Annotated in this window: 58 protein-coding genes, 3 tRNA genes and 1 pseudogene (2 of these 62 cut by a window edge); 22 read left to right on the top strand and 40 right to left on the bottom strand. The window is 66.4% G+C overall.

Annotated elements, in window-relative coordinates:
* Positions 1-7 carry the 3' end of a glycoside hydrolase family 3 protein gene (locus FPY90_RS15305; protein ID WP_071214629.1) on the top strand. Its footprint begins 2,372 nt before the window's first position, so the window shows 7 of its 2,379 coding nt (coding positions 2,373-2,379); its start codon lies off the left edge, out of view; its stop codon occupies positions 5-7.
* 114 nt (positions 8-121) lie between these two features.
* On the opposite strand, the gene FPY90_RS15300 is transcribed toward FPY90_RS15305, so the two are convergent.
* Genes FPY90_RS15300 through FPY90_RS15275 form a run of 6 tightly spaced genes read right to left on the bottom strand, consistent with a single transcriptional unit; the run spans position 122 to position 4,889 of the window.
* Positions 122-1,192, bottom strand: a complete 1,071-nt coding sequence (locus tag FPY90_RS15300; protein WP_071214628.1) for an LLM class flavin-dependent oxidoreductase — start codon at positions 1,190-1,192, stop codon at positions 122-124.
* An 18-nt stretch (positions 1,193-1,210) separates the two neighbouring features.
* Positions 1,211-1,417: a tautomerase family protein gene (locus FPY90_RS15295; protein WP_071214627.1), complete on the bottom strand. Its 207-nt coding sequence runs from the start codon at positions 1,415-1,417 to the stop codon at positions 1,211-1,213.
* A gap of 13 nt (positions 1,418-1,430) precedes the next feature.
* Positions 1,431-2,915 carry an aldehyde dehydrogenase gene (locus FPY90_RS15290; RefSeq protein WP_498681889.1) on the bottom strand — a complete coding sequence of 495 codons (1,485 nt, stop codon included), beginning with the start codon at positions 2,913-2,915 and terminating at the stop codon, positions 1,431-1,433.
* Entirely contained in the window at positions 2,908-3,657 is a 750-nt protein-coding gene (locus FPY90_RS15285) for an alpha/beta fold hydrolase (protein WP_071214625.1), read from the bottom strand. Before FPY90_RS15285 ends, FPY90_RS15290 begins: the two co-directional genes overlap by 8 nt.
* Before the next feature lie 15 nt (positions 3,658-3,672).
* Entirely contained in the window at positions 3,673-4,224 is a 552-nt protein-coding gene (locus FPY90_RS15280; protein ID WP_071214624.1) for an amino acid synthesis family protein, read from the bottom strand.
* Positions 4,221-4,889 (bottom strand): amino acid synthesis family protein, encoded by a 669-nt coding sequence (locus tag FPY90_RS15275; protein WP_083411187.1) that lies wholly within the window; start codon positions 4,887-4,889, stop codon positions 4,221-4,223. Before FPY90_RS15275 ends, FPY90_RS15280 begins: the two co-directional genes overlap by 4 nt.
* A 627-nt stretch (positions 4,890-5,516) precedes the next feature.
* Here FPY90_RS15275 and FPY90_RS15270 point away from each other — a divergent pair.
* Positions 5,517-7,082 (top strand): purine-cytosine permease family protein, encoded by a 1,566-nt coding sequence (locus tag FPY90_RS15270; RefSeq protein WP_498681887.1) that lies wholly within the window; start codon positions 5,517-5,519, stop codon positions 7,080-7,082.
* A 49-nt stretch (positions 7,083-7,131) separates the two neighbouring features.
* Positions 7,132-7,680, top strand: coding sequence for a cysteine hydrolase family protein (locus FPY90_RS15265; protein ID WP_498681885.1), 549 nt, complete (start codon positions 7,132-7,134; stop codon positions 7,678-7,680).
* Positions 7,681-7,831: 151 nt separating this feature from the next.
* On the opposite strand, the gene FPY90_RS15260 is transcribed toward FPY90_RS15265, so the two are convergent.
* On the bottom strand, positions 7,832-8,398 hold the full coding sequence (locus FPY90_RS15260; RefSeq protein ID WP_498681883.1) for a GntR family transcriptional regulator: 567 nt from the start codon (positions 8,396-8,398) through the stop codon (positions 7,832-7,834).
* Positions 8,399-8,677: 279 nt separating this feature from the next.
* Between FPY90_RS15260 and FPY90_RS15255 the strand changes: the two genes are divergently transcribed.
* Both FPY90_RS15255 and FPY90_RS15250 read left to right on the top strand, forming a co-directional pair.
* Positions 8,678-9,607 (top strand): flavin reductase, encoded by a 930-nt coding sequence (locus FPY90_RS15255; RefSeq protein ID WP_286135337.1) that lies wholly within the window; start codon positions 8,678-8,680, stop codon positions 9,605-9,607.
* A gap of 72 nt (positions 9,608-9,679) precedes the next feature.
* The gene (locus FPY90_RS15250; RefSeq protein ID WP_071214619.1) at positions 9,680-11,308 is read left to right on the top strand and encodes a BCCT family transporter; all 1,629 of its coding nucleotides are present in this window, start codon (positions 9,680-9,682) and stop codon (positions 11,306-11,308) included.
* A gap of 228 nt (positions 11,309-11,536) precedes the next feature.
* Here the strand turns inward: FPY90_RS15250 and FPY90_RS15245 are convergent, their stop codons facing one another.
* On the bottom strand, positions 11,537-11,890 hold the full coding sequence (locus FPY90_RS15245) for an ArsR/SmtB family transcription factor (RefSeq protein WP_071214618.1): 354 nt from the start codon (positions 11,888-11,890) through the stop codon (positions 11,537-11,539).
* A gap of 157 nt (positions 11,891-12,047) precedes the next feature.
* Between FPY90_RS15245 and FPY90_RS15240 the strand changes: the two genes are divergently transcribed.
* From FPY90_RS15240 to FPY90_RS15225, 4 genes are read left to right on the top strand one after another with little or no spacing between them, the layout of a single operon-like run.
* Entirely contained in the window at positions 12,048-13,676 is a 1,629-nt protein-coding gene (locus FPY90_RS15240) for an ABC transporter substrate-binding protein (RefSeq protein ID WP_498681880.1), read from the top strand.
* Positions 13,658-14,686, top strand: coding sequence for an ABC transporter permease (locus FPY90_RS15235; protein WP_498681878.1), 1,029 nt, complete (start codon positions 13,658-13,660; stop codon positions 14,684-14,686). Before FPY90_RS15240 ends, FPY90_RS15235 begins: the two co-directional genes overlap by 19 nt.
* The gene (locus FPY90_RS15230) at positions 14,679-16,322 is read left to right on the top strand and encodes an ABC transporter permease subunit (RefSeq protein WP_498681876.1); all 1,644 of its coding nucleotides are present in this window, start codon (positions 14,679-14,681) and stop codon (positions 16,320-16,322) included. Before FPY90_RS15235 ends, FPY90_RS15230 begins: the two co-directional genes overlap by 8 nt.
* Positions 16,319-17,023 (top strand): ABC transporter ATP-binding protein, encoded by a 705-nt coding sequence (locus tag FPY90_RS15225; protein WP_498681873.1) that lies wholly within the window; start codon positions 16,319-16,321, stop codon positions 17,021-17,023. The genes FPY90_RS15230 and FPY90_RS15225 overlap by 4 nt, the downstream gene beginning before the upstream one ends.
* 45 nt (positions 17,024-17,068) lie before the next feature.
* Here FPY90_RS15225 and FPY90_RS15220 read toward each other — a convergent pair whose 3' ends face one another.
* The 9 genes and pseudogenes from FPY90_RS15220 to pyrE form a co-directional block, all read right to left on the bottom strand.
* A complete protein-coding gene (locus tag FPY90_RS15220; RefSeq protein ID WP_498681872.1) occupies positions 17,069-18,154 on the bottom strand; it encodes an ECF transporter S component in 1,086 nt (361 codons plus the stop codon).
* A gap of 554 nt (positions 18,155-18,708) precedes the next feature.
* Positions 18,709-19,593, bottom strand: coding sequence for an urease accessory protein UreD (locus FPY90_RS15215; protein WP_498681871.1), 885 nt, complete (start codon positions 19,591-19,593; stop codon positions 18,709-18,711).
* A 17-nt stretch (positions 19,594-19,610) separates the two neighbouring features.
* Entirely contained in the window at positions 19,611-20,225 is a 615-nt protein-coding gene (gene ureG, locus FPY90_RS15210; protein WP_071214615.1) for an urease accessory protein UreG, read from the bottom strand.
* A 46-nt stretch (positions 20,226-20,271) separates the two neighbouring features.
* Complete coding sequence (locus tag FPY90_RS15205) at positions 20,272-20,973, bottom strand: urease accessory protein UreF (RefSeq protein ID WP_498681869.1); 702 nt, start codon at positions 20,971-20,973, stop codon at positions 20,272-20,274.
* Positions 20,954-21,427: an urease accessory protein UreE gene (gene ureE / locus FPY90_RS15200; RefSeq protein WP_498681867.1), complete on the bottom strand. Its 474-nt coding sequence runs from the start codon at positions 21,425-21,427 to the stop codon at positions 20,954-20,956. The genes FPY90_RS15205 and ureE overlap by 20 nt, the downstream gene beginning before the upstream one ends.
* Positions 21,428-21,456: 29 nt before the next feature.
* Positions 21,457-23,169 (bottom strand): urease subunit alpha, encoded by a 1,713-nt coding sequence (gene ureC / locus FPY90_RS15195; protein ID WP_071214612.1) that lies wholly within the window; start codon positions 23,167-23,169, stop codon positions 21,457-21,459.
* 269 nt (positions 23,170-23,438) lie between these two features.
* Positions 23,439-23,741 (bottom strand): annotated as a pseudogene (locus FPY90_RS15190) (urease subunit beta); the annotation flags it as partial.
* A 19-nt stretch (positions 23,742-23,760) separates the two neighbouring features.
* Positions 23,761-24,063, bottom strand: a complete 303-nt coding sequence (locus FPY90_RS15185; RefSeq protein WP_071214610.1) for an urease subunit gamma — start codon at positions 24,061-24,063, stop codon at positions 23,761-23,763.
* A 300-nt stretch (positions 24,064-24,363) separates the two neighbouring features.
* The gene (pyrE, locus tag FPY90_RS15180) at positions 24,364-24,921 is read right to left on the bottom strand and encodes an orotate phosphoribosyltransferase (protein ID WP_071214609.1); all 558 of its coding nucleotides are present in this window, start codon (positions 24,919-24,921) and stop codon (positions 24,364-24,366) included.
* Positions 24,922-25,072: 151 nt separating this feature from the next.
* On the opposite strand from pyrE, the gene FPY90_RS15175 reads away from it, so the two are divergent.
* From FPY90_RS15175 to FPY90_RS15165, 3 genes are read left to right on the top strand one after another with little or no spacing between them, the layout of a single operon-like run.
* On the top strand, positions 25,073-25,525 hold the full coding sequence (locus FPY90_RS15175; RefSeq protein ID WP_071214608.1) for a MarR family winged helix-turn-helix transcriptional regulator: 453 nt from the start codon (positions 25,073-25,075) through the stop codon (positions 25,523-25,525).
* 46 nt (positions 25,526-25,571) lie between these two features.
* A complete protein-coding gene (gene nadE / locus FPY90_RS15170) occupies positions 25,572-26,396 on the top strand; it encodes an NAD(+) synthase (RefSeq protein WP_071214607.1) in 825 nt (274 codons plus the stop codon).
* 32 nt (positions 26,397-26,428) lie between these two features.
* Complete coding sequence (locus FPY90_RS15165) at positions 26,429-27,133, top strand: peptidyl-tRNA hydrolase (RefSeq protein WP_071214606.1); 705 nt, start codon at positions 26,429-26,431, stop codon at positions 27,131-27,133.
* Here FPY90_RS15165 and FPY90_RS15160 read toward each other — a convergent pair.
* Positions 27,120-28,262 (bottom strand): acyl-CoA dehydrogenase family protein, encoded by a 1,143-nt coding sequence (locus FPY90_RS15160; RefSeq protein WP_286135365.1) that lies wholly within the window; start codon positions 28,260-28,262, stop codon positions 27,120-27,122. The genes FPY90_RS15165 and FPY90_RS15160 overlap by 14 nt on opposite strands.
* Positions 28,263-28,490: 228 nt before the next feature.
* On the opposite strand from FPY90_RS15160, the gene FPY90_RS15155 reads away from it, so the two are divergent.
* Both FPY90_RS15155 and FPY90_RS15150 read left to right on the top strand, forming a co-directional pair.
* A complete protein-coding gene (locus tag FPY90_RS15155) occupies positions 28,491-30,206 on the top strand; it encodes an AMP-binding protein (RefSeq protein ID WP_071214605.1) in 1,716 nt (571 codons plus the stop codon).
* A gap of 52 nt (positions 30,207-30,258) precedes the next feature.
* Positions 30,259-30,783 carry a MarR family winged helix-turn-helix transcriptional regulator gene (locus tag FPY90_RS15150; protein ID WP_139194814.1) on the top strand — a complete coding sequence of 175 codons (525 nt, stop codon included), beginning with the start codon at positions 30,259-30,261 and terminating at the stop codon, positions 30,781-30,783.
* A 66-nt stretch (positions 30,784-30,849) separates the two neighbouring features.
* Here the strand turns inward: FPY90_RS15150 and FPY90_RS15145 are convergent, their stop codons facing one another.
* The 6 genes from FPY90_RS15145 to FPY90_RS15120 all read right to left on the bottom strand — a co-directional run bounded on the left by FPY90_RS15145 (position 30,850) and on the right by FPY90_RS15120 (position 37,285).
* Positions 30,850-31,578 (bottom strand): ABC transporter ATP-binding protein, encoded by a 729-nt coding sequence (locus tag FPY90_RS15145; RefSeq protein WP_071214603.1) that lies wholly within the window; start codon positions 31,576-31,578, stop codon positions 30,850-30,852.
* 63 nt (positions 31,579-31,641) lie between these two features.
* A complete protein-coding gene (locus FPY90_RS15140; RefSeq protein ID WP_498681861.1) occupies positions 31,642-32,757 on the bottom strand; it encodes an ABC transporter permease in 1,116 nt (371 codons plus the stop codon).
* Positions 32,758-32,895: 138 nt separating this feature from the next.
* Positions 32,896-33,711, bottom strand: a complete 816-nt coding sequence (locus FPY90_RS15135) for an MBL fold metallo-hydrolase (RefSeq protein WP_071214601.1) — start codon at positions 33,709-33,711, stop codon at positions 32,896-32,898.
* Positions 33,712-33,769: 58 nt separating this feature from the next.
* A complete protein-coding gene (mmsB, locus tag FPY90_RS15130) occupies positions 33,770-34,696 on the bottom strand; it encodes a 3-hydroxyisobutyrate dehydrogenase (protein ID WP_071214600.1) in 927 nt (308 codons plus the stop codon).
* Positions 34,693-35,781, bottom strand: coding sequence for an enoyl-CoA hydratase/isomerase family protein (locus FPY90_RS15125; RefSeq protein ID WP_071214599.1), 1,089 nt, complete (start codon positions 35,779-35,781; stop codon positions 34,693-34,695). Before FPY90_RS15125 ends, mmsB begins: the two co-directional genes overlap by 4 nt.
* A gap of 4 nt (positions 35,782-35,785) precedes the next feature.
* On the bottom strand, positions 35,786-37,285 hold the full coding sequence (locus FPY90_RS15120) for a CoA-acylating methylmalonate-semialdehyde dehydrogenase (RefSeq protein WP_071214598.1): 1,500 nt from the start codon (positions 37,283-37,285) through the stop codon (positions 35,786-35,788).
* A gap of 179 nt (positions 37,286-37,464) precedes the next feature.
* Between FPY90_RS15120 and FPY90_RS15115 the strand changes: the two genes are divergently transcribed.
* The 3 genes from FPY90_RS15115 (at position 37,465) to FPY90_RS15105 (ending at position 40,277) form a co-directional block, all read left to right on the top strand.
* The gene (locus tag FPY90_RS15115) at positions 37,465-38,268 is read left to right on the top strand and encodes an exodeoxyribonuclease III (RefSeq protein WP_071214597.1); all 804 of its coding nucleotides are present in this window, start codon (positions 37,465-37,467) and stop codon (positions 38,266-38,268) included.
* A gap of 3 nt (positions 38,269-38,271) precedes the next feature.
* Complete coding sequence (locus FPY90_RS15110; protein WP_071214596.1) at positions 38,272-39,123, top strand: DUF8083 family protein; 852 nt, start codon at positions 38,272-38,274, stop codon at positions 39,121-39,123.
* Between the two features lie 152 nt (positions 39,124-39,275).
* A complete protein-coding gene (locus FPY90_RS15105) occupies positions 39,276-40,277 on the top strand; it encodes a YdcF family protein (protein WP_139194813.1) in 1,002 nt (333 codons plus the stop codon).
* 9 nt (positions 40,278-40,286) lie between these two features.
* On the opposite strand, the gene FPY90_RS15100 is transcribed toward FPY90_RS15105, so the two are convergent.
* The 8 genes from FPY90_RS15100 to FPY90_RS15065 all read right to left on the bottom strand — a co-directional run bounded on the left by FPY90_RS15100 (position 40,287) and on the right by FPY90_RS15065 (position 43,052).
* On the bottom strand, positions 40,287-40,871 hold the full coding sequence (locus FPY90_RS15100; RefSeq protein WP_498681856.1) for an Asp23/Gls24 family envelope stress response protein: 585 nt from the start codon (positions 40,869-40,871) through the stop codon (positions 40,287-40,289).
* A 26-nt stretch (positions 40,872-40,897) separates the two neighbouring features.
* Positions 40,898-41,473 carry a hypothetical protein gene (locus tag FPY90_RS15095; protein ID WP_498681854.1) on the bottom strand — a complete coding sequence of 192 codons (576 nt, stop codon included), beginning with the start codon at positions 41,471-41,473 and terminating at the stop codon, positions 40,898-40,900.
* Complete coding sequence (locus FPY90_RS15090) at positions 41,473-41,835, bottom strand: hypothetical protein (RefSeq protein WP_071214592.1); 363 nt, start codon at positions 41,833-41,835, stop codon at positions 41,473-41,475. The genes FPY90_RS15095 and FPY90_RS15090 overlap by 1 nt, the downstream gene beginning before the upstream one ends.
* Positions 41,832-42,023 (bottom strand): hypothetical protein, encoded by a 192-nt coding sequence (locus FPY90_RS15085; RefSeq protein WP_071214591.1) that lies wholly within the window; start codon positions 42,021-42,023, stop codon positions 41,832-41,834. Before FPY90_RS15085 ends, FPY90_RS15090 begins: the two co-directional genes overlap by 4 nt.
* A complete protein-coding gene (locus FPY90_RS15080; protein WP_071214590.1) occupies positions 42,020-42,457 on the bottom strand; it encodes an Asp23/Gls24 family envelope stress response protein in 438 nt (145 codons plus the stop codon). Before FPY90_RS15080 ends, FPY90_RS15085 begins: the two co-directional genes overlap by 4 nt.
* A 236-nt stretch (positions 42,458-42,693) precedes the next feature.
* Positions 42,694-42,769, bottom strand: a tRNA-Phe gene (locus FPY90_RS15075).
* Between the two features lie 56 nt (positions 42,770-42,825).
* A tRNA-Asp gene (locus FPY90_RS15070) sits at positions 42,826-42,899 on the bottom strand.
* Between the two features lie 80 nt (positions 42,900-42,979).
* Positions 42,980-43,052, bottom strand: a tRNA-Glu gene (locus FPY90_RS15065).
* Positions 43,053-43,235: 183 nt separating this feature from the next.
* Between FPY90_RS15065 and FPY90_RS15060 the strand changes: the two genes are divergently transcribed.
* From FPY90_RS15060 to FPY90_RS15050, 3 genes are all read left to right on the top strand, one after another.
* Positions 43,236-43,607, top strand: a complete 372-nt coding sequence (locus FPY90_RS15060) for a metallopeptidase family protein (protein WP_498681850.1) — start codon at positions 43,236-43,238, stop codon at positions 43,605-43,607.
* A 355-nt stretch (positions 43,608-43,962) separates the two neighbouring features.
* A complete protein-coding gene (locus FPY90_RS15055; protein ID WP_498681848.1) occupies positions 43,963-45,075 on the top strand; it encodes a C40 family peptidase in 1,113 nt (370 codons plus the stop codon).
* A gap of 280 nt (positions 45,076-45,355) precedes the next feature.
* Positions 45,356-46,987, top strand: coding sequence for an NlpC/P60 family protein (locus FPY90_RS15050; protein WP_498681847.1), 1,632 nt, complete (start codon positions 45,356-45,358; stop codon positions 46,985-46,987).
* An 82-nt stretch (positions 46,988-47,069) separates the two neighbouring features.
* Here FPY90_RS15050 and FPY90_RS15045 read toward each other — a convergent pair whose 3' ends face one another.
* Positions 47,070-48,041: a universal stress protein gene (locus FPY90_RS15045; protein ID WP_307580414.1), complete on the bottom strand. Its 972-nt coding sequence runs from the start codon at positions 48,039-48,041 to the stop codon at positions 47,070-47,072.
* A 169-nt stretch (positions 48,042-48,210) separates the two neighbouring features.
* On the opposite strand from FPY90_RS15045, the gene FPY90_RS15040 reads away from it, so the two are divergent.
* Positions 48,211-49,677: an NCS2 family permease gene (locus tag FPY90_RS15040; protein WP_071214585.1), complete on the top strand. Its 1,467-nt coding sequence runs from the start codon at positions 48,211-48,213 to the stop codon at positions 49,675-49,677.
* Positions 49,678-49,773: 96 nt separating this feature from the next.
* Here FPY90_RS15040 and FPY90_RS15035 read toward each other — a convergent pair whose 3' ends face one another.
* The 5 genes from FPY90_RS15035 to FPY90_RS15015 form a co-directional block, all read right to left on the bottom strand.
* A complete protein-coding gene (locus tag FPY90_RS15035) occupies positions 49,774-50,913 on the bottom strand; it encodes a methyltransferase (RefSeq protein ID WP_498681845.1) in 1,140 nt (379 codons plus the stop codon).
* Between the two features lie 134 nt (positions 50,914-51,047).
* Positions 51,048-51,926, bottom strand: a complete 879-nt coding sequence (locus FPY90_RS15030) for a spermidine synthase (protein ID WP_217641886.1) — start codon at positions 51,924-51,926, stop codon at positions 51,048-51,050.
* Positions 51,919-52,440 (bottom strand): GNAT family N-acetyltransferase, encoded by a 522-nt coding sequence (locus FPY90_RS15025; protein WP_498681844.1) that lies wholly within the window; start codon positions 52,438-52,440, stop codon positions 51,919-51,921. Before FPY90_RS15025 ends, FPY90_RS15030 begins: the two co-directional genes overlap by 8 nt.
* A 92-nt stretch (positions 52,441-52,532) precedes the next feature.
* Positions 52,533-53,222, bottom strand: a complete 690-nt coding sequence (locus tag FPY90_RS15020) for an O-methyltransferase (protein ID WP_071214582.1) — start codon at positions 53,220-53,222, stop codon at positions 52,533-52,535.
* A 5-nt stretch (positions 53,223-53,227) separates the two neighbouring features.
* Positions 53,228-53,533, bottom strand: coding sequence for a thiamine-binding protein (locus tag FPY90_RS15015; RefSeq protein WP_071214581.1), 306 nt, complete (start codon positions 53,531-53,533; stop codon positions 53,228-53,230).
* Positions 53,534-53,682: 149 nt separating this feature from the next.
* Here FPY90_RS15015 and FPY90_RS15010 point away from each other — a divergent pair, with 149 nt between their 5' ends.
* Positions 53,683-54,117, top strand: coding sequence for a hypothetical protein (locus FPY90_RS15010; protein ID WP_071214580.1), 435 nt, complete (start codon positions 53,683-53,685; stop codon positions 54,115-54,117).
* Here FPY90_RS15010 and FPY90_RS15005 read toward each other — a convergent pair.
* Both FPY90_RS15005 and FPY90_RS15000 read right to left on the bottom strand, forming a co-directional pair.
* On the bottom strand, positions 54,114-54,428 hold the full coding sequence (locus FPY90_RS15005; protein WP_498681840.1) for an AzlD domain-containing protein: 315 nt from the start codon (positions 54,426-54,428) through the stop codon (positions 54,114-54,116). The genes FPY90_RS15010 and FPY90_RS15005 overlap by 4 nt on opposite strands.
* A protein-coding gene (locus tag FPY90_RS15000; RefSeq protein WP_071214578.1) for an AzlC family ABC transporter permease crosses the window boundary here: on the bottom strand, positions 54,425-55,126 show its 3' portion. 9 nt of this gene lie beyond the right edge of the window; 702 of the gene's 711 nt are visible here — the last part of the coding sequence; the start codon falls outside the window, past its right edge; it ends in the stop codon at positions 54,425-54,427. Before FPY90_RS15000 ends, FPY90_RS15005 begins: the two co-directional genes overlap by 4 nt.

The following is a 55,126-nucleotide window of genomic DNA, read 5'->3' as shown; positions in this document are numbered from 1 at the left end:
TTACTGACAGGCTTGCCGGATCGACGACGGAAGGCACCCTCCCCCATAGGGGCGGGTGCCTTCCGTCGTGTCACCGCGGGGCCTGTGCGGTCCAAGTGGGAGCTCGCTCTCGCGCAGCTCCCTATTGGTTGAGTGCGGGCGCTGCCTGCTCGCTGAAGGCCGGCATGACCTGCTCGATGAACAGTTCCAGCGAGCGTTTCTTTTCCTCATGGCTGAGGGTGTTGTCGGCCCAGAAGCTGTACTCGGTGACTCCCAGTGCTTCGTATTTGCGCAGGCGTTCAACGACCTCGGCGGGGGTGCCAATCATGGCGGTCCGGTGCAGGGACTCCACCGAGAACTCGGGACGGGCTTCGAACTTCTCGACCGGGCTCGGGTCCAGGAAACCATTCTCCGGGATGGCCTTATTGCCGAACCAGGCGTCGAAGGTCCGGTAGAACTTCTGGATTCCCTCGGCGGCCGGGCGCCAGCCCTCGACGTCGTCCTCGGTGTGTACGTGGGTGTGGCGCAGCACCATGATGTCCGGGCGACGTTCGATTTCCGGGTGGTTGGCAATGGCGGTTTCGTACTTCTCGACCAAGGACTCGACTTCCTCGTCGCCCTTCATCAGCGGGGTGACCATGACATGGCAGCCATTGGCCACGGCGAAGTCGTGGGATTCGGGGCTGCGTGCGGCAACCCAGACCGGCAGCTCCTTCTGCACCGGCTTCGGGACGCTTGTTGAAGTCGGGAACTGCCAGACCTTGCCGTCGTGGGCGTAGTCGCCGGCCCACAGGGCCTTCATGGCCGGGACGATCTCACGAAGGTGCTCGCCGCCGTCCGCCGCCGGCATGCCGCCTGACATGCGGTCGAACTCGAACTGGTAGGCTCCTCGCGCCACGCCCACTTCGGCGCGGCCGCCGCTGATGACATCGAGCAGCGCAAGTTCCCCGGCGGCCCGGATCGGGTTCCAGAACGGGGCGATGATGGTGCCTGAGCCGAGTCGGATCTTCGAGGTCTTGGCCGCAAGGTAGGCCAGCTGCGGCAGCGGGTTCGGCGAGACGGTGTACTCCATCGAGTGGTGCTCACCGATCCAGATCGTGCCGAAGCCACCTTCCTCGGCCATGAGGGCCAGTTCGACGAGGTTCGCCCAGTGGTCCTCGTAGGAAATGGAATCGTCGTAGCGCTCCATGTGAACAAATAGCGAAAAACGCATCAGGCGTCCTTTCAGAAATTAGTGGCTTGCAGAATAAGCGTCGCGCTCGGCGATGGTCACGTTTTGGCGTGACCAATGTTCGCGTTCGACTTCCCTGACGATTACGGTGATATTTTCGGGTGCGGCGTCGACGGTGGTGACCGCCGCCTGGTGCAACGCGTCCATGAGGTCCCGCAGCTGTTCCGGGCTGCGGCCCCGGGCGATGGAAACATCGATCAGTGGCATGAAGGTATCCGTCCTATCCGCGCATGACGAAGGGGTCGGAGACCGGGCCCTCGTCGGTGTTGATCCAAATGCTCTTGAGCCGGGTGTACTCGTACATCGACTCGATGCCGTGTTCGATGCCCACCCCGGAGTTCTTGAAGCCCTGCCGCGGAGACATCGGGGACATCGCCCGGTAGGTGTTGACCCACACGGTGCCGGCGTCGAGCTTCCTGGCGACGCGGTGCGCGGTGGCCAGGTTCTGCGTCCACACCCCGGCGGCCAGGCCGTACTCGGTGTCGTTGGCCAGGGCGAGCAGCTCGTCCTCATGCTCGAAGGGCATGATGGCGGCCACCGGGCCGAAGATTTCCTCGCGCACCACTCGCATGTCGTTGTCCACGTCGGTCAGCACGGTCGGCTCGTAGAAGTAGCCTGGCAGCTCGAGGCCAGCCGGCCGGCCGCCGCCGCTGTGCACGGTCGCGCCCTCGGCGGCGCCGATCTTCACGTAGGATTCGACCTTCTCCAGCTGGTCTTTGAAGGCCAGCGGGCCCAGCTCGGTCTCATCCAGCAGCGGGTCGCCGATCCGGATCGAGCGGGCGCGTTCGGTGACGCGTTCCAGCAGTTCGTCGTACACCGACTTGTGCGCGAAGACGCGGCTGTCGGCGATGCAGGTCTGTCCGGCTGCGGCGTAGATGCCCGCGACAACGCCCATCGCGGCATTGGCCACGTTGGCATCTCCGAAGACGATGTTCGGGCTCTTGCCGCCAAGTTCCAGGGTGCATCCGATGAACCGGGCCGCCGCCTGGGCAGCAATGTGCGAGCCGGTGCCGGTGGAGCCGGTGAAGGAGATCTTGGCGATCTTCGGATGGCTCACCAGTGCGGCACCGGCCTCGGCGCCCAGTCCGGTCACCACGTTGATGGCGCCCGCCGGGAAGCCTGCCCGGTCCGCGAGCTCGGCCAGCAACAGCACCGTGCGCGAGGTGTATTCGCTGGGCTTGATGACCACGGTGTTGCCGGCGGCCAGGGCCGGGGCGATCTTCGAGGTGGTCAGCGTCAGCGGCGAGTTCCACGGTGTGATCGCCCCAACCACGCCTAGCGCCTCGCGCTGGGTGTAGTTCAGGATGTCCGGGTTCGTGCTCGGGATCTGCGAGCCCTGGATCTTGTCGGCCAGCCCGGCGTAGTAGTAGAAGTACTCGGGCAGCATGCGCATCTGCCCGCGCATCTCGCGCAGCAGCTTGCCGTTGTCCAGGCTTTCGCACATCGCCAGCTGCTCGGCGTTCTCCCCGACCAGGTCGCCTAGGCGGCGCAGCAGGTGTCCCCGTGCGGTGGCGCCGATCCTCTTCCAGGCGGCGGACTCAAAGGTGCGGCGGGCGGAATTGACGGCCCGGTCCACGTCCTCGGCGTTGCCGCGGGCGGCCTCGTAGAGGACCTCCAGGGTCGCCGGGTTGGTGCTGGTGAAGTAGGTTCCCTCGGACGGGGCCACGTGCTCGCCGCCGATGAAGTGGTTGAGGCGTTCAGTCACGATTCATCCTTTTCGGGTTGTCGATCAATGTGGTCAGTGCGTCGGCCAGTGCCGGTGCGTTCTCGATGGGCAGCATGTGTCGGGCGTGCGGTACGACGACAACACGGCAGTCGGGCATCGCCCGTCCCAGTCGGTGCGACATCTCAGGGGTCGAGCCCGGGTCGTCGCTGCCGGTGATGGCCAGCGCGGGCGCGGTGATGTCGCCCAGTTCGGGTCCGATCTCCTGGTCCCCGTGCGCGAACACCCGGTAGGCATGCAGGTAGGACTGGATGTCGCTGCGGGCCAGGACCTGCCTGACGGCCGCAATCCGCTGCGCCGGCACCGAGGTGGAGGCCTTCGGGAACCAGCGTTCGATGGCCAGGTCCACCCCCGCGGCGAACTCCGTTCCCGCGGTGTCCAACCGGCGGGCCACCGCCTCGGATTCCTCCGCAGTGCGCCGGCACACGGAGTTGACGGAGGTCAGCGTGAGGACCCTGGCCGGCGCAAAGCGTGCAATGTATTGGGCGATGAGTGCCCCCAGCGAGAACCCGACGAGGTGCACTGGACCTTCGGGCAGCCGCGACATCACGTGCTGCGCCAGGGACTCAAGCGTCTGCGGTTCCCGCAGGGGCGGCTGTGCGCCGTGGCCCGGCAGGTCCAGCGCGAGGGTCGGACGGTCGCACACCGCCCGGAAAGTTTCCCACATACTCCGGTCCAGGCCGACCCCGTGCAGGAGCACGATCCGTGGTTCGAGGACACCCATCACGAACAGTCGCTCCTAGAGCTCGGTCGAGAGCGCTGCCAGGCGCTGCTGAGGACGGCCACCGGTGGCCGCCGCCAGGGCGATGATGATCTCCCCCGGGTGCGGGGCATCGGGGATGCTGACCTCGATGCTCTGGTGGTGCGAGCGAATGGTGGCGTCGGTGAAGTGTTTCAGCGGGATGTCGAAGTGCACCCCTGCCGGGCCGCGCTTTTCCACGGCCGGCAACAGGGTGGTCGCCTGAGCCGCATCGCGGAAGTGGTTGCCGAACTTCAGTGTGTGGATCAGCGCGGAACCGTGTTCAATCTCCCCTTCAAGCCCGACAATGGCGGCCTTTCCATAGGCCTCCAGCGGGGCGCCCAGCGCCTCGATGACCTTCGGCGCCAACAGCGCGCCGAGGTCGGAGGCGACGGCGTCGATGCCGGCGTTCAGGTCCTCGACGAAGCCCTGGCCTGCCCACGGGTTGTCGAAGATCGCCGCTACGATGGCGATGCGGGCGACGGGGTCGACGTCGCGGCCGCCCTCACGGGTGGTTTCCTCGACGATGGTCACAAGCTTGCGGTATTTCACAGTGTAATTTCCTTCAGGATCTCGGAGGTGACGGGAATATCGGTGTTGCGGTCCCCGATCCGCGCGTGCGGGCGGGGTCCGGTGGACGCTGCGGCGACGACGGCGATTTCCGCTGCGTTCGGCGCATCTGACAAGAAGATTTCAATGGTCTGGTAGTGACTTCGGGTGGCCGGTGCGGTCTTGTGCCACATCGGGATCCGCAGACTTTCACCCGGCTGGCCGAATCCGTCGGCGAAACACAGGATGGAGGTACCCTCCAGCGCCTCGCGCATCAGGTTCCCGAAGTACGGGGTATGGATCAGCGCCCCGGCGTGTTCGATTTCGCCCCCGGCGCCAATGAGGGCCGCTTTGCCGAATGCTTCTACCTTCCCGGCGCCTCCCAGCACGTCCAGCAGACGGTCGGTCAACAGCTTCGACAGCAGCGGGGCGATGCGCTCGGCTTCCGGGGCGAGCTCGAAGTCGGTGCCGGTGCCTTTCCACGGGTTAGCAATCACCGCGGTCGAGGTGGCCCGCAGGATCGAGTCGCCCTCGGCATGCGGAATCTCTTCGCTGAATGTCGATATCTTGCGAAGTCCAATGGCTGCGGCAATGTCGTCATAGCCGCCTAGGGTCGAACGCGTGCTGAGATCGACTACTGTCGTCGCCGCAAGTGGGGTTGTTGTCATGTTTTGGAGCTTTCTGGTCTGTGGCGTCGTTGGGCCCCTTGTGGCCTGGGATGTCAACCATCCCGCCTTCCCCCGTTCCGGGCAGCCTTGCCCTGGCGGGAATCCGCGGCGTGGCTGCCGGCAATCAGGCGTCAGCCGGACCGACGGACGTTGTACAGGGGTTCAGGGTCAAAGACCCCAAATCTCAATCTGTTGCATACAAGAACTGTAGTCTTTTCTGTACGAGTGTGCAAGAAGTCACCTTGAGTGCACTCATAACTCATGAGATACGCGCAAGCTGTTGCGCATCTCACACTAGATGCTACGATCTGATGCATGCAACAAATCAATACTATTTTTCCGCTCTACGGCTCCCGGGCACGGGCGCCTCGGAGCAGGGAGCACGGGCGCTTTGTTGGGCTCTTGACTCTGCTCGCTATTCGCCGACCGTGGCCGCGGACGCTGGGGGCGCCGCCGGTCAGAGGTTCCGCTTCGCTGAGGGTCGACGCTGGATGATCTTCGGAGCAGGTCCAGGAAACGGCAGCACCCGGGGTGCGTCCCCAACCCGGACTCCACCTGGGCACGCCGCTTCCACCAACCGTCGTCCTCGCGCCGGGAGCACTGATCGACCGACGCTGGATCGACATCATGGCCCCGGCCAATATGGGGCTGCCACTGGCTCCATCCCTCCGTTCAAAGCCCCGGAGGGTCGGATCTTCCCCACGTGGGCCGCCCGGCCTGTGGCTATTTCGCATTCACTCACAGACAAAGGACATAACGATGTCACAGTACGATGACTCGCAACCTGCGTACGGCACGTCGCTTACCAAGGCAGAGCCATTCGCAACCGAGGAGATTCCCGACGGCGAGCGCCATGGCCATTCCCGCAACCAATTCACCCTGTGGTTCGCCGCCAACATGGTGCTTGCCGTCATGGTCTCCGGATTCTTCTCCTCGATGTTCGGCCTTTCGGTGTGGCAAGGGTTGAGCGCCGTGGCAGTCGGAACCCTCTTGGGCGTTATCGTCATGGGCGTTCTGGCCGGGATCGGAACGAAGCTTGGGGTTCCGCAACAGGTGCAGGGCCGAGGCCCAATGGGCTTCTACGCCAACTTCGCGCCAATCACGCTGCTGACCATCGTTTCAGCCATCGGTTGGACGGCAGTCAACACCGTTTTCGCCGTGATCGCCCTGCGCATGCTCGTCGATGTGCCCTTCTGGCTCGCAGCGTCGCTCATTTTCGCCGTGCAATCGGTCTTCGCCATCTGGGGCCACAACCTTGTCCACCTCGTCAACAAGATCGCCACGGTGGTGCTGGCCATCCTCTTTGCCGTGATCACCGTGCTGTCAATGCGCGAGGCCGACTTCAGTGCGGCGGTCAACGTCGAGGCTCCGCTATACATGGGAAGTTTTGCCGGATGGGCAACCTTCGCAGGCTTCTTCTTCGCCTATGTGATGACCTGGACCCCGTTCGCTTCCGACTTCTCCCGCTACCTTCCGCGCAAGACCCCGCACTTCAAGGTGATGGGCTATACCGCGGCCGGAAGCTTCGTCGCCATGACCTGGCTGGGCGGCATCGGAGTGCTCGTTTCGAGTTTCGCCGGTGAGCTAGATGCGATCGCAGCGCTGGCCGAACTCACCGGTTCCTGGGCGCCGGTGGCCATGATCACCGTAGTAATTTCGACGCTGCCGGTCAGCGCCATGAACCTCTATGGCGGATCCCTGTCGCTGCTCACGATCCGCGTCCCGGTCAACCGTGTTGTCGGCGTGATCATCATTGCCGCGGTCAGCCTGTGGATCACGTTGCTGATGCAAACCAATCCCTACGGAAACTTCTACGACTTCCTCTCGGTCTTGGCGTACTTGGTCGTTCCGTTCAGCACCATCCTGCTGCTGGACTACTATTTGCGCATGCGCCGCGACCTTTCAAAGGCCGTCACCGAACTGTTCGATCGCCGTCGTTCGATCGAGTGGGGATTCGCGGCATGGCTCATCGGTTGCGTGGTCTCCTCCCTGTTCTGGAACACCAGCCTTTGGACAGGCCCGTTGGCCAACGCGTTCGTGGCTTGGGGAGATCTCGGGTTCGTCACCGGAGCCTTGGCATCGACGGCTGCGTACCTATTGCTGTACCGTCTACCCGTATTGCCCTTCATGCGCACCGCCGGCCGAGACCATGCGGCGAACGACCCCCGAACCGAAAAGGTAGAGGCCAAGTAACATGACCGGGAATTCACCGATGCGCATCGTGCAGGGGAATAGTGCACTCGTGGCCATCGACATGCAGGTGATCTTTCAGGATCCGCACAGCCAGTGGCACGTATCGACGTACGAGCAGGTGGCGTCAAGGGTCGGACGGCTCGTTTCCCGGTTCCCCTCGAACGTCATCTGGACGAGGTTCGTCAGGGACCCCGAGGAACAAGGCAGTTGGGGCGCATACTACGACCGGTGGGGATCCTGCCGGCTGGAACCCCACGCAGTTGACTGGGACCTGACCCTGTCTGTCTCCCAGCGCGACCAAGTCCTGACCCTGCCAACGTTCTCGAAGTGGGGTCCAGAGTTGGCTTCACTGACCGCCGACAACGAACACTTGATTGTATGTGGCGTCGCCACGGACTGCTGCGTGTTGTCAACGGTGATGGGTGCGGTCGACGCAGGAAAGCACGTCACCTTAGTGGCCGACGCCTGCGGCGGGGCGACTCCGGAGGCGCATGACCAGGCCATTGGCCTCATGAAGCTGCTGTCACCCATGGTTCGGGTCGTGGACACCGCGGAACTGCTGGATAGCACCAAGGCTGCGGCCCAGGCATCCGGTTAGTTCAAGAAGCAGCGGCCTAGCCTCACACGAAAGCGGCGGTGCCGGGATGAGCATTATTGGTACTTCCCGGCACCGCCGCTTTCGCGCCACATGGAGGCGGTCGCGGGCATCTGCATCCGACCGCAAGAGCCGGACACCACCACTGCGGGCGCTACGTATCGCGGTTGCCACCCAGCAACTCGCGGGCCGAGGCATACACGTGGTTTCGCATCGCGGCCTCGGCCCCGAAGTGGTCCTTGTCCTGGATCATCTGCAGCACCTGTCGGTGTTCGCCGCTGGAGGCGGAAATCCTCCGTGGATTCTCCACGGTCTTGAGCACCAATCGATGGAAGGCCAACTGGTTCATCAGCAGCCTGTAGTGCTCGACCAGCTTGGTGTTGTCGGAACCGTTGACCAAGGCCCAGTGGAACTCATGCACCAGCTGGGCGTAGCGTTCAGAATCGCGGGCCGCAGCGGCGGCCTCCGACGCTTTGACGTTCTTCTCCAAGAATTCCAGGCTCGGCGTCCTGCCCCGCCGCGCCAGCAGGCCGGCGGCCAGGCCTTCCAGGCCTTCCTTGAGCTGGAAGAGCTCGACGATTTCCCGCTTGGTTGGTTCGCGGACGTATGTGCCGACCTTTGGCCTGATTTCAATCAGACCCTCGCGCTCGAGCTGCTTCAGCGCTTCGCGCACCGGGGTCCTGCTGACATCGAACTGCTGGGCCAGGAAGATTTCCGACAACGGCTCGCCTGGAGCATAAGTTCCCCCGAGCACCAACCCCCGGATCCGGGCAAGCAATGAATCGTCCGATGGGGGAGGCGCCCCGAGGTCAGTGAGTTCCGATGTACCTTGCATACAAGAACACTACGATGCATGCAAGATCAAGTCAATCTGTGCATCAGCTTCCGAAGTAAGTTCCTGATATCGCGGGGAATTTAGGAATTTCTGCAATCCGGTTGACCGGGTATGGTGACCGGCATTACAGTCTCTAGTATGCAACAGACATTTGAAGATACTCTCGTGAACGCATGGACCTCCGCATGGGATCGCGGCGAAGTCGATGCTCTTAAATCCATCTCCAGTGACGGCTACACTCGGCACGGCAAGTCCGGCGGCTCCCCGATGAACCTGGACCAGTACCTGGATGAGATTCGTGCCATTCGCCAGGGTTTTCCGGATCTGAGCACGACCATTGATTCGATCATCGCCGACGGCGAGCGGGCGGCCATCTTCTGGACGACCACCGGCACGCACACCGAAACGTTCCTTGGTGTGCCGGCCACCGGCAAGTCCGTCGTAACCCAGGGCTCCAATCAAGTCGAATTGCGCGACGGGCTGATCCACCGAGAAACGGTCACCTGGGACGGAACCGAATTGCTCAACGCGCTCGGAATCCGTTCGCTGTCCGACGCCATCGCTGCCGAGAAGGAACAGACAGCGGAGGTCGTCGTGGTCGATCTGTCGGGGGAACCCGACCTTGACGCGATGAAGGCATTCAACCGCCAGTTCGTCACCGGTGTGACCGTGGTGACCACCATGGAAGACGGAAAGCCCAAGGGCCTTGCCGTCAACGCCTACTCCTCGATTTCCTTGGAACCGCCACTGGTCATGGTGTGCGTGCAGAAGACGTCTTCAACGTACCCGGCGTTGTTCGCTTCCACCCACCTCGGAATCAACATCCTTTCCCGCGAGCAGAAGGACACCGTTTCCACGTTCGCCTCGAAGTCGACCGACAAGTTCGCCGACATCGAGTGGCACCAGGGCCCGGAAGGCAGCCCGTTGATCGACTCTTCATCGGCCATGATCGAGGCGGAAATCCGCGAACGCTTCCAGGCCAAGACCCACACGATTTTTGTCTGCCGTGTGCGCCATGCAGAGGTTACCGACATCGAACCCATGGTCTACAAGGCAGGGCGCTTCTACGACGGGGCAAACCTCGCCTCGCTTTAGCCCTTGCCAAAGCACCACCAGCTAACGGACCGCGCGTTCCAGCGGACCAGATCAGAGAAGTAGGAGACCACTATGGTCGAGAAGACATTGGTAGAGAAACCCAGTCCGGGTCCGACTCAGCCAACTCCAGCGAGACGGCACTCGGACCTGCCCAAGGTGGGCGCCGTGTTCTGGGCGTCTCTGGTCCTTCTTGCCGGGTTCCTGCTCTGGGCCAGCATCTCCCCGGCGAGCTTGGGATACCTGATGACCAGCAGCATGGAGTGGATCACCCGCTCCGTCGGCTGGAGCTATCTGTTGGTAACGCTGGGGTGCATCGGCCTGATGATTTATCTGGGAGCGAGCCGCTACGGCAGCATCCGGCTCGGCTCGAACGACGACAGGCCGGAATTCTCCACGTGGGCCTGGCTCGCGATGATCCTGTCGGCCGTGATGGGAATCGGCCTGATCAGCTACGGCGTCGCGGAGCCGATCTCCCACTTCATGGCTCCTCCGCATGCTCTGGAAGAGCCCGAGACCATGGCTGCCGCCGTACGCGCGCTGCAATTCAGCTTCTTCGACTGGGGCCCCCACGCTTGGGCGGTTTTCGGCGTCTTCGGCCTGGCCATCGGCTACTCAACGCACCGCAAGGGGCGCCCGGGACTGGTCTCCCCCATGTTGCGCCCTGTGCTGGGGAAATTGGTGGATGGCTGGTTTGGGAAACTCGTCGATGTGTTTGCCATCCTAGCTACGCTATTCGGCACCACAACGTCGCTGGGCCTAGGTGCGGCCCAGATCGAGGAAGGGCTGAACCGGGTATTCGGACTACCAACCGGGCTCAGTGTCCAAGTCATCATCATCGCCATCATCACCGTCTTGTTCACGCTTTCGGCGCTGTCGGGGGTTAACCGCGGCATCAAGTACATAAGTCAGATCACGATGGCCCTTTCGGCTGGTCTGGCCCTATTCGTCCTGCTGATGGGACCGACCAGCTTCATCGGCAATATCTTCTTCCGGTCCATCGGCCAATATGTGAGTGACTTCTTCCAGGTTTCCCTGATCACTCCCTCCACTCCGGACGACCTTCAGTGGATGCAGTGGTGGACCTACTTCATGATGGCTTGGTGGCTCAGTTGGGGAGCCTTCGTGGGCGTTTTTCTGGCGAAAATCTCCAAGGGCCGGACCATCCGCCAGTTCGTAGCGGGCGTCCTCGGTGTCCCCAGCCTGGTGTTCTTCGCGTGGTTCACAATCTTCGGCGGAACCGCCATCAAATTCGAGATGGATGGGGCACCCATCGCAGCGCAAACGGCGGAGAACCTGAATTCGGCATTCTTTGCGATGCTCAACGAGCTGCCGCTAGTGCAGGTCACTTCCGTGATCACCATGATTCTTGTGGCGCTGTTCTTTATCTCGGGTGCCGACGCAAACACCTATGTGTTGAGCATGATGTCCAGCAAGGGACACTTGACGCCGACCCGGCCGGTGCTGACCATTTGGGGCGTACTGACCGGGGTCAGCGCCGTGCTGCTTCTCTTGGTTGGCGGTCTGGCGGCATTGCAACAGGCAGCGATGCTGTCCGCGCTGCCCTTCACCATCATCGTTGCGCTGTTGGGAGTATCGCTGACCATAGAGCTTCGGAGGGATCCGGAGTTTGACGTGTTGCGGAAGTCCAGGTTCGACTTGCGCAAGACCGTCTACGGACATAAGCAAAATCCGGAACAGTAGTCGTCACACGAACCGAACATGGAACCGCCTTGGCGGCAGCGAAAGTTGCCGCCAAGGCGGTTTCAGATGCCGCACACGTCACCCGCAGCGGCGTAGCCTCCGGGGTTCGAGATGATGCCCATCAGGAAGGGACGAACGCTTCGTCGCCGATCAAGCCCTGCCGGAGTTTGCCGGGGTAGCCGCTGAGCGGGCATCCCCTATTCCGGGCAGCACGACGTGCCCGGGGCCTCAGTGATCCGGGTGCTCGGGATGCAATTCCGAATGCGGTGCCTGCATCTGGTGCAGCAGCCGGTGGACCTCGGGGTGGGTCAGCGTCCAGCGGCGGTAGCGGCCGTCGGCACGCACGCTCACCACGCCCGCCTTGTGCAAGGTGGCCAGGGCCTGGGTGACGGTGTTCGCTCCCAGCGCCGTGGCGGCGGCCAGCTGGCTGACCGCGGAGTCCGGGGCGGCATGCATGGCGATGAGGATCTTCATTCGCGTGGCATCCGCAACCAAGGCAAAGACGTCGATCCAGTCGGGCATGTTCGGCTCCGAGGCGGCCACCGCGTCCGCCCCGATCTTGCTGTGTTCCGTTTCCGGCATGTGGTCCCCTCCTTCCCTTCGTTGCGGGCTGGTGCCCAAGCTCACCGGACCCATGCCCCGAACCCTTCATCTGTCCACCTGGACAGATGTACAGTAGGGGCGTTGCCGCATCCCGTTTGCCCGTCGGCGACCCGGATGAAAGGCCCAAACCCAAAACGTGCGAAATCCACAACGCCTGACGACGCTGGCCGTTCTTACCTCCATTCTATTGGTCGGCACCGGTTGCGCACCTGCGGCTCCCGGGACCAGCGGCGCGAAGCCCGCCCAGCCCGCGCTGTCCCTGCTCACCGCGGCCCTTCCCGAGACGCTCAATCCGCTGGCCGGATTCGACAACAACGGCACGGGCAAGATCAACGAATCCCTCTACACCCTCACCGGCTCCCCCGACCGGTTGCCGCGGATCACGCCCCTGCTGGCAGCGGACGAACCAACCGTTTCCGCCGATGCGCGCACGTGGACGGTCCCGCTGCGCGACGACGCCCGGTTCAGCGACGGAACCGCCTTTGATGCCGCGGATGTCGTGGCAAGCTACCAGGCCATCATGGATCCGGCGAGCGCCTCGCCGATCATCGGCACGCTCTCAAACGTCGTGGACGTCAAGGCCCTGGATGCGCACACCGTCGAATTCACGCTGCGCGAATCCCAGGTCTCGTTCAAGACCGCGATGCTCATCGGCATCGCCCCGTCCGAAGCCATCGAGCCCGGACAACGGGTCGAGGAATCGGCCTTGAACCGGACACCGGTGGGCACCGGACCCTACCTGGTGGATTCGATCGGCCCCTCGCGCCTGGTCCTGGTGGCCAACGCGGAATACCGCGACGGCGAGGCCGCGCTCAAGCGCGTCACCTATGAGGCGGCCCCCGATGACAACGCCCGCGCCCAGCGCATGCTGGCCGGGGAATTCGACGGCACCGTGCTGCCCCCGCGCCTGGCGGCCACCTTCGAGGCCAATACGGCCTTCGAGCAGGTGACGGCCACTTCCGCGGATTGGCGCGGACTCTCCCTGCCGGCGGACAACCCGCTGACGTCCGACCCGAAGGTGCGCCTTGCGCTGAACCTTGCGGTGGACCGGCAGGGCCTGGTCGACGGGGTCCTGGCCGGCGCCGGGCGCCCGGCCCACACCTTTGTTCCCGCCGAGTACGGGGATGCCTTCGACCCCGCGGCCGTCTTTGCCCACGACCCGGCCCGCGCCGCCCAACTGTTGGACGAGGCCGGATGGGTTCTCGAAGCTGACTCCATGCGCTCCAAGGACGGGACCCCTGCCGCGTTCACGCTCATGTACAACCCCGGGGACCAGCTGCGCCGGGACATGTCCCTGGCGTTCTCCGCCCAGATGAAGCAGCTGGGCATCGACGTTCCGGTCGAGGCAGCAACCTTCGAGATGGCCGAGCCGCGGGTGGGCACCGATGCGATCATGCTCGGCGGCGGCGACACCCCCTACGACGTGGACACCCAGCTGTACAAGATGCTGCACTCCTCCTACCCGGCGGCCGGCGCCTACTACGACAACCCGAGCAGGTTCGCCGACCCGGCCATGGACCGGGCCCTGGAAACCGGGCGCACCACCCTGGATGAGACCAAACGCGCCGCCGCCTACCGTGAGGTTCAGCGCCGCTACGTCGAGGACCCATCCATGGTGCTGCTCGCGTTCATCGACCACACCTACATCCAGCGCACCTCCGTCTCCGAGGCCTGGACCGGCACCGGGACGCTGCTCGAACCCCACGACCACGGCACCGCGTGGGGCCCGTGGGTCAAGATCGGCCAATGGGTCCCGAAACCATGAGCACGCGCGTCCCGACGGCGGGCACGAAACGACGCCGCTCGCGTGCCGGCGAGGTCCTGACCCTGCTCGGACGCCGGGCCCTGGTGGGGGTCCCGGCCACGGCCGCAATCACCGCGGCGGTCTTCTGGCTCGCGTCCCTGGCCCCCTTCAACCCGTTGGCCCTGTACATGGGCACCCAATACGAACACGCGACCCCGGAGGCGCGCGCGCAACTGGTCGACCGGCTGGGACTCAACGACGCCTGGTACGCAATCTGGGGGCGCTGGGCTTCCGGTGCCCTGCGCGGGGACTGGGGAATCTCCCGGCTCTTCGGCCAGCCGGTGGCCCAGGTGGTTTCCGAACGCCTCCCCTACACCGCGCTGCTGGTGGGGCTCGGGCTAATGGTCGCCATTGCGCTCTCCGTGCTGCTGGCGGCGGGTGCCGCCCGGCGCCCGGGCTCCCCCGTGGACGCCCTCGGCCTGGGGCTGGTGCACCTTGCCCAGGCGATTCCGCCCTTCGTCCTGGGCCTGGTGGCCATCGCCGTCTTTGCGATCGGGCTGGGTCTGCCGGCCGGCGGCGCCTCCTCGGGAGGGGCCGACCCCACGCCCGAGGGCCTTGCCCTGCACCTGGTCCTGCCCGTGGGAGTGCTGGCCGTGACCCTATTGCCGTGGCTGGTGCTGAACCTGCGGGCCTCGCTGCTCGAAGCGCTGGAATCCGATGCGGTGCTGGCCGCGCGCGGCCGCGGGCTCGGCGAGTTCACGGTGCTGCGCACCCACGTGCTTCCGGTCGCATTGCTGCCGTTCATCACGGTGCTGGGTTCCCGGCTCGGCGAGCTGGTCACCGGGGCGCTGCTCATCGAGGCGGTGTTTTCCTGGCCGGGCCTGGCCTCGGCCACGGTGTCCTCGGCGACCGCCGGCGACTTCCCGCTGCTGGCCGCGGTGACCGCGCTGACCTGCGCGGCGGTCTTTGCCGGGTCCGCGCTGGCCGACGCCTGCTACCTGCTGCTTGATCCGCGGGTGGGCGATGTCTAGGCCCCGCCCGCTTCCCGTGGTGCTGCTGGGGATTGTCCTCGCCTTCGCCGTGCTGGTTCCGTGGCTGCAACCCCTGGACCCGCGCGCGGTGGACCTGTCCGCGGTGCTCCGGGCGCCCTCCCCCGAGCATTTCTTCGGCACCGACCAGTTGGGCCGGGACGTTTGGATCCGTTCGGCCCAGGGCCTGCGCATGTCCCTGCTCCTGGCGCTGGGCGCCTCGGTGTTCTCCACGGCGCTCGGTGTGGGCGTGGGGCTGCTGGCCGCCTGGCGCGGGGGGATCGTTGACCGCCTGGCCATGCGCCTGGTGGACACGACCAACGCCCTGCCGCACCTGTTGCTGGCGGTGGTCATCGTGGCCCTGTGGCGCGGGCAATGGTGGGCGATCGTGCTGTCCATTGCCTTGACCCACTGGACGCAGGTCGCACGGATCGTGCGCTCGCGGTTGCTCGCCGAACGCACCGCTGACTACGTGCAGCTGGCCCGTGCCTCCGGAGCCCCGGCGGCAGCGATCTGGTGCACCCACCTGGTTCCCGCCGTTGCGCCGCAGGCCGCCATCGCCCTGGTGCTGCAGCTGCCCCACGCCATCTGGCATGAGAGCTCGCTCTCCTTCCTGGGGGTGGGGCTTCCGCCCGAATCCGCATCGCTGGGCCTGCTGCTGGAGGATGCCCGCGGCGGGCTGCTGGCCGGGGCCTGGTGGCTGCTGGCCTTCCCCGCCGGGCTGCTGGTGCTGGTCAGCTGGTGCGCCGCTTCGCTCATCGACACCGCGGGGACCTCCCGGCGCCGCCGGCTGTCCAGGCTCTTCGGACGAGGCCCCTGCACCGGCACGGCCGCTTCGCCGGCAGCTTCGGCCACCCACGCCGCCTCGGACCATGCCCCCGGCAGTCCGGCGATCCTGGTTTCCGGCTTGGACCTCCGGCTCCCCTCGACCACCGACCCGCGGGCAAGCACGCTGGTGCTCAAGGGAATCGACTTCCGGGCCGAGGCCGGGTGCATCAATGTCATCCTGGGCGCCTCGGGGGCAGGCAAGTCCCTGCTGCTGCGGACGCTCGTCGGGCTGCTGCCGGCCGGTGCCCGTTTCACGGGAAACATCGTGATCAACGGGCGGACACTGGATGCGGCAGGGCTGGCCGCCGCACGGGGCACCGGCACCGTGCTGGTGCCGGGCTCGGCCGCCACAGCGCTGAACCCGGTGCGCAGGGTTGCCGCGCAGATGCGGCAGACCCTCCGGGCCTCCGGGCGTCCTGGGTCCTCCGCCGATGTCCTGGCGGCGCTCGAGGCCGCAGCCGTAGACGGCGCGCTGGCCGGGCGCCACCCCCACGAGCTCTCCGGCGGGCAGGCCCAGCGCGTGGCCCTGGCGCTGGGCGTTGCCGTGGAGTCACGGATCCTGCTGGTGGACGAGCCCACCAGCGCATTGGATGCCGACACCGTTGGCCACATCGAAACGCTCCTGCGGTCCCGGGCTGCGGCGGGCACGACCGTCGTCATGGTCACCCACGACCTCGAGCTGGCCCGCCGTCTCGCCGACCACGTGGTGGTGCTCCGCCACGGGCGGGTCGTCGATTCCGGACCCGCCGCCGAGGTGCTGGGCGACAGTGCGCATCCGGAGACCGGCATGCTGCTGGGGGCCCCCGCATGAGCCTGGAGCTGAGGGATGTCGCTTTCACGCACCCCGGTGCCGACCAGGCGGCCGGGAAGCTGCTGGACCGGGTGGACCTGGCCGTGGGCGCGGGGGAAATGGTGGGGCTCCGTGCCCCGTCGGCTGCCGGCAAGTCGACGCTGCTGCGCATTGCCGCCTTGATGGTGCCCGCGGATGCGGGAACCGTGCTCATCAACGGGCGGGGCTTTGCCCCCGGCGCCCCGGTGCCGCGGGAGGTGCGCCGATCCGTGGGCGTGGTGCTGCAGTCACCACGGGCAGCGGCCGATCCGCGAATGCGCCTCGATGCCCTGATTAGCGCGCCGCTGTCCTTCCGCGAGGGCTGGTGGCGTCCGCATCCGCGGCGCCACGCCGGACGCCTGGCCGAATTGGCCGAACTGGCGCAGCTGGATCCGGAACTCCTGCACCGCTACCCGCACCAGGTCTCGGACGGGCAGCTCCAGCGGGCCATGGTGGCCCGCGCCCTGGCACTGGACCCCGACGTGCTCCTCTGCGACGAACCCACGGCCCAGCTTGATTCCGAAAACACCGCTGCCGTCCTGGGAATGCTGGCGAACCGTGCCGCAGCAGGGGCCGCGGTCCTCATCGCCTCGCACGACACCGCCGCGCTGTCGGGGGTCGCCGACAGGATGCTGGACCTGGCGGGGATCAACCGGGCAGGAGATCGTACCGGGCGCGCCTAAACCCAGCATGCCGCCCGGCGGACAGGTCCCGGACGGGGAGACGGTTCACGGTGAATCGGGGGCCTGTTTCGAGAAGCCCCTCCGGGTCCCGGGCACCGGCCCATTGACCGCCAGGTTGGCGGGCAATGGGCGGGAACCATGCCCGGCACCGCGGACGGGGTTGCCGATCGCCTTTACGTGGAGCATCACGTCCGCACTCAGGTTGTCGTAGAACGGAACCTCGATCCATCGCCGCACGGCACCCAGCGCGCCAAGGACAATGAAGCCGGTCAGCAGTTTGTCGGCCAACGAATGAACCACATTCGATCCCAGGACGGCCACGGACAGGGGATTGCCCATCTGGGCGAGGTTCCGGGTCGTGTGCTCCGAGGCGTGGCCGGTTCCGCCGTTGAACAGCAGGAGCAGCAACGCGGTTGCGACCACCGAACAGCTGAGGGCGACCAGGACATTGAGCAACAGGTATCCGGGGAAGGTCCGGCACAGCCGGAGGCTGCGTGCCCCGTACCCCCACACCAGGGCGCCGACGACGTTGACCAGCGCGAAGGCAATCGACGAGGAGTCGGTGATGCCCAGGCCAATGGCGTTCGTTGACAACCCCACCGCCACGCCCGCCCAGGGGCCAAGCGCGATTGCGGCTATCGCCGTGCCCACCATGTCGAAGTAGAGCGGCAGCCCCAACCTGGCCACGAGCGTGAACCCCAGGACGTTTAATCCGATGCATGCCAAAACCAGCATAAACTTCCGGCCATTGGCCGGAGCCGCCGTTTCGACCACCGCGGGCCGAGGGTCCGACTGAGCCGGTTCAGGCAAGACGTCCGGTTCAGGCGTCACGGCCGGTGCCGCTGGCAGGTTCCTTCTGGCGAGAAGGCACCGTTCCTCCCATTGTGCGGACTCGATTTCGGAGGCCTCCAGGACGCGGGCGATTTCGCCGACAAGATGGGGGTTGACCCGGGTCCGTCCGGTCCGGAAGGCGTCATAGACGGTGGTGCGGGCGGGACGGGCATTGCCGGCGTCCACGCCGTTGCGTTCCCGGTGGGCGGCAATGCGTCGAACGATCTCGGCGTAGGAAACGTCGCCAGCGGCGAAGCGCAATTGCTGCAGGTCCTGCGCAATTTCGTCATACGCACCCATAGGGGCGTCCACTGCGCGGGGTTGGTCAGTCATTTGGTCCTCTTCGGCCACGGGCGCGCATCCCGCGCCATGCGTCACCTGCAATCTTAGGCATCCGGCTGCCCCACTAGGAACGTTGTGACGACCCGTTCGGACAATTCGGCTTTGTTCGGGGTTGTTCGAGAACCGGAAGTTCGGGCATTTTTGCTTGCCGCGTCAGCTATGTTGATATTTGGGTGGCGGCCAGCGGTCGAATGCCAGACGTCTCGATCTTGACATCTGGCCACCGAGAGCCTCGGCCCCGCGGCATCATGGGATGTCCGGACCATGGATATATTCCTCAATTGGAATTTAATACCAAGGCTCCACTTGGCATCCGCAAGCGGGAACCGCGGCGGTTTCAGGACGATCGCCCGTGTACTCGGCACGACCAAACTTGGGGGCGTGCCGGGCACAGGGGCCGGTCGGCAAACCCGAACCTTGCGCGCGGCGGGAGAGCACGAATCTGGCTCCCCGCGCAACCTCCCCGCGCTCCGAGTGGCGGGCTGTCGGCCTTGGCCCGTGGGGCGCACGCCCTAGTACTTGCGCAGGTTCAGTGCCTTTTGGCCCCTCAGGTGGAGGCGAAGCTCGTCAACCACGGCCATCAGGACCGCATTGATGGCCTCGGTGGAGTTCGACAGTGCCCGCACCGCGACGCCCGGGCCCGGCACCTGGCTGATGCCCAGGTGCACCGGCGTGCGCTGCGCTTCCCCCATGCGGTAGGCCAGCTCGCGGATGCGCTCGACATCCGACGCCCCGATCTTCGCATCGATGGCCAGCAGCATGCCCACGTGCGTGAAATCCTGCAGGAAAAGCAGCGAATCCAGCGAGTCCTCCCCGGGCCGCACCAGCAGGTTGTCCAGCACCGCGAGCTTGCCTCCCACGCTGACCTCGGTGCGCAGGCGCACCTCGTCGTAGCGGAAGAGCTTCCCATCCGGGCTCCACCCGGGGGTGAGCACCTCGCAGAACAGCAGGCTGGAGTCCTGGTGCATGTCCACCCGCGTGAACTGCCGGTAGCTGGCCCCGCGGTAGGCAATGAGCTGGTCGGGCACGTATTCGAGCACCGCGCCCGGCCCCAGGCGCACCACCATGTCCTGGCGGGCAAAGCTCCCCGGGGTCTTGTAGACCTTGGTCGCCGACTGGGTGGTCAGCAGCAGCGAGGTGCCCTCGTCCACCGAGACCTCGATGCCGTAGTTGTCCCCGCCCAGGTACCCGCCGCCGGGATTCACGATGGTGTAGCAGACCTGGGCGGTGTCATCGAGGTAGTGCGGGCGCAGGATCCGCAGCGCGCCCTGGTGGTACTGCCGCGTGGCGATGGCCTTGCCGGCGCGCGTGCCCACCTGCAGGCGCAGCTCGCCGACGAGCTTGGTTCCTTCAAAGGGCGAGGGGCCCAGCTCCCGGATCGCCGGCTGTTCGGCCATTTTCGGTGCCATTGGCCCTAGCCCAGATCCAGCATCAGCACCTCGTGCTTGAGCCAGTCGATCACGGTGTCCAGTCCCTCGTCGGTCTTGAGGTTGGTGAAGCAGAACGGCTTGTCCCCGCGGAACTCCTTGGAGTCGCGCTCCATCACCGACAGGTCGGCACCCACGTACGGGGCCAGGTCGGTCTTGTTGATGATGAACAAATCCGACTTGATCATGCCCTGGCCGGCCTTGCGCGGGATCTTCTCGCCCTGGGCCACGTCGATGATGTAGACGGAGAAGTCCACCAGCTCCGGGGAGAACGTCGCCGAGAGGTTGTCTCCCCCGGATTCGACGAAGATGATCTGCAAATCCGGGTGCTTGGCCTTGAGCTCCTCGATGGCCGCGGAGTTCATCGAGGTGTCCTCGCGGATCGCGGTGTGCGGGCAGCCGCCGGTCTCGATGCCGACGATCCGATCCAGCGGCAGCACGCCGTTGGCCGCCAGGATCTTGGCGTCCTCGATGGTGTAGATGTCGTTGGTGATCGCGGCCATCGACACCTCGTCGTTCAGCCGCCGGGTGATCCGCTCGATGAGCTGGGTCTTGCCCGCTCCCACGGGGCCTCCGATGCCAATGCAAATCGGTTCCATCATGCACTTCCTTACTGTCGTGGGTTTCGCGCCCCGCGTGTCCGTCCGGTCAGGACATGAACATGCGGGCGCGCAAGTGTTCGTGGCGCATCTGCGCTATTTCCAGGCCCGGCGCCGCCGCGCCCAGGTCTTCCTCGTCCAGGGTGAAGATCGTCTCCACGGCCGCCAGCACCGGGGTGTGCATGGCCCGCAGCACCCGCTGCCCGGCGTTCTGCCCGATCGGGATGCCGCGGATCGCGTTCTGCGTCAGCGAGGTGATGGTGGAGAACAGGTAGGCGGCCACGGTGTCGGCGCACGGGGCGCCGGCGCCTTTCGCGCCCAGGGCGAAGGCGATGCCCGGATGTCCTGAGCACGCCCCTGACTCCACCTGCAGGCGGTACGCTTCCAGTTCGGGCGTGGGGAAGACGCTGGTGGCCACGTGCAGCATGCGTGCACCCATCTTCACCCCGGCCTCGCGGATCTGCCGGGGCACCGCCGCGGCGGTCACCAGCGCATCGAGGCGCGCCAGCGCTTCTCCCCCGGCGGCCTCGTGGGCGAGGCGCACGGTGAGTCCGTCGGTGTAGGCCAGCGACTGGGACAGGAACTTCTCCAGCCACAGCGTGAAGCTGGCCTCGTCGTGCACCGCCCGGGTGGATAGGTAGCTTTCCAGGCCCATGGAGTGGCTGAATGCGCCGGTGGGCAGCGCCGAGTCGGTCAGTTGCAGCAGCGTGAGCAGGTGCCCCGCCGCCTGCCTAGTGGGTGTGTTCGGCATGGCGGAACGGCACCGGCATCACGCGTTCCTGGCGCTGGTACGGCGTGTGGTGGTGCTTGAGGAAGTCCTCCACGGTGTGGTCGTACTGCACCACCATCACCGCCGTCCCGTAGTCGGAATCCGCGTCGAAGAACTGGGCCTGCAGGTGCCGGTTGCCCAGCGCGTGCGCGACCTGCCCCATCTCGAAGACGGATCCCGGGGCAATGACCAACACGTCGGTGGGCAGCACCGAGATCGTGATGATCTCCTGCTCGTTGCGGAACAGGATGTCCCCGTCGGCCAGGTCGGGTCCCGGGGCCAGGCGGATGCCCAGCTCCCGCCCGTGGTCGGTGGTGACGCGCTGGATGCGCTTGACCAGTGCCGACGAGGGCAGCACGACTTTTTCCTCGTGCAGCTTCGCCAGCTCGGCCGCGGGAACATCTTTCTTGTTCCCCGATAGCTGCTCGATGATCATGAAACTCCTTGGTTGTTCTCGCCGTCGGTTTAGAAGAGGAAGTAGCGCTGGGCCATGGGCAGCACGCTGGAGGGCTCGCAGGTGGCCAGCACGCCGTCGACGGTGACCTGGTAGGTCTGCGGGTCGACCTGGATGTCCGGGGTTTCCCCGTTGAACTTCATGTCTGCCTTGGTCAGCGAGCGGATCCCCGACACCGGGCGGATGACCTTGCGCAGCCGCAGGCGCTCGGGAACGCCCTCCTCGATCGCGGCCTGGGACAGGAAGGTGATCGAGGAGTGGTGCACCGCTGTGCCCAGCGCACCGAAGTTCTCGCGCAGCGTGCGCGGCTGCGGGGTGGGGATCGAGCCGTTCGCGTCGCCCATCAGCGACTGCACGATCAACCCGCCCTTGATCACCATGTCCGGCTTCACGCCGAAGAACGCGGGATCCCAGAGCACCAGGTCGGCGAACTTGCCTTCCTCGATGCTGCCGATGGAATCGGCGATGCCGTGGGCGATGGCCGGGTTGATGGTGTACTTCGCCACGAAGCGCTTGATCCGGAAGTTGTCCCCGACCTCCGGGTCGCCCTCCAGCTTGCCGCGCTGGCGCTTCATGGCGTCGGCGACCTGCCAGGTGCGCAGCACCGTCTCCCCGACGCGGCCCATGGCCTGGGAATCGGAGGAGGTCATGGAGAACACGCCCAAGTCATGCAGGACGTCCTCCGCGGCGATGGTCTCGGCGCGGATGCGCGAGTCGGCAAAGGCCACGTCCTCGGGGATGTCCGCGTTGAGGTGGTGGGCCACCATGAGCATGTCCAGGTGCTCGTCCACGGTGTTGTTCGTGTACGGCAGGGTGGGGTTGGTGGAGGCCGGCAGCACGTTGGGCAGGCCCGCCATGCGGATGATGTCAGGTGCGTGCCCGCCGCCCGCGCCCTCGGTGTGGAAGGTGTGGATGACGCGTCCGTCGATGGCCGCAATGGTGTCCTCGACGAAGCCGCACTCATTCAGGGTGTCGGCGTGGATGGCGATCTGCACGTCGAATTCGTCGGCGATCTTCAGGGAGTTGTCGATCGAGGAATGGGTTGCTCCCCAGTCCTCGTGGATCTTCAGGCCGATGGCTCCGGCCCTGATCTGCTCGGCCAGCGGTGCTCGCGCGCTGGCATGGCCCTTGCCCAGGAAGCCGATGTTCATCGGCAGGTTTTCCACGGCCTGCAGCATCCGGGCAATGTGCCACGGGCCGGGGGTCACGGTGGTCGCCTTGGAGGCGTCGGAGGGCCCGGCGCCGCCGCCGATCATGGTGGTGACGCCGGAGGCCAGCGCCACCGGGATCTGGTCGGGGCTCACGAAGTGGATGTGGGTGTCGATCGCGCCGGCGGTGAGGATCTTGTGCTCGCCGGCAATGATGTCGGTGGCCGCACCGATGGTGATGTTGACCCCGTTGGTGATGTCCGGGTTGCCGGCCTTGCCGATCTTGAAGATGTGCCCGTCGCGCAGGGCCACGTCGGCCTTGTAGATGCCGGTGTAGTCCAGCACCACCACGTTGGTGATGACGGTGTCCGGGATGTCCTGGTCGCGGGTCAGCTGTCCGTTTTGGCCCATGCCGTCGCGGATGACCTTGCCGCCGCCGAAGACGACCTCGTCGCCGTAGTTGGTGTAATCGTGCTCGATCTCGGCCAGCAGCTCGGTGTCTGCCAGGCGAATGGCGTCCCCGGTGGTCGGACCGTACATTTCCGCATAGTGCTTGCGGCTCATCTCGAAGCTCATGCCTGGTCTTCCTCCTTCGTCTCGTCCTTCGAAGCCGACTCGGCTTCCGCCTTTTCGCTTTCTTCGGTGGCGCGGCGCACCTCGTCGGGGTGCGGCGGCAGGGATTCGTCGACATCGTCGACGCCGAAGTCGGTGTGGAAGCCGACCGATTCGCGGCCCAGGTTCGGCAGGTCGATGTCGTAGTCGGAAATGATTTCCGCTTCGGTCACCGGGTTGATGCCGGCGGAACCGCCAATGGCCTCGGTTTCGACCGCGGGGATGGTTTCGCCCAGCGGCCCGTTCACGCGGTCCTGGAATCCGTAGACGTGGCGGCGGCCGGCGAATTCGACCAGGTGGACGGTCTTGGCGTCCCCGGGCTCGAAACGCACCGCGGTGCCGGCGGGAATGTCCAGGCGGAAGCCTCGAGCGGCGACCCGGTCCAGGTCCAGCTGCGGGTTGACCTCGGCGAAGTGGTAGTGCGATCCGACCTGGATGGGGCGGTCCCCGTGGTTGACCAGGTTCAGGATTCGGGTTTCGAGCTCCGAATTGCAGAGCACGGGCTCGTCACGCAGGATGTATTCTCCCGGTTTCATGGTCTTCTCTCCCTTATGCCTAGCGAATCGGATTGTGGACGGTGACCAGCTTGGTTCCGTCGGGGAAGGTCGCTTCGACCTGCACGTCGGGAATCATGTCGGCGACCCCCTCCATGACCTGCTCGCGGGTCAGGATCGTGGTTCCGTAGCTCATCAGGTCGGCCACCGTGCGCCCGTCCCGGGCACCTTCAATGAGTTCGTAGGTAATGATGGCGACGGACTCGGGGTGGTTGAGCAGCAGTCCGCGGGATTGCCGGCGGCGCGCCAAATCGGCGGCAACAACCACCATGAGTTTTTCGTGCTCACGCGGGGTCAAATGCATCTAGGGCTCCAGTTCTCAACAGCGGTAATAATAAACGCCACCCGTTATCTTCAACCGGCGGGCAGATGCGCCGGGAGGTCCGTGGATATCGCAAGAATAGCAGAAGAAAACCGGCAATCAGCCGCCGATTCGGGCGGCGCGCCAGCACCGTGGTCCACCCGTGGTTCCCCGTTTACGGGCGGCGGCCCCGCCAAGGCACCCAATCCGGTGCTGACCTAGGCTTAAGCCACGCGTCCCGCGGTTTCCACCCTTGGTGAAACCCGCGGGACGCGTGGCTTTGGCCCGGCGGCCCGGACGGCCTTAAAGCCCCAGTTCGTCCTTGCCGAAGGCGAAGAGGTACGGCACCCCGGCCTCGGCCTCGATGCGCTCCTTGGAACCGGTGTCGCGGTCAACGATCACTGCCACGGCAACGACGTTGCCGCCGGCCTTGCGGACGCCCTCGACGGCGGCCAGCGCGGATCCGCCGGTGGTCGAGGTGTCTTCCAGAACGACGACGTTGCGGCCCTCGACCGAGGGCCCCTCGACCTGGCGGCCCATGCCGTAGGACTTCTGTGCCTTGCGCACCACGAACGCGTCGATCGCACGTCCGTTGTGTCCGGCGGCGTGCATCAGTGCGGTGCCCACCGGATCGGCGCCCATGGTCAGGCCTCCGGCGTTCGTGAAGTCGATGCCTGCCGCATCGAGCATGTCGAGCATGACCTGGCCGACCAGCGGCGCGGCCTCGTGGTGCAGGGTGATGCGGCGAAGATCGATGTAGTAGTCGGCCTCCTTGCCGGAGGAAAGGATGACCTTGCCGTGGACCACGGCGAGTTCCTTGATGAGTTCGAGCAGGCGTGCGCGGGCAGCAGTGTTGGTCATGGACCCAATTCTAGTTTGGAGTTCGGCCCTCCGGCGTTCGCCATGCCCGCATGCCCCCTGGCCCGTGAGGTCCGCGCCGCGGCCCGTCCGGACCGGCGGTGCCGCGATCCTGCTACAGACAGGCAGGTGGTCCCGGGGTTAGGGTGGGGACATGACCGATTCTCGCCCTTTGGGTTACTGGCTTAAATTGGTTGACTCGCTCATTTCCGAGCAGTTCGCCAACTCCCTCGAAGAGCACGGCGTCACGCGCCGGCAATGGCAATTACTCAATGTCCTCTCGCTGGGACCGGCCACCGGCGGGGAGCTCACCGCGGCCCTCGCCCCGTTCTTCGGCGAGGCACAGGCCGAGGACGAGCCGACCAGCCCGTCCGAGCATCTGGCCGAGCTGGTTGAGTCGGGCTGGATTGCCGAAGAAGGGCACACCTTCACGCTCACCGAGCGCGGAGCGGTGTCGCTGGACCGGCTGACCGAGATCGTCGACGAGATGCGCGAGGAGTCCAGCTCGGGAATCAGCACCGAGGAGTACGCCACCACCGTCGAATCCCTGAAGAAGATGGCCGTGAACCTCGGCTGGGATCCGGACAAGCCTCCAGCCGATGTCTAGGTAAACACCCCGCGGCCTCGTCGCGGGGACGGGATAGGCTTGGGGCATGCGCGAACTACAGGCCGTCATCATCAAGGAAATGGGTGTCAAGCCCCGGATCGATCCCGCCGCGGAGGTCCGTGCACGCATTGATTTCCTCAAGGAGTACCTCGTTGCCACGCACACCCATGGGTTTGTGCTGGGCATTTCCGGAGGGCTGGACTCCACCCTGGCCGGGCGCCTGGCCCAGCTCGCCGCCGAGGAATTGCGCGCGGCGGGAACCGATGCCAAGTTCGTGGCCGTGCGGCTTCCCTACGGCACCCAGCTCGACGAAGACGATGCCCAAGCCGCCCTGGACTTCGTGGCCGCCGACGTCGAGCGGACCTTCAACGTCAAGGCCGGAGTCGACGGCCTCGAATCCGCCTTCCACAAGGCCGTGGGCACCCCCGTCTCCGATTTCAACAAGGGCAACATCAAGGCGCGCATGCGCATGATCGCCCAGTACACCCTTGCCGGCGAGGACAACCTGCTGGTCATCGGCACCGACCACGGTGCCGAATCGGTTACCGGCTTCTTCACGAAGTTCGGGGACGGCGGAGCGGACCTCCTGCCGCTATTCGGACTGAACAAGCGGCAGAACCGCGAGTTGCTGCGGCACCTGGGCTCGCCTCGGCAATTGTGGGAAAAGGTCCCCACGGCAGACCTGCTCGACGGGCAGCCGCTGCGCACCGACGAGGACGAGCTGGGCATCACCTACGAGAACATCGACGACTACCTTGAAGGTCGCGAGATCCCCCAGGACGCGGCGCAGAACATCGAGTCGAAGTTCCTGCGTTCGCGCCACAAGCGCACCACCCCGGTCACCAGCCTTGACTCGTGGTGGAAGAGCTAGGACGACCCTTGACTTCGCAACGGATTGAGCCAGTGGAAAACACGGCGAACGACCCGGCATCGAGCCCCGACCCCGCCGAGGCCGAAACTCCGACAGAAGAATTTCCGGAGCCAACCGGCGAGCTGGTCCAGCCAATCATCTTGCTGGTGGACCGCGAGGAACCCTGTCCGGAGGACGAGGGCATTGCCGTGGCGGCATTGGCCTCGGTCAGCGCGCTGCTGGCCAATCCCCGACACCCGTATTGGCGACCCTGGGCGCAGGGCGCCTTTGCCAAGAGCGTCCGCCGGGCGGACGCCAAGATGTTTGCCAAGGTTGCCGGTGAGTTCCCTGCCCATGTCATGGCCGAGGTCGGGTCCGCTCGGGCCATGGGGTTTGCCCCGATGCAGGCCGACTCGCTGCCCAAGCGCCTGGCCAAGCTCCAGGTCTCGGGAACCACGCTGCCGCCGGGCGAGCCGATGGATTCCACGACGGTGCGCATTGCGCTGAACGATTCGCTGGGGATGAGCACCGGGAAGGCCGCCGCCCAGGCGGCCCACGCCCTGTTCGCCTGGGTCCTGGAGGGAAACCCGGAGGAGCTGGACGCCTGGCGGGACTCCGGCTGCCCGTTGTCGATCCAGCGGCTGGACGCCAAGGCATTCCGGAAGAACGCCCGCGCGGCAGGCGGTCCGGTGATCCATGATGCCGGCCGGACCGAGATCACCCCGGGGTCGGCTACCGCCTTCGTCAGTGTGGGTTGACGAACGCCGAGTGTCCGGTGACGGCCCGGCCAACGATCAATGAATTGATCTCGTAGGTTCCTTCGTAGGTGTAGAGGATCTCCACGTCCCCGAAGAGCTTGGCCATCTCGTAGTCGCTGGTGACGCCGTTGCCTCCCAGCAGCGCGCGGCCCTTGGCTGCCGATTCGCGGGCCAGGCGGGTGGTGGTCGACTTCGCCATGGCGGCCTGGACCATTTCGAGTTGCCCGGTTCCCTGGATCCTTGCCACGTCCGCCATGAGGGAAAGGCTGGCCATGGCGTTGCCCAGGATTTCCGCCAGCGGCAGCTGCACCAGTTGGAACCCGGCAATGGGCGATCCGAACTGCGTGCGCGCCAGCGCATAGTCGCGCGCGATGTCGAAAATCCCCAGTTGCACGCCGGCCGCCTGCCAGCCGACCCAGGCCCGCGAATGCTTCAGCAGTTCGTTGGCCGCAGCGAAGTTCTTGGCCCCCGGAAGCCTGTTGCCTTCGGGCACCCGCACCGAGTCCAGCGTGATGTCGGCGTTCTGCATGATCCGCAGGCCGATCTTGTTGCTGATCTTGGTGGTGCTGAACCCGGGGCGGTCCGATTCGACGATGAAGGCCTTGATCTCGTTGTCCGTGGTGTCCCTGGCCCAGACCAGGGAAAAGTCCGCCATGGAGGCCGCACCGATCCAGCGCTTGGCGCCGCTGATGACCCATTCATCGCCCTCGCGGGTGGCGGTGGTGGACAGTCCCCCGGCGATGTCCGAACCGTGGTCGGGCTCGGTCAGGGCGAAGGCGCCCAGCGCGCTGAAACGGGCCAGTGCGGGCAGCCAGGTCGTTTTTTGCTCCGGCGACCCCAATGCCTCGATCATGCCGACGATCAATTCGTTGTGGATGCCGATCAGGGCCGAGAGTGAAACATCCGCGCGGGCGGCCTCGACGTACACAAGTCCCTTGAACAGTTCGCTGCTGCCTTCAAGTTCGATTCCCCCAAGGCCGTATTCGGCCATCTCGCGCAGCAGGTGGTGCGGGAATTCCTCGCGGTTCCAGTAGTCGAGGGATTCGGGACGCACCCGTTCCTGCAGGAAGGCGCGGATGCCCCGCAAGCGGGTTCGTTCGCCCGGTTCCAGCAGCTGCCAAATGTGCATCAAGTCCACATCGGGAAACGGCAGCTCCTTGGCGTACGGCTCGTGGCCGGTTTCGGTGAGTGATGTGCAGGTCTCGCTCAGTGGCATGAGAGGGGTTACTCCTGGTCCGGTGAAATGGTTGGCTCGATGTTTGCAAGCCCTTCCAAACGCTTGGATATCAAAGTATATTTGCAAGTGATCCGAATCACTAGGGCTTCCTACTAATTGGGGCCCGACGAAAGGACGGCAATGACCGTAACCGAAGAATTCCGTGCGGCCCGCGATCGGCTCCTGGAGCTGCGCACCGACTACGCCGGCGCCCTGGCGGAGTTCCGCTGGCCGGAGTTCACCGAGTTCAACTTCGGTCTCGACTGGTTCGATGCGGTCGCCAGGGATCCCGCCCGTGTCGACTCCAATGCCCTGGTCATTGTCGAGAAGGACGGCTCCTCGACCCGCCGCACCTGGGCCGAGCTCTCGGCCCGCTCAGGCCAGGTCGCCAACTGGATGCGCTCGATCGGTATGAAGCGCGGCGAAAAGATGATCGTCATGCTGGGGAACCGCGTGGAACTCTGGGAAATCATGCTCGCCGGCATCAAGCTCGGCATGGTCATGATCCCCACCACCACGCAAATGACCCCCGCGGACCTGCAGGACCGGGTCGATCGCGGCGAGGCACGCTGGGCATTGGCCGGAACCGGGGACACCCAAAAATTCGGCAAGCTCACCGGCACCTTCACGGTCATCCACGTCGATGGCAACGCACCGTCCGGCGCCCTCGACTACACCGAAAGCTCCGGTCACCCGACGGAATTCGTTCCCGAGGTTCCCACCCGGGCCGACGAAACCCTGCTGCTGTATTTCACCTCCGGCACCACCTCCAAGGCCAAGCTGGTTGAGCACACCCACACCTCCTATCCGGTCGGCCACCTGAGCACGATGTTCTGGATCGGGCTGGAACCAGGGGACGTGCACCTGAATGTCGCGTCCCCTGGCTGGGCCAAGCACGCCTGGAGCAACTTCTTCGCCCCCTGGATCGCCGAGGCGACCGTCTTCCTCTACAACTACGACCGCTTCGACGCCAAGGCGCTCATGGCCCAGATGGACGCCGAATCCGTCACGAGCTTCTGTGCGCCTCCCACGGTGTGGCGCCTGCTCATCCAAGCCGACCTCACGGCACTGAAGAACCCTCCCGCCAAGCTCGTCTCGGCCGGCGAGCCGCTGAACGCCGAGGTCATCGACCAGGTCAACCGCGCCTGGGGGCAAACGATCCGCGACGGTTTCGGGCAAACCGAAACCACCGTGCAGATCGCCAACCCACCGGGGCTGCCGATCAAGATCGGCGCCATGGGCCGCCCCATGCCCGGCTACGACGTGGTCCTCATCGACCCCGCCACGGGGGAAGCCGGCAGCGAGGGGGAAATCTGCCTGCGGCTGGATCCGCGCCCGCTGGGGCTGATGAAGTCGTACTACGGGGACGCGGAAAAGACCGCGGAGGCCTTCCGCGACGGCGTTTACCACACCGGGGACATGGCCGAGATGGATGAACAGGGCGTCATCACCTATGTGGGGCGCGGGGATGACGTATTCAAGTCCAGCGACTACAGGCTCAGCCCCTTCGAGCTCGAGTCGGTGCTGATCCAGCACCCCGCGGTGGCCGAGGCAGCGGTGGTCCCGTCCCCCGATGCGCTGCGGCTCTCCGTCCCCAAGGCGTTCGTTGTCGCCGCCGAGGGGTACGCGCCCTCGGCGGAACTGGCGGAAAGCATCCTGCGCCATTGCCGGGAAAACCTGGCACCCTACAAGCGGATCCGCCGCCTGGAGTTCGCCGATCTTCCCAAGACCATCTCCGGGAAGATCCGCCGGGTGGAGCTGCGGCGCAACGAAGTGGCACGCCACGAAGACTCCGGCGGCCTTGAGACCCAGGGCCTCGAGTACCGCGACGACGATTTCCCGTCCCTGAAATCCTGATCCCCACGTGGGCTTGGATATGCTGGGGCACGAGTTCTATCCGGAGGGAAAATTGAGCCAGCCACTATCGCGCGACCCGATCTTGGAAGCGCAACGCAATTGGGAACGCCACGGGTGGCAGGACGTCGCCGAGCCCATGGCGGCGATCACCGCCCTGATGCGGACGCAACAGATCCTTTTGCAGCGCGCCGAAACGGTGCTCAAGCCCTTCGGACTCACCTTCGCCCGCTACGAGATGCTCGCCCTGCTCAGCTTCACCCGCGACGGCGCGCTGGCCATGAACAGGGCCAGCGCGCTGCTCCAGGTCCATGCCACTTCCGTGACCAACGCCGTGGACCGTCTGGAGCGCGCCGGGCTGGTGGCCCGCACCAAGCACCCCACCGACAAGCGCACCACGCTCATCGCTCTGTCCCCTCAGGGCCGCGAGCTGGCCGCTGCCGCCACGAGGGAACTGAACGCCACGGTCTTCGCCGACTCGGGTTTTTCGGACCGGGACATCTCCACCTTGATCAGGATCTTCTCCAAGTTCCGCCGGGATGCCGGGGACTTTGCGTCGGAGGCTCCCGGCCCCGAGTAAGCAGGATTGCCCCTTGCTCCTCGTTCGCGTCCCCGCATTGACGGGGGGTCGAAGGCTCTCCCGCGCCTAGACACCGACGAGCTCGGAGGCGCCCAGCACGCCGTCGCGCATGGTGGCCACCGAATCGGTGAGCGAGATGAATTCGGTGTCGTGCGTGACCATGACCGTCGCAACCGAGAATTCGCGGGTCACCTCGGCCAGCAGCCGCACGATCGATTCGCTGCGTGCATGGTCCAGCGCCGCGGTGGGCTCGTCGACCAGCAGCACCTTCGGGGAGCCCATCAGGGCACGGGCAATGTTCACGCGCTGGCGCTGTCCGCCGGAGAGCTGGTGCGGGCGCTTCGTGGCGCTGTCTTCCAGCCCCACGACTTCAAGCAGTTCCAGGGCACGGGCCTTGGCGGGCTTCAGGGGCTTGCCGCGCAGGTGGTCGGAGATCATCAGCTGCTCGAGGGCGGTCAGCGAGGCCAGCAGGTTGGGCTGCTGGAAGATGATGCCCACCTTCTCGCGGCGCAGCGTGGTCATTTCAGTGTCGTTAAGGTCGCTGGCGGTGGTGCCGTCGATAATGACCAGCCCGCTGGTGGGACGGATCAGGGTTGCGGCGACGGCCAGCAGCGAGGACTTGCCGGAGCCCGAGGGGCCGATCAGCGAGAGCATCTGTCCGCCTCCCACACCCAGGTTCACCGAGTCCAGCGCCTTGATGGTGCCCTGGCCATCCGGGTATTGAAGGGTCAGGTCGATCAGTTGCAGGGGCATGGTGGTGGTTGCGGCAGGCCGGGTTGGTTCTGGGGTGGTCATGGGATTCCTTTGCGCGGGAGATTCAGGGGAAACGTTGGTGGGCGGTGCCGGGGCTGCGCGGTGCTAGTTGCCGCCGAGGGCAATGAGCGCGTCGACCTTGGTGACGCGGGAGACGGCGAGCGCGGCCCCGGCCAGGCCGAGCAGCACGACCCCGGCGATGGGCAGCAGCGTGGTAGCGGGGGTCAGCAGGAAGGGTGCGGCCTTGGCGGCGAAGGTGCCGCCGAGGATTCCGATGCCTCCGCCGATCCCGGCGCCGAGCAGCAGCACGATGATGGCCTGGGTGATGGCGTCCTTCAGCACGTAGCCGCCCGACCCACCCAGGGCCTTGAGCACCGCGATGTCGCGGGTGCGCTGCACGGTCCAGACCGTGAGGAAGGCCAGGATCACCAGGGCCGAGATGCCGTAGAGGAAGCCCTGCATCATCAGCAGCGAGCCGTTCTCGCTCTTGTAGGAGCCCAGCGCCGCGTAGGAGCCGGTGCGGGTGGTGCTGACGGTGGCCGCTGCGGCATTTGCGCCATCCGTGTCCACGGTGGCGCCGTCCTGGTTGGTGACGGCGATGACGGTTCCGACCTGCGTGCCCTGGCCCAGGTGCGCGAGCTTGGCCCACGAATCCAGGTCCGTGTAGAGGACCGAGGTGTGCGAGTACCAGTTGTCGGCGGCGATCCCGCCGACCACCAGGTCCACCCCGGCCATGGAGATGGTGTCGCCGATGCGCAGGGAGAGGTCCTTGGCGACCGAGTCGCCGATGACGACCTTCCCGGCCTCGAGGGGCAGCGGCGCCAACTCGCTGCCGTCCGGGAGGCCGAAGACCGCGACATTGGTGGTGCCGGTGCTGGTCTCGGAGCCGGCCGCGGATCCGGTCAGGCGGGTCTGGGTGATGCCGAGCGCCTGCGCCGAGGCGACGCCGGGGCGGTTGCCCCAGGCGCGCACCTGGTCGGCAGTGACCTGGCTTTCGGTGAAGGAGGCCTTGGGGTCGTTGCCGCTGGCGGCACCGAAGGCGATGGTGTCGACGGGCCGGGATTCGCTGCCGAGGTTTTTCAGCGCGGAGGTGGATTGGTTGCCCAGTCCCGCGGTGAGCCCGGAGAGCATGACCAGCAACAGCGTGATGAGGGCAACCACCGACCCCATGAGGGCGAAGCGGCCCTTGGCGAAGCGGATGTCGCGGATGGCAAGAAACACGGGCGGGGTTCGCTTTCAGTGGATGGAGCGGGGATCTTGCCGGCGGCAACCTCCCCCTTCTTATCTCCAATCCTCCGTTTTCCCGTGCCCGTGCACATCGACCATATGGTTGATCGGCCCGGGTTGGTTGATGGCGTCCTATTCGGGCATTTCCCCGCGCACCCACGCGATGTAGCGACGCAGCGTGCGTTCGACGGTGGTACGGGCGTCGGACTCCAAAACCCCGAAGGCGCTGTACAGCCGCTCGAATTCCAGCGGCATCACGGTGTCCAGGATCCGCTCGATGGTGCTCGCCGGCAGCGGGATGTTGTTGACGTAGCTGCGCATGGCGTTTGCCGATTTCCTGTCCCCGCCCACGGCGATGGTGTCCCCGGTGATCAGCACCCCGGCGCCGGCCTGGCCGGCCGGCCAGTGCACTACCGAACTGCCGGCAAAGTGGCCTCCGCATTGGTGCATCACCAGCCCGGGCAGCAGCTCGATGCTTCGCTCCCAGAGCTTGATGGCCGGATCGGGCCGCCGGATCCATGGTTCGTCGGCCCGCGCCACGTAGACCGGGGCATGGCCGAAGCGGTGGCTGTACTGGATCGAGGAACCGGTCAGGTGCGGGTGGCTCGAGGCGATGGCCGCCACCCCGCCGAGTTCCTCGATGCGCGCCGCTCCGGCCGCGTCGATGAAGCCGGGCGGTTCGAAGAGCAGGTTCCCGCCGGGCGTGTTCACCAACAGCCCGCGCTGCCCGATCCCCAGGCGCGGCGTCGTGGTGACGGCGTGGAGGCCGGGTTCCAGTTCCTTGACCACAAGCCGGTGGCCGGCGGCTTCGAGCTCGTCGCGGGTGGTCCAGGCCTGGCCGGTGGCTGGGACCCACTGGCGTTCGTCCTCGCAGATCGCACAGCGCTCCGGCGGCAGGGCGGTGTCCGGGTGTTCGATGGCGCAGGTCGAACAGGTGAAGATGGTCATCGCAGCTCCCTTCCGTGTCGGCTGCGGGCCGTGGGGCCCCGCCGGCGAACGTGCCCGGCTAGCCTTGCGAGCCGTCCCTGATGTCGGTGATGATGCCGGAGAAGTCGCGTCCGGCCCCGCCCTCGTCGGCGAACCTGCGGTAGATCTGCGCGGCGAGCGGGCCCAGTTGCGCGGCGACCCCCGCATGCTCGAGCGCGTTCAGCGCCAGGCCCAGGTCCTTGGCCATCAACGCCCCGGCAAACCCGGGAACGTAGTCGCGGTTCGCCGGGGAGGCCGGCACCGGGCCGGGGACCGGGCAGTTGGTGGTGACCGACCAGCATTGGCCCGAGGCCGTGGAGATCACGTCGAAGAGCGCCTGGTGGGTCAGCCCGAGCTTCTCGCCAAGGACGAAGGCCTCGGCCGCGCCGATCATGGAGATGCCCAGCAGCATGTTGTTGCAGATCTTCGCGGCCTGGCCGGCCCCGTGCCCGCCGCAATGCACCAGTTTCTTGCCCATAACCTGCAGCAGCGGGGTGATCTGTTCCAGGTCGGGGGCCTCGGCACCGATCATGAAGGTCAGCGTCCCGGCCTCGGCTCCGACCACTCCGCCGGAGACCGGGGCGTCGGCGGAGCGGTGCCCGGCGGACAGCGCGAGCTCCGCGGCCTCGCGGGCCTGGGCCACGTCGATGGTGGAGCAGTCCAGGAACAGGGTGTCGGGCCCGGCGACCTCGAGCAGGCCGGGTTCCCCGACGCCGCGGTAGGCGTCGAGCAGGATGTCGCCGGAGGGGAACATCGTCAACACGATGGCCGCACCGGTGGCGGCCTCGGCGGCGCTGGCGGCGCAGGGCACCCCGGCGGCGGTGGCGGCGTCCACGGCCGCGGGAACCACGTCGAAGCCAGCGACGTCGAATCCGGCCTTGATGAGGTTCACCGCCATGGGTTCGCCCATGTGCCCGAGTCCCAGGAATGCTATCTTGCCCGCGGAGGCGGGTGTTTTCTCGCTCATGTTCTTCCTCCGGTCATCGTCGTGTCGCTCGGCACGCGTGGGTTCAGTTTGAGTTCGCGGCTCCCCAGGGGGGCAAAGCTGGCTTCCACCAGCTCCCGGTCCACCTCGGCCAGGGTGGCGGGGTTCCACGCCGGGGCGTAGTCCTTGTCGATGACCTGGGCGCGGATGCCCTCGGGGAAATCGCGGGAGGCCAGGGCGCGCAGCCCCACCCGGTACTCCTGCTCCAGGGCCTCTTCGAGGGTTGCCAACTCCCCGGCCCGGCGCAGCGAGGCCAGGGTCAGCTTCAGCGCCGTCGGCGATTTCTTCGCCAGCGTCTCCACCGACATCCGGGCTTCCTCGTTGCCCGCGTCTGCCAGGACCGCCAGTGCGGCAACAATGGCTTCGACTTCGTCGTGCCCGTAGGCGACATCGAGCCAGGGGCGCCAGGATTCCAGCTGGGAGGCGGGGGCCGGCAGGATGAAGCCGGGCAGGAGATCAGCGACAGGGGCTTGCTCCAGGGCACTGAAGAGTTCCTCCGCACGGTTGAAGTCGATCAGGTGATCGGCCAGTCCCAGGTAGAGCACCTCGGCGGCGCCCAGGTGCTCCCCGGTCAGGGCTGCGTGGGTGCCGGTCTGCCCCGGGGCGCGGGAGAGCAGGTAGGTGCCCCCGACATCCGGGACGAATCCGATGGTGGTTTCCGGCATGCCGCTGCGTGTCCGGGTGGTGACCAGCCGGTGGCTGCCGTGGGCGGAGATGCCCACGCCGCCGCCCAGGACCAGCCCGTCCATGTAGGCGATGTAGGGCTTGGGATAGGCGTTGATCAGGGAGTTGAGCCGGTATTCGGTCGCCCAGAAGCCCGCGGTCTGCGTGCCGCCGGAGGCGATGTCGCGGTGGATCGCCACGATGTCGCCTCCGGCGCACAGCCCGCGCTCCCCGGCCCCGCGCACCAGCACCTGGTCCACCGCCGGGTCCTGCGCCCAGTCGGTAAGGGTCTCGAGCATGGCCTCGGCCATGAAGGCCGTCAGGGCATTGACCGCCCGCGGCCGGTTCAGCGTGATCACGCCCAGGGTGCCGCGCACCTCAAAGAGGACTTCGGGTTCGGCCATGGGACTAGCTGCCCTCCGGCATCACGAAGCTGGCACCCTGGCGGATGCCCGAGGGCCAGCGTGTGGTGACGGTCTTGGTCTTGGTGCAGAAGCGGAAGCCGTCGGACCCGTGCTCGCTCAGGTCCCCGAACCCGGAGGCCTTCCAGCCGCCGAAGGTGTAGTAGGCGATCGGCACCGGGATCGGCACGTTGACCCCGACCATGCCGACCTGCACGCGCGAGGAGAAGTTCCGCGCGGTGTCCCCGTCCCGGGTGAAGATGGACACGCCGTTGCCGTACCGGTGCTCGCTGGGCAGGCGCAGCGCCTCCTCGTAGTCCTTGGCGCGCACCACGCAGAGCACCGGCCCGAAGATCTCCTCCTGGTAGATCCTCATGTCCTCGGTGACGTTGTCAAAGAGCGTGGGACCGACCCAGAAGCCGTCCTCGTGCCCGGCCACGTTCAGCCCGCGGCCGTCGATCAGCAGCGAGGCGCCTTCGTCCACGCCGACCTGGATGTAGTCTTCGATGCGTTCCTTGGCGCTTTGGGCCACGACCGGGCCGAAGTCGGCGCTCTCGTCCATGCCGTCGCCGACCTTCAGCTTCCCGATGCGCTCCTTCAGCTTGGAGACCAGGGCATCGGCCGTGGCCTCGCCGACCGGGATGGCCACGGAGATGGCCATGCAGCGTTCGCCGGCGGACCCGAAGCCCGCGCCCATGAGGGCGTCGGCAACCATTTCCAGGTCCGCGTCCGGCATGATCACCAGGTGGTTCTTGGCCCCGCCGAAGCACTGGGCGCGCTTGCCGTGCGCGGCGGCGGAGGCATAGATGCTCTGGGCGATCGGGGTGGATCCGGTGAACCCGATGGCCTTCACGCGCGGGTCCTCGAGCAGCGTGTCCACCGCCTCCTTGTCGCCGTTGACGACGTTGAACACCCCGTCGGGCAGGCCGGCCTCGGTGAAGAGCTCGGCCAGGCGCAGCGGCACGGAGGGGTCGCGCTCGGAGGGCTTGAGGATGTAGGAGTTGCCCGAGGCCAGTGCCGGTCCGGCCTTCCACAGCGGGATCATGGCCGGGAAGTTGAACGGGGTGATTCCGGCGATCACGCCCAGGGGCTGGCGCATCGAGTGCACGTCGATGCCGGCTCCGGCGCTGTCGGAGAATTCGCCCTTGAGCAGGGACGGGGCCGCGGCGCAGAACTCGATGACCTCGAGCCCGCGCTGGATGTCACCCTTGGAGTCGGGGAAGGTCTTGCCGTGCTCGCTGGTCAGCAGTGCTGCCAGCTCGTCCATGTTCGCGTAGACGAGCTCGACAAACTTGTTCAGGATGCGGGCCCGGCGTTGCGGGTTCACCTGTCCCCATTCGACCTGGGCCGCCTCGGCCACGGCGATCGCGGCGCGTACCTCGTCGGCCGAGGCCAGCGGAAGCTTCGATTGCACGGCCCCGGTGGAGGGGTTGTACACGTCGGAGAAACGCCCGGAGGTTCCGGCGACGTGGGCGCCGCCCACGTAGTGGGTCAGTTCACGAGTCATGTGATTGATGCTCCTTCGGCAAGAACTTGCGAAAAACGCGGCAACGTCCTGTGATGCGCACCACGCCCTGTACCCAAAAATATACTCGGACTTCCTACTAAATTGCTAGGGGCGGGGCGCCCCGCCGATTGCTGGTTCCCAAACCTGACCGAGTGCACCGAAGTTGATAGGTTGGGAGGGTGAAGATTGCTACTTGGAATGTGAACTCCCTCCGTGCCCGTGCCGACCGCGTCGAGGACTGGCTGCGCCGCAGCGACGTCGACGTCCTGGCCATCCAGGAAACCAAGTGCAAGGACGAGAACTTCCCCTGGGAACTGTTCGAGAACAACGACTACGAGGTGGCCCACTTCGGATTCAGCCAGTGGAACGGCGTGGCCATCGCCTCCCGCGTGGGCCTTGAAGACGTCGAACGCACCTTCGTGGAGCAGCCGGCCTTCGGCAAGGGGGGCAAGGACCCCGTGCAGGAGGCCCGCGCCATCGGCGCCACCTGCGGCGGGGTGCGCATCTGGAGCCTGTACGTGCCCAACGGCCGCGCCTTGGACGACGAGCACATGCCCTACAAGCTCTCCTGGCTCGACACGCTGAACAAGCAGGCGGCGGGCTGGCTCGGGCAGGACCCCGAGGCGCAGGTCGCCTTGATGGGCGATTTCAACATCGCCCCGCGCGACGAGGACGTCTGGGACATCGGCTTCTTCCACGAGAACAACCTCACCCATGTCTCGGCCCCGGAGCGTGCCGCCTTCGAGGCTTTCCTGGAGACCGGGTTCGTCGACGTGGTCCGCCCGCGCACCGACACCCCCAAGACCTACACCTACTGGGACTACACGCAGCTGCGCTTCCCGAAGAACGAGGGCATGCGGATCGACTTCACCCTGGCCTCCCCCGCGCTGGCCGCGCGTGTCGTCGACGCGCAGATCGACCGCGAGGAACGCAAGGGCAAGGGCGCCTCGGACCACGTCCCGGTGATCGTGGAGCTGGACTAGGCCATGGCGCAGGCAAGTGGTTCCAGTCGGCGAGCCCTCCCGCCGACCTCCTACCTGCGCGTCTTCGAGCCCCTGCGTGCCTTTTCGGATGCCGACCAGCTGGTGGCCGTGGCCACCGGCCGGGTGAACCGCGAGGCACTGGAGGATGCCAGCGCGGCCGCGGCGCTGGCGCGACTGACCCGCCCGGCCTCCGACCCGTTCCCGCACCACCACACCGAGGTCTTCCGCAGGCTTGTCACCACCTCCTGGGACGGCGCCGTCAACACCCTGTACTGCCCGGACCAGCTGGCCACGCGCACCATCCTGGCCTCGGAACAGCTCGACGGTTCCATGCGCCCGCAGCTGCTGGAATTGCTGGTGCCCAGCGCCGCCCGGGCGGCCAACGCCGCGCGCGTGGACCGGCAGCGCTTCACCGACGACCTGGCCCACCTGCACACCCGCACCGCGACCTGGGGCATCCCCTTCGGCTGGTTGATCCTGGTGCACGAGGACGACGAGGTGGATGTCATCGAGGACGGGGAGGAATTGCTCTCCAGCCGGATCTACACCCCGCTGCACCAGGCCCTGGACCGCGTCCGCTATGCCGCGGCCACCCTGGCGATCCACGCGCCGGAGATGGACTTGCTCGACGAGCTCGCGGCCCTGAGCGAATGGCTGCAGCTCTTCGACAAGGAATCGGTGGTTGAACTCGACTACGGGCGCATTGCCACCTTGGTGTGGCCGGATGATTCCCCGCACGACCTGCGCCTGGGCATCGAGTCGCTGGCCGAATCCGACATGACCGGGGCCGCGGCCTCCTACCGCAGGCTCTCCAACCGCTGGCTGGCGGTCCGCCAGCTCGCCCGGGCCAACTAGCCGGGCCCTCAACGGCTCGCCCCTGCCATGCGTGCGCCATGGCGTTCGCCGAAGGACCCCTGGTCACCGCTAAGCGTCCCCCGGCCCTCGAGTGGGTGCCGGCGCCGGAGCGCGATGGCCCGGTGCTGCTATCCGGTTGATAGTCTCAAGTGGTGACGTTGATCCCGGCCCTTCTGCTCTTTGCCCTGTACTTCTACCTGCGCCGCCGGGATCGCCGGATGCTGCGCAACGGCGTGGTCCTGGTGGCCGCCTGCTATCTGCTGCTGCTCGAGGCGGGCAACCTGGTTTCACGCTGGGTTCCCGGTGCGTCCTATGTTTTCCTGGCCTTGCTGGCCGTGGCCCCGTTGGCAGTGCTGGCGCTGGCCGCCGCCCTGATCCACAACGGCGTGGTGATGTTCCGCTCCGAGGGCAGGCGATTGGGCAACATGGTCTCCCTGCTGCTGGGCCTGCTGCTGATTGCCCTGCCGATCCTGGCGGTGGCCCTGGTGCTCACGCTCAGCCCCCTGGCAATCGGGCTGGCGGCGCTGCTCTTTTTCCTGTGCAGCTACTTCGGCGTGGTGTTCGTCGTGTTCCTGGCGTACGCCATCGCCTACGGGCGCATGCCGTTCCGCGAAACGCCGCAGGGAATCGTGGTGCTGGGCTCCCGGCTGATCGACGGCGAAGTTCCCCCGCTGCTGCGCAGCCGCCTGGACAGGGCCCTGCAGATCTACCGCGACACCTCGCCGAGGCCGCTGCTGATTCCCTCCGGCGGGCAGGGACACGACGAGCCGCGCCCCGAGGGAGTTGCCATGGGCGAGTACCTGGTGGCCGCCGGGGCGGCTCCGGGGGATGTCATGGTGGAGGGCAAGTCAGTGAACACCGAGGAAAACCTGCTGCTCTCCTCGGAGCTGTTTGCGGAGTCAGGCCGCAGCGGCCCGCTGCTGGCGGTGACCAACAACTACCACGTGCTGCGCGCGGCCCTGCTGGCCCGCAGGCTGCGGATCGACGCCGAGGTGGTGGGTGCCCCCACCGCCAGGTACTACCTGCCCAGCGCCTTCCTGCGCGAATACGTGGCGGTGCTGGTGGAGCACAAGTGGCTGCATGCGCTGCTGTGCCTGCCCTTCATGGGGTTCACCGCCGTGCTGGTCATGGCGGTCATCGCCAACCAGCGCTGACACCACCGGTCACAAGACGCGTTCGGACCGCGCAAAGCGGGAGCGCGTGCCCACCACCAGGTAGATGAGCACGGGCCCGCCAACGCCCAGGGCGGCCTGGGCGAGCCGCGCCGCGGTGGCGACATCCCTGCCCAGCGCCCCCGGGGCGGTTCCCTTGCGGGGCTGGACCTTGATGCGCAGCCCGGCCTCGGGACCCAACTCCCACACACTGACGTTGATCGAGACCACGTCGCCGCGCCGGCCCAGGAAGTGGCGCAGCGCCTGTTCCACGGTGCTCTGGGAGATTTCCACCCGGCCGGGCATGGACTCATCGGGAATGTACGTGGACAGGTAGTCGCCGCCCCGGCCCCTGCCCTGGACGGCAATCCACCACAGCATCACCAGGATGGCACAAATCAGCAAGGCGGCCACCACGATCCACAGCCAGGAGTCCTTTTGGCCCGGCAAGGTGGTCTCGGCCAGCATCGCGTCGAACCACGCGCCGAGACCCGAGGCCACGTTCCGCCATCCGCGGGCGTAGCCCTCGGAGATCGCGACCAGCAGCGCGTTCAGGCCGCCGGCCAGCAGCAGCAGGCCCAACAAGGACAGGACCATCCTGTTGAGAAGTCTCGGGGTCCGGTTCATTGCCCGACCACCCCGCGTTCGGCAACCCGCAGGTAGACCCTCGGAGCCGGTTCCACCAGGTTCAGCCGCAGCTCGTCCTCCAGGCCGGCAACGACCGCAGCCGGGTTGACCGGGGTGCCCGATGTCGGGCTGAGCTGCACCTCGACGCGTTCGCCGTTCACCGTGACCAGCACCTGCCCCGGGCCGACGCCGGCTTCCGCCCGTGCCCGGCGGGCCAGCGAGGCGGCCAACACCTGGTCGTCGACAATGAGGATTGCATCCTCACAGGCCAGGGCGTGCCGTGCGCGCCTTCCGCGGCGCAGCCCGTGCACCAGAAGCAGCAGGCCAAACAGGGCCGAGGCCAGTCCGATGGCCGCCAGCCCGGCAGGCGGCAGGCTCCCAGGAAGGGTGGAAAGCCAGAGCCACCAGGTTTCCGGGGTGGCCACCAGAGGCTCCTGCCCCAGGGCCTTGAGTGCCGCTTCAAAGAGGGCATAAAGGCACACCAGGATGACCAACGCGGCCGCGGCGATCGCTGCGGGAGAGCGCCCGCTGGTCAACTCGCGCTCACGGATTCCCCCTGGCTGCTCCGGCATCAGTGTCTCCCCTGGGTCTGGTCCACGATGCCGGTGACGCGCACATCCACTCGGCTGACCAGGGAACCGGTAAGTGCGGTGAATTGCTCGCCGATGCCCGCGCGCTTCTCGCGCACCCGGCCAAGCACCGTGCCGCGGGCCATGCCGCCGGCATCCGTGAGCGGCACGGGCAGCTGGATGAACAAGGCCAGGTATCCGGCGTCGTCACGCAGGAACGCCCTCACCAGGGACGGATCGACACCAAAGGCATCGGCCGCCACCGCACGCGCCGTGCCGGCCAGCGCCTGGGCGCTGACCCTGGTGTAGCCCGCGCGCGGGGGAACCCCCGGATCGCGCAGCGTGGCAGGGGGCTGCTGGCTCATGACGAGGATCGTCGACCGGTCAGCGCGTCCCGGATCGCACGCATGTCGACCCGTCCGCCGGCAACCCGGGCAGCCAAGGCGCCGATCGCCATGAACAGAGCCATGAGCAGGAACCCGCCCAGACCGTGGGCCAGCGCCGCCCAGGCCAAGATGGCTCCCAGGAGCGCACCAATCAGTGTGGGTTTCATGCCTGTTCCTCCACAGTCGCATCGCGACGTTTCTCGGATCCCGCAACGGAGACGGGAATGTGGACATCGCCGATTTCGATATTGACCTCAATGACCTCGAAGTCGGTTAGGTCCTGGACGGCATTGAATACCGCTTCACGCACCGCGCCGGCCAGGTCGTGCAGGCGGACCCCGTAGTTCGCCGTGAGCACCAGGTCGATGGCAACTTGCCGGGTCCCCACTTGGACGCTGACCCCGTGGGCCGGCTCCTGGGGCGATCCCACCGCACCGCGCAGGGCACCCAACGCCCGCGAGGTGCCCAATCCCAGGGAATGCACTCCCGGAATTGCGCGGGCCGCGGCGGCTGCAACCTTTGCCACGGCAAGGTCGGTGATTCTTGTGGTTCCGCTGGCTTCCGTTTCGGGCAGGTTGTGCACCGTCAGTTCATGATCCACGGTTCCGGTCCTCTCTGCGCTCGCCACACGGCACTCGGCGTACGTCCCCAGCCTACAACTGAACGTGACGCATATCGCAAGAATTGTCAGGTGGGCAGGGACTCCGCCGCTCTCGGGGCCGGATACGGGGCAGACATACATTTGTGCCTCTAGGCCTACAAGCTGTCAGCAGCGGGCGTCGCTGGCCGCGATTCTTGTTAAAGCAAAAACCCCCTTGTTTCCAAGAGGGTTTTAGATGGTGGCTCCGACCGGCGTCGATCCGGTGACCTTTCGATTTTCAGTCGAACGCTCTACCAACTGAGCTACAGAGCCTGGCATCATCAGGCAAGATGATCACCGAGATCCTCCGGCGAACCAGAAAACCAAAGCGACCCTGACGGGACTTGAACCCGCGACCTCCGCCGTGACAGGGCGGCGCGCTAACCAACTGCGCTACAGGGCCTTACTCGCGAAGTCTCCCTCGCTCACAAGACAAGAACTCTACCAGAGCTTTTCGCTCGTGCAAAATCCGCATTTCATGCGTACCCCCAACGGGATTCGAACCCGTGCCGCTGCCGTGAAAGGGCAGTGTCCTAGGCCGCTAGACGATGGGGGCCAGGAACCTCTACCGTGAATTTCTCCGCAGCAGTGGACTCAAACAACTATAGAGGTAAATTTCCCGCCGCGCAAAACGAACCGATCGAGAGCGCAAGATGCGACCCGCATCACCCTGATTTCGACGTCCCACCTCACCAAACCGCTTGCCCCGCCGGGAGTTGCGCTCGGTAGAGTGCAAAGCATGGGGTACGAAATGACCGACGATGAATTTGAGCTTGTGGCCGAGCGCGCCCTGGACGAGATCCCGAAGGCCCTGCTTTCGATGATGGAAAACGTCGCCATCTTCATCGAGGACGCATACAAGCCGTTGCCGGGCGAAGACCCTGGAACCAAACTACTTGGCCTCTATGAGGGGACGGCCCTGACCGAGCGTGACTCGGGATGGGGCGCCGGGGCGATGCCGGACCGCATCACGATCTTCAAGGATGCAATCCTGGAAATATGCTCCTCGGAAAAGCAGGTGGTCGAAGAGGTTGGCATCACGATCGTTCACGAAATCGCCCACCACTTCGGCATCGACGATGATCGGCTGCACGAGCTCGGTTGGGGCTGACGGGCGGTTTCGCTCGAAAAATTTCCTGCGGCTTTCCCCGACCTCGGCCCGTTGACGCATCGCCCCCGGCCAGCCCGGCGTTTCGGCAATCCGCAATGTAACGAAACGGTCTCGGAAATCGCCCATAATCACCGCTTCTCGCTAGGCGGGGCTCGACAAACCCCAAAAGCTCCCGCATTATCGTTATGCATTCGTTGCATAAGCCACCCCCACACACTCCCACCTTCATCTTGGGGATGCAGTACAGCCCGTGACCATTTTCGCTAATTGACCCCGGCAGGCCCATCCTGCTTCGGGTTGCCCGGCCACGAATCAAGCACCTGGTTGGACTGCAAGGCGGTTAGGAACCCCCTTCATGTCCATCCTCAAAAGCGTGGTCGTCGTGACCAGCGCAGCACTCATTGCCTCCGGCGCGCTGACCGCCAGCAGTGCACCGGCACCAGCTGCCGGCCGGACCACACAGCTCCACGCTGCGGCCCCCGAACAGCTCAATCCGGGCCTGCTGGCCGCCATCACCAAGTCCATGGCAGCCGCCCAGCTCTCCCCCGCGAAGACCACAGAGGCCCTTGAGAAGCAGCTGGCCACCGTCCGCGCGGCCCTCCAAGACGCCGAGGCGGCAACACTTGAGGCCACGGAGAACGCCGTGGCCGCGGAAGAGGCCGCCACGCAAGACCGGACCACCGCAGCTTCCCTGGCCGGAACCTCCCTGGCAACCCTGGGCCGGAGCCAGGCCCTGGTCCAGCAGCTGGAGTCCGCGAGGCTCGCCCACACCGCCCAGCGGCTCTTCGACCAGGCCGAGCTGCGGCTCAATGCCAAGCACGAGGATCTGGTGGAGGCGTCCGCGGCGCTGCGCAAGACCTCGGTTGCCCGAGAAAGTGCGCGGCTTGCCAGGGTGTCCGAATCCCGCGAGGAGGCCGAACTCATCGCCGCGCTGGAGGACTCCGAATCCGACGTCGCCGAACCGGTGAATGATCCGGCGCTGGATCCAGAGACGCTCGAAAGCACCCAGGTGGCCGTCGGCGCGCTCGGCACCGCCTCCGTGGCCACCGCCGCTATCCAGGTTCCCACCAAAAAAATGACGCGGACGGCCCGAATCAAGAAGTCCGTCGAGTGGGCCAAGAAAATCGCCAAGAACAACAAGTACAAGTACCGCTATGGCGCCACCGGCCCGCGGTACTTCGATTGCTCCGGCTACGTGGGCAAGGCATTTGCGCAGGCCGGGAAGAAGCTCAAGCGCACCTCCAGCGCCCAGTACCAGGCGGCGCCCAAGAAGGTGAAGCTGTCGAAGCTGAAGAAGGGTGACCTGGTGTTCTGGTCGTCCAACCGCGGCCGGTCCTTCTACCATGTGGCCATGTACGTCGGAAACGGCAAGATCGCCCATGCCCGCAACCCAAAGGCCGGTATTTCCGTAACCAGGTTGAATTATGCGGGCATGCGCAATATCTACAAGTACGCAGGCCGCTACTGATCGGAACCGCTTGGCGGCGTCCGGCGACACCCCGCACTGACCTTGGACAACATGGCTTCGGTGCGGGGCGTTGTCTCGGAATGGCCTGCATATTAAGGTCGAATTAAGGAATAATTACACCGTTGTAATTGAAGTTATTGATGTGGCTGCTGTTGCCAGTGTGAATAGGTATCCCATAGGGTGCTATAGGAAGCAGCGATCAGGCCGCACCGTTCAGGCCGTATTTCTCGCATTGGTTGCGAGACTTGCAAACCGATCGCGCGGTAAGGATCAACACGGCATGGCAATCAGGGAAACACTGGGCGTCGCCGCCTGCTCAATTGCATTGGCAGCCACGTGCTTTACTGGCGGACTCCCCGCCGCAGCGGCAACGCTGAACGCAGCAAGCACCATCGGTATCGCAGCACAGCCCCACACCGTGGGCACCGCGCTGCCTACCCAAGCCCAGCTGGAAGCAGCCAAGTCGGATCCCGAGGCCCTCAGCGCCATGGTCGATCAGCTTGAATCCGAAATCGAATCAGGCCGCCAGCGCATCATCACCGCCGAGGCCGCCGCCTTGGACGCCCAGGACATCCTGCTGGATGCGGACCAGCTCGTGGCCGAACGCACCCAAGCGGCCGACGAAGCCAAGACCGAGGCAGAGAAGGCCACCGAGTTCCTGCTTTCGAGCAAAAAGGATGTCGGGGCACTGGCCTCGGACCTGTACCGCAACGGCGGCGTCAACCCCGGCGTGGTGACCCTGCTGGAGGACAGCAAGGACAACGACGTCCTGTACAAGGCCTCCACCTTGGACGCCCTGAGCGCCAACCGCACCATGGCAGTGAGCAATGCCGAGGACGCAGCAGCACTGTGGACGGCGTGGCAGGACTATGCAGCGGCGGCCGCGGAAGCCGCCGACGAGGCCACCGCCGCCCAGCGCACCGCGGCTGCCGAGGCCACCACCACTCTTTCCAGCTACCAGGATTCCATCGCGCCGCAGGAACAGCTCCGTGAGCAGCTCATTGGGCAGCTGGCCTTCCTGCACGAGGTCGACGCGGCCAAGGAAGCCGAGCGCATTGCCGCCAAGGAAGCGGCGGCCGAAGCCAAGAAGCTCCAGGAGCTGATGGACAACGCGCCGCAGGCCAAGCCGATGGAGATCCGGCAAAGCAAGGCGCCTGAGGTCAAGCCTCTTGCCGCCCCGCCGAAGGTTCCCACCGAGCGCCCGCAGGGGCAAACCCTGGTCCCCAAGGCCTCGGTGCCCAAGGCCCCCCAGCTGACCGTCGCGGTTCCGCCCAAGGCCCCCGAGTCGACCCCTGCCCCGAAGCCCGAGACGACGCAGGCACCCAAACCAACCCCCAAGCCCAAGGAAACGGCCAAGCCCAAACCCGAGGCGACGCAGGCACCCAAGCCGGCTCCCAAGCCCAAGGAGACGGCCAAGCCCGAAGCGCCCAAGGAAACGGCCAAGCCGAAGCCGAAGCCACCAACAATCGCTCCGCAGGCCCCGAAGGAATCGATCAAGCCCAAGCCCGAGCCCGAGGCTTCGGCACCGCAGTCGTCACGCAACTACAACGCCGCCTTCGCCTGGGGCCGCATGATCGCCAATGACGAATCCAAGCAGTACAGGTACGGCGCCAACGGCCCGGACTTCTACGACTGTTCGTCATTCACGCAGGCGGCCTATTCCAAGTCGGGAATCAGCCTGCCCCGGAGCTCCTCGCAGCAGTACGCCGCGGCCCCGACCAAGGTGCCCATCAGCCAGCTGCGCCGGGGTGACCTGGTGTTCTCTTCGTCCAACGGCGGCAATTCGTTCTACCACGTCGCCATCTACCTGGGCGACGGACAGGTCCTGCATGCACGCAACCCCAACAGCGGCATCTCCGTGACCCCGCTGAGCTGGGTCAACAACCTGCATCCCTACGCGGGACGCTACTAGGCACGAAGCAAGCCGGCCCACCATGAGTGAGGGCGCTGCAACCCTTGGTTGCAGCGCCCTCACTCATCTGACGGGAATCGGCCTACAGGCCGTTGGCCCTGTCCTCGAACTCCTGGCGAGAAGCCAGCCGCGGGTCGTCCCCGTCGGGAACCACCATCACGGGGCCCTTGGAGTGGTGCAGCACACCCTGGCTGGTCGAGCCCAGGAGCATCCCCGCAAAGCCTCCACGGCCGCGTGAGCCGGTCACCAGCAGCCTGGCGGTCTGGGATTCACGGATCAGGATTTCCACCGGGGCGCCGTCGATCACGTCGGTCTCGATTTCCAGGCCCGGGAACAGGCTCTGCAGCCAGGCCTTGCCGATGCCCATCTGGTGGCGCACGTCGGCGGTGACGGCTTCCTGGTCGACGGTTGCCGGCATCCAGGCCAGGGCGCCGCTGATCGGGGCCAGTGCACAGACCACGCGCAGCGTCAGTCCGCGGGTGGCGGCCAGCTCGGCGGCAACGAGCACGGCCAGGCGCGCCCGGTCCGATCCGTCCACGCCGACGACGATGCGGTCCTGGACCTGGACGTCGCCTTCCTCTCGTTTGGCAACGCACAGCGGCACCACGACGGTCGGGCACTTGGCGTGGGCCGGAAGTGCACTGGAAACCGATCCGAGCAGCCTTCCGACGAATCCGCCGCGGCCCCGGGTGCCGACCACGATCAGCTCGGCCTGCCGGCTCAGGTCCAGCAGCACCCCGGCCGGGTCGCCGGACTCGATGTAGGTACGCACCGTGATGTCCGTGTCGGTGATCGTGGCACGCGCCTGGCGGACGACTTCCTCGGCGCCGTTGCGGATCAGTTGGTCGTCCAGCGTGGCATAGCCTGCATCCATGGACGAGGCGGCGAAGACAGGGATCGTGTAGGCCGTCACGATGTTCAGGATGCTTCCGCGCCGCTTGGCTTCCTGTGCGGCCCACTTCAGGGCGCAAAGGCCCTGGTCCGAACCGTCGACACCGACAACGATTCCCTCGATGACCTCGGCGTCACCCTCGGGCCTGTTGTTTTCGCTCATCGTCTTCACTCCTACGCGTCACGGTCTGGGTCCTCGCGGGCTTCCCCGTACGAGGTCCCGTGCTTCCATTGTTCACCACAGTGTGACGTGGGTCTATCTGTTGCCGAGCGTGGCGCATTTCTCCCTTGTTTTTTCGCCTAGCGGCGTAAAACCGAACTATACTTCCCCCATGCCCTCACAGGAAAACTCCCTCCTCGAAAAGACGAAAGTTTCGCGTCTGGACCGTTACTTCAAGGTCTCCGAACGCGGATCCAACTACTCCAGAGAAATCCGTGGCGGCTTTGCCACCTTCTTTGCCATGAGCTACATCGTGGTGCTGAACCCGCTGATCCTTGCCGGTGCGGATTCCAACGGCGACTCCCTGGGTTCGGCCCGGGTCGCCGCCGCCACCGCACTGGTTGCCGGCATCATGACTATCCTGATGGGTGCCTGGGCCCGGCACCCCTTCGCCATGGCCACCGGGCTGGGCGTCAATGCCTTCATCGCCGTGACCGTGGCAACCAACCCCGGGCTCACCTGGCCCGACGTCATGGGCCTTGTCATCGTTTCGGGCCTGACCATGCTGGTGCTGGTGCTCACCGGCTTCCGCACCGCGGTGTTCAACGCCGTGCCCGCGAGCCTCAAGTCCGCCATCGTGGTCGGCATCGGCATGTTCATTGCGCTGATCGGGCTGGTCAACGCCGGCTTCGTGCGCCGCATCCCGGATGCCGCCGGAACCACCGTCCCGGTCGGCCTGGGCTTCGAGGGCACGCTGGTCGGCTGGCCCATCCTGGTGTTCATCGTCGGCCTGCTGCTGACCATCGCCCTGGTCGTGCGCAAGACCAAGGGCGCCATCCTCATCGGCATCATCGTCTCCGCCGTCCTGGCAAACGTCCTCGAGGCCGTGTTCAAGATCGGCCCGTCCTTCGACGGCACCACCGCCAACCCGCAGGGCTGGTCGCTGGTGGCCCCCTCGATGCCGAACTGGGCGCTGCCGGACCTCTCGCTGATCGGGCAGGCCAACATCTTCGGCGCCTTCCAGAACCTCGGCGTGACCGCAGCCCTGCTGCTGGCCTTCGTGATCCTGCTGTCCATCTTCTTCGACGCCATGGGCACCATGGTGGGCCTGGCCAATGAGGCCGGCTCCGTGGACAAGGACGGGAACATCCCTGACGTGGACAAGGTGCTGCTGGTCGACGCCATGGGTGCCGTGGTGGGCGGCGGCGCTTCGGCTTCCTCCAGCCAGATCTACGTGGAGTCCGGTGCCGGCATCGGCGAGGGCGCCCGCACCGGCCTGGCTTCCATCGTCACCGGAGTGCTGTTCCTGGCCGCGATGTTCCTGACCCCGCTGATCCACCTGGTCCCGTTCGAGGCCGTAGCCCCGGCCCTGGTGGTCGTTGGCTTCATGATGATCTCGCACGTCTCGAAGATCGACTGGAACGACATGGGTGTGGCCATCCCCGCGTTCCTGACCTTCGTGCTGATGCCCTTCACCTACTCGATCGCCAACGGCATCGGGGCCGGCTTCGTGTCCTTCGTGTTCATCCGGGCCATCCAGGGTCGCGCCCGCGAGGTGCACCCGCTGATGTGGGCAGTTGCCGCCGCCTTCGTGCTGTTCTTCGGCATCGGCGTCATCGAGCAGGCAATGGGCGCCTAGCCCGCGGCATTGGACACCGCCTGCACGGAAGCGGGCCGCGGGGAGGAAATCCTCCCCGCGGCCCGCTTCTTTTGTCTCCCCGGCGCGTTCGTGCGGCTACCTGGCCTCGAGCTTCCACAGCGAGGTGACCTCGGCCGAGCGTTCGGCGTGGAACGGGTCGGACGCGTCGGCGGCGCGGCCGTGCGACGGTACGGTGTCATCGCGCCCGCGCACCACCAGCCCGGCCTCCTCGATCCACCCCAGCAATTGTTCGCGGGTGCGCAACCCCAGGCGCTCGGCCAGATCGGAAATGACCAGCCAGCCCTGCCCGCCCTCGGAAAGGTGCGCCGGCAGGCCCCTGAGGAACGCACGCAGCATGGCCGATTTCGGGTCGTAGACCGCGTAGTCCAGCAGCGTCTGCGGGGTCCCGGGCAGCCACGGCGGGTTGCACACCACCACGTCCGCTTTGCCCTGCGGGTACATGTCCTGCACGATGGCGGTGGCGCTGCCGGACAGGCCCAGAGCCTCGAGGTTCGCGTTGGCGCAGGCCACGGCCCGGGCCTGCGAGTCGGTGCCGGTGACCTGCCCGACGCCGCGTTGGGCCAGGATCGCTGCCAGCACCCCGGTGCCGGTGCCGATGTCGAAGGCCAGCGCGGTGCCCGGAAGTTCCGCGCGTGCCACCAGGTCCAGGTATTCCCCGCGCACCGGGGCGAAGGTGCCGTAGTGCGGGTGGATCCTCGCGCCCAGGGCCGGAACGTGCAGCCCGGTGGCCCGCCACTGCTGGGCGCCGATGGCCCCGAGCAGTTCCTGCAGGGACACCACGGTGGGTTCGTCGACCGGGCCGAAGGCGTTGAGCCAGGCCTCGGAGACGTCGGGGGCGCGGCGCAGCGGGACCACGGGTCCCGGATCCACCGGGACCAGCAGCATTGCCAGCACCCGCGCGCGCTGGGTGCGCGCCTGGCGGTACTTGTAGAAGCGCTCGGCGGTGGTGGGTTCCGCGGCGTTGCGCTTGGGCTTGGCCCGCGTTCCGTCGGGGATGCGCCGGGCGATCGCCCCGAGCAGCTGGCGGGCGTTGTGGTAGTCCCCGGTGAAGAGCAGGCCGGTGCCCGCCGCGGCCAGCCGGTAGGCCTCGTCGGCGCCGAGTGCGTCGTCGACGACCTGGATGCTGCGGGGCGCGGCCGCGTCGTTGGCCGAGGACCAGCGGGCGCTGCGTTCCTCTCCCTCACGCGTGAAGGAAATTGTTGCCGGGGTATTCATCGCGGTGCGTGGCTCCTGCTCAAGATGGGTGGGTCGTGCGGCGAAACCGGTTCCGCCGCGGTTCGGTCGCGGAACCCAAGCCTATAGCGGGCGGCGGGCGGCCACCCTCCGGCGAGGCCAGGGGCCGGGCCGGTCTAGAGCGCGGTGGAGTGGCGCGCGAAGTTGCGCACCGTGGCATCGTCCCAGTGCTGGGCCGGGACCCCGCCGCCGAGCAGTTCGCGGATGAACCCGGCCCCGGCGGGGATCGGCGCATGCGATCCGGCGATGATGACGTTTCCGTGGCGCCGGCCCTTGAGCATGGTCGGGTCCGCGACGATGGCCACGTGCTTGAAGACAGCACCGATGGTGGCGGCCTCCCGCCTGGCGTTTTCCAAGGCCGGGGTGTCCCCGCAGTTGACGATGTACAGCCCGTCGGCGTCCAGCACGCGGGCCGCGTGCGCGGTGAACGCCAGGGTGGTCAGGTCCTTGGGCGTCTGGTCCCCGGCGAAGACGTCGCGGATCAGCAGGTCGCGGGTGGCGTCGGTGAGCGTGGCCAGCACGGCCCCGGCCTCCCCCACGCGGATCCGCAGCAGCGGTGCGCGCGGCAGGTCGAACCAGGCACGCACCAGTGCGGCGAGCTTGCCGTCCAGTTCGACGACGACCTGGCGGGCGTTGGGGTAGGTGTCCGAGGCCCAGCGCGCCATCGAGCAGGCGCCGCCGCCCAGGTGCAGGACCCTCAGCTTGTGCCCCGCCGCCTCGATCTGCGAGGGGACAAAGCGCGAACGGATCAGGGCCGCGATCCACCGCATGTATTCGAAGTCCAGGTGCCCGGGGTCGGCCAAATCCACGTGCGAGGAGGGGACGTCGTTGATGCGCAGCAGCCAGCCGGTGGGCGAGTACGGGTCCCGTTCCAGTTCCGCGGTGCCGGTGTCGATGGGGTAGATGCCCTCGAGCGGGCCGTCGGTCGGTGCGGCCAGGGAGGTGGGCGCCACCGGGGCGTTGTTCCGGGATCCCTTGTTCCTGCCCTTAGCCACGGTCGGCACCGTGGCGGACCATGCGCAGCTCGTTCAGCCCGGCCCAGTCGTCGACCAATGCCTCGACGCGGCCGTCGGCGACGAAGCCGTGCTTCTCGTAGAACCGGCGGGCACGCGGGTTGTGCTCAAGCACCCAGAGCACCGCGTCGCGGTTCCCCAGCGCGGCGGCCATCAGGCGCTCGCCCAGTCCGGTGCCGTGGTGCGAGGCCAGGACGTAGAGGACCTGCAGTTCGATGGCGACCTGCGTGTCCGCGTCGTCGTCCGCCGCGGGCCCGCCACCGGCCACGCCAACGACGTCACCCGATGCGCTGGTGGCGATCCACAGCTCGGCGCCCTGGGCCAGGCCGCGGGTCCACCAGTCGGCCTGTTGCTCCAGCGACGCGCGGGCGTTGGCGAAGAAGGAGGCGGGGCGCTGGCTGCCATAGGCCTCTTCCCAGGATGCGAGCTTCATTTCGAGGGCTGCGGGAATGTCTTCGGGCACGGCAAGTCGGATGGTGCAGGGATCGGTAGTCACAGGGGCAAGCTTATGCGCTTGGCGGCCGCCGCGACGAAAGGAGCGGGCACCCCGAATCAGCCCCGCCCCGGGGCCGTTGCCTGCCGGGCTTCCTAGCGGACGACGGCCAGGGCAAAGCCGTCCCAGCCCTTGGCCCCGACGGTCTGCAGTGCCGTGGCGTCGAGCCGCGGGTTGGAGCCGAGCACATCGATCCCCTGCCGCACGCCGTTGACCATCCGCCCGGCCTCGGAGAGCGGATCCCCGGGCCGCAGCACCGCGCCCTCGCGCACCACATTGTCCACCACGATGACGCTTCCGGTGCGGCCCAGCGCGATGGCCAACTCGATGTAGTGCCCGTTGTTTTCCTTGTCCGCATCGATGAATATCAAGTCAAAGGGTTCGCCGCCCTCGGCCAGCAGGGCATCGAGGGTGTCCAGGGCCGCGCCGATGCGGATGTCGACCCGGTCCTCGACCCCGCACGCGGCAAGGTTGTCCGCGGCCACCCGGGCGTGCAACGGCTCGTACTCGCAGGTGGTCACATGGCCGCCGGGGCCGACCCCGCGGGCCAGCCAGGTCGTGGAATACCCGCCCAGGGTGCCGATTTCCAGCGCCCGCCTGGCACCGGCGATCTGGGCCAGCAGCATCAGGAACTTGCCCTGCACCTCGCTGACCTCGATGTGCGGCAACCCGGCGGCGTGGGCGCGTTCCCGCGCCTTCGCCATTTCCGGTTCCGGGGCGAGCAGTTTTTCCACCATGTACTTGTCGACGTCGGCCGGGCCGGGCACGGCAGCTGGGGTATCCATGTTTGCTACTCCTGTGAGTTGATGGCCTTTTCCAGTCGCTCGATCTTTCCGGTCAGCTCGCCGGTGTAGCCGGGACGGATGTCGGCCTTGAGCACGAGGGATACCCGGGAACCGTAGGCGGCAACGGCTTCGGTGGCCCGCTTGACGACGTCCATGACCTCGTCCCATTCGCCTTCGAGTTCCGTGAACATCGAGGAGGTGGAGTTGGGCAGGCCGGAGTCCCGGACGACCTTGACGGCGGCGGCCACGGCTTCGTGGACGGACCCGTCGGTGTTGTCGGTGCTGGGGGCGACAGAGAAGGCAACAATCATGCTTCCACTGTGCCACCGCGGCACCGACATGTCACTTGCCGGCGCCGGAAACACGACATGCAAGGAGATCCGTTGTTGTTTTCCTTGCCAAGCGCCGGGGGCTCTGCAAGGCTCAAGCCCAACCGGAAAATACTTGGGAGACGGTAGACATGGGGGCATTTCTGAGGATCGGAGCGGCCGCGGTGCTGCTTGGTGTGCTGGGCGGCTGCTCCGCCGGGCCCCTTGTCCCGTCGCGGGCATCCCCGAGCGACGCCTTGGAGGACCTCATGGATCTTGTTCCCGGCGAGGCCCAGGTTCTGATGGGCATGGGGTCGGCCGACCGGGCGACGGTCAAGGCAACCGCCAAGCTGGGGCGCTACGAGGGAACCCGGCTGACGTTGATGGCCGTGTGCGCCGGGTCCGGGACGCTGCATCTGGAGCTGGAACACGGCAACCTGTTGGCGGTTCCATGCGACCGGAAGGTTGCCACGGTGGACGTCTTCGTCACGGGCACGGCCCGTCCGGGCTTCGTGTCAATCGCCCTGGAGCCGGGCAACACCTATTCGACGCTGGTTTTTGCCAGCGCCCCGGGGCAAGGGTCCTAGCCCCAACCCAGGTAGCGAGCCAGGGCCGCGGCCCCTGCGCCGACGATGACCACCACGAGGAACGGGGCGCGCAGCAGCAGCGCGACGCCGGCGGCAAGCAGGGCCGCCACCCGCGCATCGAATGCCACCGCGGTTCCGCTGGCCACGGTGTTGACGATGGTCAGTGATGCCAGCAGGCCGATGGTCAAGGTCCCCGCGGCACGGGTCATCTTCTCGTTTTCAAGGATCTTTTCCGGGACCAGGTAGCCCAGGAGCTTGATGCCGTAGGCTGCCGCGCAGCCGGCAAGGATCCACCACCACAATTCGCTCATTCGGACTCCCCACGTGTTGCGCGCGGCTCGACATCCGGTTCGAGCCCCTCCGTTGCCGGTCCCCGCCCGAAGTAGCCCCACACGCCCGCAACGAGGGCCGCCACCAGGATCGGCACACCCGGCGGGACCAGCGGGATCGCCAGGACGGTGGCCAATGCGCACACCGTGGCGATGGCAACCGGTTCGGCCGATTTCAGGCGGGGCCACAGCAGCCCCAGGAACGCCGCCACCGCGGCACCGTCAAGGCCCCAGGCCTTGGGGTCTCCCAGCGCGTCGCCAAGCAGGGCCCCGGCGACGGTAAAGATATTCCACAAGACGTATACGCCGATTCCCGCGACCCAGAAACCGCGTTTCTGTTCGGCCGGGTCGCTCTGCCCGGCGGCGGTGGCCGTGGATTCGTCGATGGTCACCTGCGCGGCCAGCAGCTTTTTCAGTCCGTTCGGTCTGAGCATGGCCTTGATCTGCATGCCGTAGACGGCATTCCTTACGCCCAGGAGCGTGGCCGCGCCAAAGGCCGCCCCCGGGGAACCCCCGCCGGCGATCACCCCGATGAAGGCGAATTGCGAGCCCCCGGTGAACATCAACAGGCTCAGCGCCATTACCTGCCAGAGGTTCAACCCTGCGGCAACGCCCAGCGCGCCGTAGGAAATCGCATAAAGGCCCGTGGCAACCGCAATGGATGAACCGATCTTGGTTGC

The sequence above is a fragment of the Arthrobacter sp. C2 genome, from assembly GCA_024207135.1.
In the GTDB taxonomy this organism is placed as follows: Bacteria; Actinomycetota; Actinomycetes; order Actinomycetales; family Micrococcaceae; genus Paeniglutamicibacter.
This window is presented reverse-complemented; position numbering and strand designations above follow the sequence as displayed.

Coding starts and splice junctions, on each gene's coding strand:
- ureE (WP_498681867.1), bottom strand. CDS start 21,427: ATGATCATCGAGCAGCTATCGGGGAACAAGAAAGATGTTCCCGCGGCC.
- mmsB (WP_071214600.1), bottom strand. CDS start 34,696: ATGAGCGAGAAAACACCCGCCTCCGCGGGCAAGATAGCATTCCTGGGA.
- FPY90_RS15300 (WP_071214628.1), bottom strand. CDS start 1,192: ATGCGTTTTTCGCTATTTGTTCACATGGAGCGCTACGACGATTCCATT.
- FPY90_RS15135 (WP_071214601.1), bottom strand. CDS start 33,711: ATGACCATCTTCACCTGTTCGACCTGCGCCATCGAACACCCGGACACC.
- FPY90_RS15090 (WP_071214592.1), bottom strand. CDS start 41,835: ATGAGCCAGCAGCCCCCTGCCACGCTGCGCGATCCGGGGGTTCCCCCG.
- FPY90_RS15245 (WP_071214618.1), bottom strand. CDS start 11,890: ATGCCGGAAACGGAACACAGCAAGATCGGGGCGGACGCGGTGGCCGCC.
- FPY90_RS15110 (WP_071214596.1), top strand. CDS start 38,272: ATGGCGCAGGCAAGTGGTTCCAGTCGGCGAGCCCTCCCGCCGACCTCC.
- FPY90_RS15050 (WP_498681847.1), top strand. CDS start 45,356: ATGGCAATCAGGGAAACACTGGGCGTCGCCGCCTGCTCAATTGCATTG.
- FPY90_RS15035 (WP_498681845.1), bottom strand. CDS start 50,913: ATGAATACCCCGGCAACAATTTCCTTCACGCGTGAGGGAGAGGAACGC.
- FPY90_RS15005 (WP_498681840.1), bottom strand. CDS start 54,428: ATGAGCGAATTGTGGTGGTGGATCCTTGCCGGCTGCGCGGCAGCCTAC.
- FPY90_RS15015 (WP_071214581.1), bottom strand. CDS start 53,533: ATGATTGTTGCCTTCTCTGTCGCCCCCAGCACCGACAACACCGACGGG.
- FPY90_RS15100 (WP_498681856.1), bottom strand. CDS start 40,871: ATGGTCCTGTCCTTGTTGGGCCTGCTGCTGCTGGCCGGCGGCCTGAAC.
- FPY90_RS15040 (WP_071214585.1), top strand. CDS start 48,211: ATGCCCTCACAGGAAAACTCCCTCCTCGAAAAGACGAAAGTTTCGCGT.
- FPY90_RS15045 (WP_307580414.1), bottom strand. CDS start 48,041: ATGAGCGAAAACAACAGGCCCGAGGGTGACGCCGAGGTCATCGAGGGA.
- FPY90_RS15285 (WP_071214625.1), bottom strand. CDS start 3,657: ATGGGTGTCCTCGAACCACGGATCGTGCTCCTGCACGGGGTCGGCCTG.
- FPY90_RS15020 (WP_071214582.1), bottom strand. CDS start 53,222: ATGGATACCCCAGCTGCCGTGCCCGGCCCGGCCGACGTCGACAAGTAC.
- FPY90_RS15215 (WP_498681871.1), bottom strand. CDS start 19,593: ATGGCCGAACAGCCGGCGATCCGGGAGCTGGGCCCCTCGCCCTTTGAA.
- FPY90_RS15220 (WP_498681872.1), bottom strand. CDS start 18,154: ATGGGTGCGTATGACGAAATTGCGCAGGACCTGCAGCAATTGCGCTTC.
- FPY90_RS15250 (WP_071214619.1), top strand. CDS start 9,680: ATGGTCGAGAAGACATTGGTAGAGAAACCCAGTCCGGGTCCGACTCAG.
- nadE (WP_071214607.1), top strand. CDS start 25,572: ATGCGCGAACTACAGGCCGTCATCATCAAGGAAATGGGTGTCAAGCCC.
- FPY90_RS15230 (WP_498681876.1), top strand. CDS start 14,679: ATGTCTAGGCCCCGCCCGCTTCCCGTGGTGCTGCTGGGGATTGTCCTC.
- FPY90_RS15205 (WP_498681869.1), bottom strand. CDS start 20,973: ATGCCGAACACACCCACTAGGCAGGCGGCGGGGCACCTGCTCACGCTG.
- FPY90_RS15160 (WP_286135365.1), bottom strand. CDS start 28,262: ATGCACATTTGGCAGCTGCTGGAACCGGGCGAACGAACCCGCTTGCGG.
- FPY90_RS15175 (WP_071214608.1), top strand. CDS start 25,073: ATGACCGATTCTCGCCCTTTGGGTTACTGGCTTAAATTGGTTGACTCG.
- FPY90_RS15145 (WP_071214603.1), bottom strand. CDS start 31,578: ATGACCACCCCAGAACCAACCCGGCCTGCCGCAACCACCACCATGCCC.
- ureC (WP_071214612.1), bottom strand. CDS start 23,169: ATGAGCTTCGAGATGAGCCGCAAGCACTATGCGGAAATGTACGGTCCG.
- FPY90_RS15095 (WP_498681854.1), bottom strand. CDS start 41,473: ATGCCGGAGCAGCCAGGGGGAATCCGTGAGCGCGAGTTGACCAGCGGG.
- FPY90_RS15295 (WP_071214627.1), bottom strand. CDS start 1,417: ATGCCACTGATCGATGTTTCCATCGCCCGGGGCCGCAGCCCGGAACAG.
- FPY90_RS15270 (WP_498681887.1), top strand. CDS start 5,517: ATGGCCCCGGCCAATATGGGGCTGCCACTGGCTCCATCCCTCCGTTCA.
- FPY90_RS15055 (WP_498681848.1), top strand. CDS start 43,963: ATGTCCATCCTCAAAAGCGTGGTCGTCGTGACCAGCGCAGCACTCATT.
- FPY90_RS15275 (WP_083411187.1), bottom strand. CDS start 4,889: ATGACAACAACCCCACTTGCGGCGACGACAGTAGTCGATCTCAGCACG.
- pyrE (WP_071214609.1), bottom strand. CDS start 24,921: ATGACCAACACTGCTGCCCGCGCACGCCTGCTCGAACTCATCAAGGAA.
- FPY90_RS15225 (WP_498681873.1), top strand. CDS start 16,319: ATGAGCCTGGAGCTGAGGGATGTCGCTTTCACGCACCCCGGTGCCGAC.
- FPY90_RS15185 (WP_071214610.1), bottom strand. CDS start 24,063: ATGCATTTGACCCCGCGTGAGCACGAAAAACTCATGGTGGTTGTTGCC.
- FPY90_RS15155 (WP_071214605.1), top strand. CDS start 28,491: ATGACCGTAACCGAAGAATTCCGTGCGGCCCGCGATCGGCTCCTGGAG.
- FPY90_RS15125 (WP_071214599.1), bottom strand. CDS start 35,781: ATGGCCGAACCCGAAGTCCTCTTTGAGGTGCGCGGCACCCTGGGCGTG.
- FPY90_RS15120 (WP_071214598.1), bottom strand. CDS start 37,285: ATGACTCGTGAACTGACCCACTACGTGGGCGGCGCCCACGTCGCCGGA.
- FPY90_RS15060 (WP_498681850.1), top strand. CDS start 43,236: ATGGGGTACGAAATGACCGACGATGAATTTGAGCTTGTGGCCGAGCGC.
- FPY90_RS15010 (WP_071214580.1), top strand. CDS start 53,683: ATGGGGGCATTTCTGAGGATCGGAGCGGCCGCGGTGCTGCTTGGTGTG.
- ureG (WP_071214615.1), bottom strand. CDS start 20,225: ATGATGGAACCGATTTGCATTGGCATCGGAGGCCCCGTGGGAGCGGGC.
- FPY90_RS15235 (WP_498681878.1), top strand. CDS start 13,658: ATGGGTCCCGAAACCATGAGCACGCGCGTCCCGACGGCGGGCACGAAA.
- FPY90_RS15085 (WP_071214591.1), bottom strand. CDS start 42,023: ATGAAACCCACACTGATTGGTGCGCTCCTGGGAGCCATCTTGGCCTGG.